Origin of the sequence: Alloscardovia venturai (assembly GCF_042676605.1) — a bacterium.
GTDB classification, from domain to species: Bacteria; Actinomycetota; Actinomycetes; order Actinomycetales; family Bifidobacteriaceae; genus Alloscardovia; species Alloscardovia venturai.
This window is the reverse complement of sequence record NZ_JBHTHQ010000012.1, coordinates 173,015-217,362: the sequence shown is the minus strand read 5'-3', so window position 1 is coordinate 217,362 and position 44,348 is coordinate 173,015. Positions and strand designations below refer to the sequence as shown.

Here is a 44,348-nt window from a genome sequence, read left to right as displayed (position 1 = left end):
CCTGCTTCACCTCAGCGAGCGTCTCCTGCGAAAAATCAGACAACGACACCATAACACACCAAACCTTTCTTATCTGCGCTTTTCAGCGCTCTGTCATTATTGCTTATTTGGTACTTTTGCACACCTTACCGTGCAGAAAATTATGCAGCAACCGGAGTAACTGGTTCCTGTTCAAGTCCAACCTTGTCAAATAAATCGTCAAAGAATTTCTTCGCCTTACGTACCTCATCAAGCGGGTTTTCCAGCTGTGCTGTCCACATCTCGATGGTCATAGCGCCTGTATACTCCAAACGCTTCAGAGTCTTGAGGCACCCCTCGAAGTCAACCGTCCCTTCGCCAAAGAGCAAGTCACGGAACTGACCTTTACTTGTAGGAGAGACTGGTCTCGTATCCTTCAAGTGAATAGACACGATATTATCTATACCCAGCTCAAGCTCCTCAGCTACATTGTTTTCAGGCCATGCTGTGAGGTTTCCCAGGTCTGGATATGCCTGCAACCATGGGCTATGAATCTGTGTTTTAAGATAGTTGACTTTTTGGATAGAGTTCAAGAACGGGTCATCCATCGTTTCAATATCCAGCATGACCTGTCGTGAAGCGGCATACTCTACACACTTCTTTAAGTTTTCGACGAAATACTCGCGAGACTGCAAAGTTTTTGACTCATAGTAGACGTCATAGCCAGCCATCTGGATATTACGAATGCCTAAATCGTACGCTAAGTCGACAGCCTTATACAGCATCTCTATGCTCTTTTCACGCACGGCCGGATCCGCTGAACCTAATGGGAAGCGGCGATGTCCGCTGAGCATAAGCGTATGGATACGCGTGCCAGTATCCCATGCTGCGTCGCGAAGCTCCTTGCGCTGTGCACGAGTCCAGTCTAGGCGCGCTAGCCGTTCATCACTTTCATCAACGGAAAATTCCAAGAAGTTAAAGCCTAAATCGTGTACAAGCTGGAGAGTGTCATGCCAGTTTTCCACTGGTGGAAGTGCTTTCTCATAGATACCTAATGAAATCATCATGTCTCCTTATATGTTTGTGTGAATTATTTTTCGCAGAGGAACTGCTTAGATGCCCGTTTGCCTTACTGCAACCGCTCCCACGCGCCATCCATAGCGCTGAGGAATGCTTGATACGCGCCATATTTACGCTCGTATACCGCCTGCTGCTCTTCCCGCGGCTCATATACAGCGCCGACCTGAGTCATCGCAGCGATAGCAGCATCGAGACTGTCATAGAACCCTGTAGCATAAGCAGCTAAAATAGCGCCGCCTAAGCCTGAAATCTCTTCGCTTTCGAGAATCTCTACACGCATTCCAGTGATATCTGCAAACATCTGCATCCATGCTGGCGAGTGCGATGCTCCTCCGCAGATACGCAGCGTTTGCGGAGCGGCGTCCTGTACGCCCTGTACGTTTCTCAGAGCTTCAAGCAAGTCATTGATATGCTGCTTATGAGCAAATGCAATGCCTTCGTAAACGGCACGCATCATCTCAAGTCGAGACGTTGACTCGGTCAGTCCCACGAATGCACCGCGCGCATATGGATCCGCATTGCTGCCGTAGAGGAATGGCGTGTAGATCACTCGCGTGGTATCAGCATTTGTAGAAGCCATGTAATTTTCTAATGTGCGGTACACCTCAGGAGCATCATTTTCCAACTCTTCCGGCATGATGATGCGCAGCATCTTATCCACATTTCCTGCAGACGTTGGACTCGATGCTTCTACGAGAGTCTTACCATTCAAGAAGAGCGAATTCATGATTCCACGCGAGCGATCCACAGGAGCATCAGCTACATATGTGTTGATATTCCATGTACCTGCGATAACGGACAACGATTTTCCATCGACCGTTCCCGAACCGATAGCACCTGCATCGATATCGAAAAGCCCCGCAACGACAGGCGTTCCCGCTATAAGGCCCGTCTTTTCAGCGGTCTTTACACTCACCACAGACGAAGCATCATAAGCTTCAATAAGTGCTGGCAGAGCGTCACGCATTTCGAAGATGCCGAAAAAGTCAAGGAGCTTACTGTCCCACTGCCTCGTGTGAAGATTGACGAGATTATTGCTCGATGCATCTCCTATTTCTTGACGAATATTGCCCGTCAGCGCATAACGCACAAAATCTTTGGCGCTCAGAATCGCACCAATGTGAGCGTAATCCTCTGGCTCATTATCTTTGAGCCAACGTAGCAGGAGAGGAGCTTGGCTTGGCATCACATGCTGTGCACTTAAGGCGTAGATTTCTTCCTCGCGCTGTGCAAACTGCGTCGCGAGCGCGGTAGCGCGATTATCTGTGGAGAGGATAGCATTGCGGAAAATTTTTCCGTCGCCATCGAGCATGTATAAGCCTTTGCCATGTCCCACACACGTTATCGCAGCGATGTCGCGCGCATCAATGTCAGGAGAAGCAAGAACGTCTTTAATCGCGGAAAAAAGCGCAGCTACGAGTCCTTCAAGGTTAATTTCGCGCTTGCCATCACCGCTTTGTTCCCACAGAGTGGGGAAAGAGGAAACAGCACGCTGGTGACCTTGAACGTCGAAAACAAGCGCTTTTGTGTTCGTTCCACCATTATCGAGAACGATAAAGAGCGGGGTGCTAGCGGCAGTTGGACTATTCATCGTCCTCACTCCTCTACCGTGTAGAGAGCGACTTCATTGATTTCGCGGTTTGCGCTAAGAAGGTAGTTGACACCGTTCTTCTCATACACCACGACGTTGCTTGGACCAGTTCTCCGCGCAATCGTTTCAAACTGCATAGCGCCATCACGCTCAGTAATCTTGAGTAAATCTTGCTGACCTGCACGGAACCCAAAGAGGAAGAATGGCTGACCAAACAGCTCATATGCCTCAATCGCGTGACCGAATGGTGACCCGCTCTCAGCCGCATCCATTGTGGAGAAATTCGAGTCATACAAGCGCAAGTGATCCCCATGGAACCCCTGAATAGCAAGGTATTCCGGAAGACCGTCCTTATTGATATCAATGACAGCAACATCGCTTGTCTCTTCATCAGCTACATGCTCAAGTTTCCAGTTACTTGGAACTGCATCAGCGCCAGGCTCTGGGTAGTGCAATCGGAAAATACCCTGCTCGCCGGTAATGAGAGAAGTGGTAGCGGTTTCACGACGATATCCATGGTTCTTCGTGATACGTACATCGAGCTCGCGTACATCCGTCAGTTCGTCACGTTCAGCGTCATAATTGCCGACAAACACTTTGCCAGGGTCAGACCAGTCATCAGTAAATTGTTTAGAGTTCGCGATGGAGCATCCGATATACCAGAAGCCACCATCGTGTTCAATGACGTCAAAACGATGTATATATGGCGTTGATGCTACTTCCGTAATATCCCAATCACGACCATTGAAATGTGCGTGAACGATACGGCACGTCGCAGAATTAAATCCTGGGTAGAAGCGTTGCGTTGCTAAAAAGTCAAGTGTGCCCGGCAACTGCACCATGGTCATCGTTCCGCCAACGTCTGGCCATACGGTGATACGTTCGTAATTATTGTCTAAGTCGTAGGCGTAGCACGGCTGATTTTCTTCTGATGCGATAACGGCAAAATCTCGTCCCTGAGTTTGCAGGCGCATTACAGCATATCCGTGATCAAGCTGATCAGAAAAGCATTGTGTAAACTTCATTGGTCTTTCTCCAACATATGTGAGGATGTATGTAGAGCGATATGAAACTGAGCATGCCCATCGCGAGCGCAAGAGGAGGTGCTTGCGTTGGCACAGAATGGCGATATCACAGGGACGAGCATGCTCAAGTATGGTTCTATGAGTTACTTATTGACGACGTTGATTGGTTCGCCATCAAAGAAGCTAACAATATTGTGAGCAGCCTCTGCTGCCAGCGCCGCACGTCCTTCAATTGTGCCTGTACCTGCGTGAGGAGACATGATGACATTGGACATAGCACGCAGCTTACTGGAGACAGTTGGCTCGAATTCGAAGACGTCAAGACCTGCACCAGCGATTTGCCCATTTTCGAGAGCATCCACCAATGCCTGCTCTTCAATGATGACACCGCGCGCAGCATTGACGATGATGGCATCATGCTTCATCTTGGCAAACGTTTCAGCATTAAACAAACCGCGTGTAGAGTCAAGAGCTGGAGCATGAATGGTAACGATATCGCTGCGCTTGACAAGCTCGTCAAAGCTCACAAATTCGTAGCCCTTATCCTTTTCTACGCTCTCATCTAAGCGGTATGCATCGTTATAGATAATCTTCATGCCGAAGGCTTTACCAAAGTCGGCGACTGTGCGACCGATACGTCCCATACCGAAGACACCAAGAGTCAAACCTTCGAGGGTGCGTCCCTGAAGACGACGCTCGGATACGTCCATCCAGTCTCCACGGCGGACCACACTGTCGTAGAAGTACAAACGCTTTGCTGCTGCCAGAATCAAGCTAAAAGTCAACTCTGCTGTCGGCACACGCACTGCCTGAGGGCTGTTGCACACGGCGATGCCCTTTTCCTTCGCGTAAGCAGTGTCTACATGATCGAAGCCAACGGCATTCAAAGAGATAATCTTCAAATTTGTAAAAGCGTCAATGAATTCACGGTCACCTTTTTGAGCCATTAAAATCATGCCATCATACTCAGGCGCATGCTCAAGCACCCATTCACGGCTAAACGGCTCACCGTCAGAGTACGTTACATCGAAACGGTCAAAGAGTTCATCGAGACCTTCACGAGGTACGATGCCGGTTACGAGAATTTTTTCAGTCATTGTTATCACTTTTCTTTCTTGTGTTTTGCTTGATGTTTAAGATTTGCGCTGCGTTCGATATCTTCGAGGACAAGTGCGGCAGCCTTTGGCTCATATACATGCATGAAAAGTACGTCATACACGTTTGGCGAATAGTCCAAACCAAGCCACTCCTTGGTGAAAGCCATCGCAGCTATCTCGCTCAAGGATGCTGGAGTCGCCTTCAGCTTGAGTGGACCTAATTTATGCGTCACCACAGTGAAATTACGAGTAACGATGCTGCCGCGGTCACGGTATTCAAGGAAATGGAAGAGCTCATGCCCCACAAGCACAGCGTGAGCTTTATGTACGCTGATGTCGTGAGTCTTGTCTTTCACGAATGCAGATTTTGCATATCGGTCAAGTACATCGGTGAAAACCGTCAGCTTGTTTGGCTCGACATACTGTGCAAAAAATACGCGCTCTGCCGTGTCTGGCTTGGTTTGTTCACGGTAATCGATGTCAAAGTACCTCATCGCTTGGCGCCATGTCAGATTGAGCTGCGATATCTCGCGCGCGTACTGACGCCCAACTTCTACACCTATACGAATTATCTCGTCGATATCCTTGTGTGAGTATCGCTCAAATACCGGGTCGTTATGCATCATGTGTATCTGAAATGCACGTTCACCCGTCGCAAATACTCGACGCATAAGCACATCAACCGGTATGTCTTGTGTACCTTCACGTTGTGGGATATCGGAAAGTCGAGGCTTACCCGAAAAACTCGCCTTGAGGTCAGAAGTAAGGTTCTGCCATGGGTTACTCATTGCCATCACTCGCCTTGAAAATTGCTAGATCGTGTTCTTTGCAGCTACGATGATGATCTTCTGGTCTGGGTCGGCGTCCATCAGCTCGATGTCCATGAGCATGAGGAGCTGATCGTAGTCCATGCTGCTACCGTCGAAATCGAGGACTCTCGCGCCAACGCACACGTAGTAGTTTGGACGCAAAATCGCATCAGCCGTGTACACAGCCAAGCCGTCGTAGAGGTCTTGAACGACATTCTTATAGTTTTCAGCAGTTGTCGTCTCTACCTGAGCGTTGTTGACTTGGACCTTGATGAAGCCCTTCTTGTCTACGATGCGTACAGCTTTGACGTCGTTCTTCATCGCTGTGAAGACCTTAATCATGTCCGTTGATGCTTCTAAATCAACCTGACTTGGGTCGAGACGCAAATCTTCAGAAGCAATCTGCTTGAGCTCTTCATCACTTGCTGCTGCGAGCAAATCTTGCGACTGTACCTCTGTGGAACCGGTTGCGATTGCAGTAATCTTGGATTCCTGAGTGTTGATATCGATGTGAACTTCGATAGTGTCTGCAGAAGCACCTGACTCGATAGCCTTTTGTGTCGCTTCTTGACGAATAGCGCGAATGTCTTCAGCCGATGGAGTCGGTACCACACGTTCTACAACGTCACGCACCATAGACAGTGCCACACCGATAGAGGAGATAACCTCAGCATTCTCCGGAATCATGTACTTGACATCCATCTTCTTTGCTGAGTAACGAAGCAGCGAAGCCGCACCGCCACCGCAGCCGACTAAGGAAATCTGCTCATGCGAGAGCTTGTACTTCTCAGCGAGAGTATTGATGCACTCTTCAATCTTTTCGTAGGACTTTGCAAGGATTTGCTCACACAGCTCTTCCACCGTAATGCCACAGTATGCTGCAACCGGTTCCATAGCCTTGCGTGCTGCTTCAGCATTACCACGGGAGTAGTCGCCTTCTTGCACGTAGCCAAGTACATTCGCAGCACACGAGTTCGTGATGGTCACTGCTTCGCCGTTCTCTAAGCGCACGCGCACATAGTCAGACGGATCGCCTTCCTTTGGCTGGCAAAGCTCAAGCTGTGGGTTCGCGATCTCATCTGGGTCAGTAAAGACCGCATATGGAAGACCTGCAATGTGAGCGGAGCGAGGACCGACATCTACGACTCCTTGCTTGTTGATACGCACCATAGATCCACCTGCTACAGCAAGTACTCGCACATCCAAAGAGCTGACATATGTCTCGTGACCGCCCACTACGGAGTAATCAATCGCAGGACGTCCGTTCTTGATAACACCAATATTTGTCGTCGTGCCGCCCACTTCGAAGTACATACCGTTGGAAGCGCGCAGATACATGAGCGAACCCATTACAGATGCAGCAGGACCGGAAAGCATCGTGAGTACTGGACGCTTGCGCATTTCGTCGATGTCCATCACGCCACCATCGCCACGCATGATCATCAGAGGCACATTGACACCGGCGGCACGAACGGATGACTCTGTCTTGCTCGCAGTATCCAGCATCTTTGGAAGGATACTTGCGTTAATCGCTGCAGTTCGGGTACGGCGAGACAGACCATAGAGCTTAGTAATCTCCGATGCTCGGGTTGCAGAAATACCCATGTCTTCAGCAACCTTTGCAATCTGTGCTTCAGGTCCATCTTCATCTACGCCGAAAGCGCTCGTGGAGACGACGACTTGTACACCCTTATTTGTCAATGATTCAATCGCTTCACGAATATGTTCATCCGTAAGTTTCTTCCCGTCGATGAACTCATCGTCGATAGCAATCTCGCGGCCGGTCCCTAAGTCAATATTGTCCAAGTGAAGCTGACGCTTAGACAAAAGGCTTGATAACCATCCCTTCGCAGTCCCTACAATGCCAACGTGTGCGACATCGCCTTCTAGGAGTGCATTCGTCGCCTGCGTTGTGGAGTGAGCCACGAATACTACTTCATCTGGCGAAATGTTGTTTTCTTCCATGCACTTTTGGAAGCATGCTACTACGCCAGCTGCCACGCCTAACTCGTGGTCGTGAGAAGTAAATACAGAAGCTTTACCAATAATTTCATGGGTATTGTTATCGATGGCGACGCACTTCGTGTTTGTACCACCGACATCGATGCCCATACGTACTAATCGCTTAGCCATTGTAAAAGTCTTTCTCAAAATAAACGTATACTGAACGAACTGTTGTGGGAGCGGTCCCACAAAGTGATATTTATATCCTCACAGTCCCTTATGGGATACCGCCCCACGTATTTTTATGTTTTATGAACTTTGCATGCAACTTTGCCTGCACGTGTTCATCTGTGTTCTTGCTCTGGCGATGCTCACTATCCGTAGATGAAGAAGGTCAGCATGCTCAAGATGGCGGTAATAATCCAACCTGTCACAGCAGAGCTCTTCAGGTAATCGTTGGTTTCCACCTTCGTGTAGTTGATACCCCATACAATCCAAGACTGCGTGATGCAGCTGGAGATGTTCATAGTGACAGTAGGAGCATACATGAGCGCGAAGAGGAAGTTGTTGGTAAAGCTCAAGGACTTCAAGATACCCAGAGTTGCCGCACCAGCACCCGCGAGGGTAAATGGACCGCGGAACAAACCAAGAGGCGCCAAGACAGCGAACGCAATAGCGATAATCAATGTAGAGTTTGGAATTACACCACCGAGAAGTGCCTGGAAGTAAGGTACCGCAAGGTTAGATGCTGCATTGAACATAGGAATAATCAACATGAAGCCCATCAAAGGTGCAGTATCGATGACGCCATCATAGAAAGTCTTGTTAAAGACTTCAGCAGTACCCTTCCACGTACGCATGTATCCGCATACCGCCAGAGCGAAGAACCCTGCGATCAAGAAGCCGAGGATGACTGGAACTTTGAGACCAATAGCCAAAACGACTGGGACAACCGGGGTAATCAGTGCGATACCTGGTACACGATTTGCCTCAGCGGTGGTGTTCTGTGGGATAGGAGAAGCCCACGCATGTACCTGACGCTTCTTACGAGAGAAGATGATGGTAAAGATGATAGCCACGACAAGCTGAATGGCCATTGCTGCAAAGCCCCACTTGAGATAGGTACCATCGTAAGATACCGTCTCGCGACCTTGAGAATCAAGGAAGAACATCTTGTACTGAGAGAAGATGACTGGGTTGATGTACAAGCCAGCACCCACGGAGAGCATGAAAGAGACCAGTGCTGTCTTCTTTGGAATGCCCAAGGAGAGCAAAATTGGGAAGACAATGACACCGATTGCTACGACAGCGCCTGCACCGAACATAGAAGTGAAGACCAGTACAGTCACGATGGACAGCAAAATCGAGGTAATCACAGGCTTATCACCGCCAAGCTCCACAGTAAGCTTGATGATCTTGGAAGCGATACCCGTCTTGAGCATAACGCGACCAAACCATGCACCAAAGATGAAGTTGACCAGGGTTGGACCCCATCCTTCTGGACCACTCTGGAATACTGCCTTGAGATGGTCTGGCAACGATGTCTCGACTTGAGCTTTATTTGCCGCCAAGAATGCAGGATCCTTGATAATCATGAAACCTACGATAGATAGAGTTGCCCAAATGATAGCCATAACGAGCATACCCATCATCAGGTTTCCGCCCTTAAAGGCGTAATATACGAGTCCCGCAAAAGCGATGAGTAGCAGGACACCGATAATCAGCTGAATCATTGTCTCTCCTCTTTGAAAGATAGTGTTTTCGTCTATGAATATGAAAATATGAATCAGTAATCGAGTTGTTATATAGCTTGAGTTTTAGAGCACAGAAATCTTGACGACAATCTTGCGATTGTGGCTTACCTTACCGTCTACATTTCCATGAGCCGCATGCATATCCTCTGGATACACAAGTACGTAATGGTGATCAGTAAGCAACGCACGATTGTGACGTGGAGGATGAGGATAGAAGATGATATCTTCTACTTCGTCGTACTCGGTATTTGGTTCTACTGTGCCCTTATCCCACCAACGAACATACTCTTGACCAGAAATCATATAGTGTAAGTCGATGTGGTCACGGTGAGTCTCGTAGCTCATCGTGTCATATTCACGAGTGTCATAGCTCTGCACACGTACTTCGATGCCCTCATCGAGCGGATACTTGCCAACTTCCTTCGTCAGCAGCTCCTCTTCATGCGTCGTCAAATATGCCAATGCCTTGTCGATACGTGCACGCACTTTTGGATCTGTGCGATAATTTGTGCCGAGACCGTTTTCCATTTTTTCTCCTTTGAATATATGAATGTGAATATAAATTTCGGTAAATGGTATCTTTCTCACCATTTTGGGACCGGTACCATTTTTTGACAAAATTTTTAGTGCTTCATTTTCAGCACAATTTTTTTCACGGGTACAGGACTTGCTACTACACCATTCGTCCTATGCGGCTCGTTCATGCCGATGATGAGCATGTCTTCTTTACTCATGTGGACCCGCGAAAATGACTTAGGCTTTTCTACCCACGCCAAGTCGCGCTCCTCAAGATACTGAGTTTCCCGCGGTTTATCAGTACTTACTTCGATAATCTCCTCTCCCTCCACCATATAGTGGATGTCTAAACGATGGTGATGTATTTCAAAATCTGACTGCTCAATATCTTGTGTTGTATATTCCAACACTTGCGCATTAAAATCGTCGTTAATTTCGTATCTGCCTACTTCCAGGACAGTCCAGTCCGTCGTAGTCAGGATAGAAATCGCTTCTTCGATTTTTTCATAGTCGCGTTTGTCATATCGAGCGAGTCTTGTCTGTAGCATCGTTGCTCCTTTCTTTTATCTCGAATTTCTAGTTTTGAGTCATCGCGCCACCACTGAATCGCGCTCGATGAGTGTCGATTTAATAATTTCGATGCCCTGGTTTTCTTCCCTCGATAAATCTTGCTCAAGCAACTCCTTCGCTGCTGTATACCCGATAGAGTAGGAGTCCTGCTTCACAGCGGTAATAGCCGGATTAAGTAACTCCATCCAGTCCCAATCTTCGAAGGAAATAACGCTTAAATCTGTACCAACTTTTAAGTCTCTTCTCTTCGCAAAGCGTAAGAAAGCCTTCAATGCTTCGCCATTTGATGTGAATATGCCATGCGGCGCATCCACGCTTGCGAAGAGTTTCGTCAGCTGAGAGATTGCTGCACGGTCTGTGTCAAATGACACCACGAGAGGCTCTTGGATTCCCTTAATCGCATCAAGGTATGCTTGCAGTCGAATTTCACGAGTCGTTATATATTCCGAATACCTCGTCAAAAATGCAATAGGCGTGCATCCTCTGCTTGCCAGATAAGTAATGGCATTAAAGGTGCTCTCATAATTATCTGACGTCACTGTGTGGAAACGCCTCTGCCTGAGTGGACGGTCGACGATAACGGTTTTCTCAGGATTGAGAGTGGAAAGGAATTCTTCATTATTTCCGCATGTTTGAATGACAAGTCGATCGATATTAAACGAGAGTAAATCTTTGATATTGCTGCGCTCTCTACTTGCAGAGCCTTCAGAGATAGCAGACGACATGCTATAGCCCAGTTCTGCGCACGCATCAAATACGCCTTTGATGACGACTGAGGAGAATGGGTTTGTAATGTCTGACACCACGACGCCGACCATAGGAAGCTGCTGACGAGATAGTCCGACAGCGACTCTATTAGGACGATAGTCAAGCTCTTCAACTACTCGCGCGATGGCTTGACGCGACTTTTCGGAGACTTTATGATCTTTATCCTTGAGATACCGAGACACTGTGGACTTCGATACTCCTGCTCTCTGAGCAATGTCACGGATAGTGTAGACCATAATAGTTCTCCTCCCTTCGCGCCTTCATTGAGCGAAATCGTTACCGCTTCGTGCATCAGCAAAACAGCAACATTGTCATTTTGCTTGATTCTTTGAAGTGGGACCGTTCCCACTTCTGTGTGCTGAAATAACAGTTCGAGTATACCCACAGCGTGGCGCGAATCACAAATTGAGACACGCCGCGGACTTCTTTAGATTTCTTTCCAGTGGGCGCTTCCCAACTCAAAAACCCCTGCGCTAAGCGAGTAGCCTTATGCTCCACTCACTTACCACCTTTCGTTTCAATCACAGTGGATACTTCTGCCCAGCTTCAGATACAAGCTAGACAGGTAACTGGACGTTATCCGTGATGGACAATGCGCTTAAGGCTGCGAAGAAGAATGCGGAGTAACCGTTTAAAACTGGAGCACGAGTGGACAGGCGCAGAGACTGCGATGACGTGCTTGCGAGCGCGGTTTTCATAGACCAACATCGAGAGAGAATTGCCAAGCTGAGCCGCTACGTCGAGGATTTTCTACTTATAGCCTGCGGCAACCTTATGCTTGCCGGAGAAGGTGTAGGAAACCGTGCTCACGGAGACTTCGGCGAGCTCGGCAATTTCGGGGTCTGGGCGTAGCGAGTTGGGGTGGAAGGAGGTACTTCTCTCGGACGAGGTGGCGTTTTCAGACATGCTCACACCAAAATTAGTAACGCTCCTCTGTATTTCCTGTACTATGCTCATTCACCCTCGAAGTAGTAAAAACAATCTCTCACACGACTACGTGTTATATGGGATAAGTGTAGCAGGGTAAGAAATTACATTCATCTAACCTAAGCATCACTTATTCAGTATGCGAATCTAAAGAAATGCTTAGCGTAGAAGCAATCCACACTAAACGCCATGAGCGGAATCCAGATTGATTACCATCCCTTCTTTTCTTTCAGCTTAAGCATCCATTTAATCGAGCACTCAACTTCCTCCATCGTTGGACGTCTACGCTCCATACCATCAACCAATTTTGGATCTGGCCCTGGATGGTCAAAATAGTTTCGAATATAGGATGGCCACGTCTTATCAGTGTACTTTCCATGTTTATTCGTATGTCGGCTATCTACTTCTTGCGCACCCTCTCGAGCAAACCACTCATCGACGCTTGAAATGGACTTACCTACATCCCCCCATGCTCTTTGATGAAGATAACCAAACAATTCAATATGGAATTCAATGCTTGGAATTCCAAAAGCAACATAGTTAATTTCACCCCAGGTTGGACTAAGCCCTGGGAACATATTAATTTGTGCGGTCTTCTTTATAATTGGTTCTCCAACTCGTCGACTAAAAATCGTTAACACATCATTATCCGCATTAAAATTCCGCAATAGATAAGGTGAATGCGTAGTAATAAAAATTTGTGATTGTTTTGAGAGCTTTCTTAACGCGCCAATTAATTTTGTTTGTGCTTTTGGATGGAGAAATGTCTCAGGTTCGTCGAGGAAGAACAATAACGGTTTATTATCTTTTTTCGTCGCATCACTTACCCTTTGCGCATATACCTGAATCAAACTAAGCGCTAGAGCGCGCTGCATACCAGTACCCTTATCAGAAGCTATCGTACTTATGCCGTTATCCTCAAGATAAATATTGCCAGCTTGGAAGAAGCTCTCAATTGTGGGGAGATCGAATCGGAAGTCAACCTTTGTATCTCCATATTCTTCTGCCATTATGCCAGATATTTGATCCTTCAGTTCTGAAAGAGTCTTTCTAAAGCCTTCTTCCCCGAACGCATTCTTATGTGCTTGTTTAAATTCTTCCCATTCTTTTGAATTCTGAAAGCTGGAAGCTATACCACTCAACAATTTTCCAAGAATCTTAGTCTTTTTCAAATCCTGATAATCATTATTATTAAGATCAGAATAAACAAATTGTGCGTCAAATAACGCAGAAATTGTTTTATCAATTCCTGTTGGATTTTCAAATACTTCAGTTTCAGGGTTTCAAAAAGCTACATTTTTTATTGTTATTTTCTTTTCTTTCCCTTTATCATCCTCCCAAGAAGTTTCTTCTGAGCTTCGACGAATCCTGAACGTCGAATCATTTATCAAATATTTCTTATACTTTTTCAAGTCATCGTTATCCACGACGTATTCTCCAAGATTGTCGCCAGTAAAGTCAATTTCAACCGTAACGTCCTCACCCTGATGATTTTGATTTATTACTTGATCTTTTGCACCACCTAACTGAATAAATTCAATCGCTCTGAGAACTGTTGTTTTGCCGCAATTATTATTACCAACCAGAAAATTAATTCCACGGTTAAATTGAAATTCTTGGTCTTCAAAGCACCGAAAATTAACTAAATGAATTCGAGAAATATGCATTTTATGTACTCCTCTGCACTTACTGTACATGCCTGTCAGTCACATTTATGTTCAGGCCAGTAGTATTACCAACCCAAATCTCAGTAGCCCCTCGCGCTATACTCAACTCTATGAGCATTTCTTCGAAGCAGTTGAATATCGTCGAAGTCCCTTATAAAGAATACTCCACCGACGATGACCTCCTCGATGCAATCAACGGCGATTTGCCAGACGACGAGAAGTTCTCACACCTTGAGGGGCAAACTGCTGAGCAACTCAAGGAGCAATTCACCCAGTTTCCTGTGGTCTATGTCATCCACGACGACCCTAAAGAAAAAGCAAAGAACTACGACCACCCTATTTACGAGCAATACACCGTTTATGTTGGCGAGACTAATGGTATTCAGAGCCGTACGAATCAGCACGTTGTATCAGATGTGAAGTCCGAGGAAAAGAAGAATCTTGCCGATGAGGATAGAAAATGGCTCAACTTCAAGAAGTCTAAGAATGTAAAACAGCTAATTATCAGTCACCCGCATTTCAATAAATCCTTGACTCTCGATGTAGAAAACCGACTTATTCAGCACCTTGTTAGTACCGATTCCGTAAAGACCGTTAACGGCCGAGGAAACCCACAGGGTAACTATTACACTGCTGACGAGTTCGATAAGATTTTCACTCAGATTTGGCGTGGACTTCATTCTCGCGATAGCAAGCTGTTCCCCGCTGAAGGCCTGATTCGTGATTCCGCTGTTTTTAAAGCATCCCCATTCCATACTCTCACTAGAGAGCAGCTTGTAGCAGAAAACGAAATCTTAAATCGAATCAGCGATGCACTGGCATCTGACTCAGATCAGCCTCATATCATCTTTGTGCAAGGTGCAGCAGGTACTGGTAAGACCGTGCTTCTCAGCCATATGTTCAATAAGATTCTGACTGATATTGATGACTCTAACAATGGACTTACCGCTCATTTCATCGTTAACCATGATCAGCAGGAAACTATATACAAGCAAATCCTCAACCGCCTTGGTCGCGACCCAGAATTGGCTTCAAAGTCTATTCGATTCCTTAACGAGCACAGCGGCAAGAAAGACGACAGCCCAAAGCGAGCTGATCCAAATAAACCAATCAATCCAACAGATATCGTTACCATTGATGAGGCGCATCTGCTCCTTACCAATGGTAACCAGGGTTGGAGTGGCAAGAATCAGCTCTTCGATATTGCACGTCGTGCACGGGTAGTTGTGGCAGTCTTCGACCCTGCTCAGATTCTCGAGTCTCGCCAGCAGTGGGACGAAGCAACCATGAACGCATTCTTCCCTGCAAAGATTGAAAACGGCGAGCGCGAAGCTGAACTTCAGGGTTCGAAGTACTTGCTTAGCAATGTTGTACTTACAAATCAAATGCGTATGGATGCTCCACCTGAAATCCTCGAGTGGATTAATGCGTTCGTCACGGGCAAGGAGCTTGGTCCGATTCCAACTGATACTCGCACATCTAAGAAAAATGATTTTGTGCCTTACACCATCGAGATTGCAGACTCTCCAATTGAGTTGTTTAACTCAATTCGTGAGCTCAACAACCGCGAAGACCACACTGATAAGGCACTAAGCCGCGGTTTATCTCGCACTATTGCAACGTACGATTGGGACTTCGCAGGTGCAAAAGATTGCCCGGACTTACCTGACGAAAATAATGGCAAGTGGAACGTCATCATGTACGAGCGTAATAGTGAATGGGAATATTGCAAGTCACTGCTCGACATTCCTTCAGATGCCGAGAATACTTTTATTCAGCCTTGGAACTATCAGCAGGCAAAGGGCAAGGAAACGAAACGCGGCCGTCGAAAACAAAAGTTCTGCTGGGCTGAAGATCCTAATAATGAAAATGAGATTGGATCAACTTACTCTATTCAGGGATTTGATTTGAACTATGTCGGAGTAATTCTGGGACCTTCTGTTACTTGGGACGAAGAAAACCAATGCGTAAGGCTCGACCCATCAAAGTCGAAGTACATGGACGCAACCGATAAACGTCATTTTGAAAACGGCAAACGCGTAGATTTCTCTATGAAAAATTTGCGCAATCAGCTCAATGTACTTATGACTCGTGGTGTGCATGGAATGAAGATTTTTGCAGTAGATAAGAGACTTCAAGAAAAGTTGAAGGAGCTATCTACATTCATCGCAAATAGCAAATAAATTTTGCTAAATAGCAAGATACCGTTTCGGTGTTAACTGTCGAAAGAAACAAGATTCCGAATCGTCATGGCAATCGTTATGCAGGAACCTTAGGCTAGCCATCCTTCACGCCCTACATTCATGCTCATTTTCAGTTTCTGTTTCAAAACACGAACGAACACTCTGTTGAAATTCTGAAATATCCCCGGCAGCACAAAGATACTTCAGAAGCGTACTCAGGAAGAATTTCCAGCCGAGATATCGCCTACTAATTTATGCATTTATTAATTCTGACCATTACTTGGCGTTATACGGGCATTCCAAACGATTCAAAGCCACGCACTACACAGAGCATGTTTAGCACCGACAGCACAAATATACGCTACTCCCCATACACCCCCGTCTTAGAGAGCTGATCCATCAGCCAGTTACTCTGAGCGAGCGGTCGAGCCACCAAGAGTCCGATGAGCAGCGCAGGCACGAGGAATAGCGCCAGCTGCCCCATGGCGCGCCAGTACTCCATACCGTATGAGCCAGCAATTGCAGCATGCATTGCGGTCAGCGCATACGGGAATGGAAGCATTGGGTATACGTGCTGGAAGAACGGTGGCAGAAGCTCCACAGGGAATGTGCCTCCAGAGCCCGCAATCTGCATCACCATGATAATGACGGCAATTGCCTTGCCCACAGCTCCAAACGCCAAAGTAAGCGCATACATGATGGTGGAAAAGACTATGCTTGCCAGCCACGCAATGAAGAAGAAATGCCATACACTCACATGCTGCACCCTGAGGTACCACATATCTCCCATGGCGAGCAGCCCTGACTGGAGCAATGACACGGTAAGGAATGTCAAGTATCGTCCCCAGTACTCCGAACCAAGACCAATGCCCAAAGACGCAGCATTTGCCGCGGTCTCAGGCTTAAATCCTTCCCCTACAGCCGTTGCAAGTCCGTCCGCTGATCCAAGTCCAAGTACGTGAGCTTTCTCTTCATCGGAAATGGAAATTTTCATCATCGCCACGAGGAAGATGCTCCCCACCCAAATCGCAAGGATAGTGTAGAACGCCGCCATTTGCGAACCATAATTTGCGATAGGGTATATAGCATTACGCTTGAGTTTGACCGGAGATGAGAGTTTTGCCGCAAGCGTGAGCGCATCCTTGTCTCTGCCTGTCAGCTTCGATACCGCCGACGTTCCAGCTCCCACACCCTGAGCAAGCTTTTGCGCGAGGTCACGCATGGATGATGCTGTATCAGAGAGCGAGGTTTGCGTATCCTTCATCGCAGCGGTCACGCTGCTTACCGTATTTTCTGCACTATTGCCAGAACTACGCAAAGTATTGAGCACAGTTCGCACAGAGTTGGAAGCTGCTTCAGCCTGCTGAGCCGTAGCATTCATCTGAGTGTTTAACTGTGAAATCTCTGGTTTGACAGAAGTTTCGTAATCCGACTTTACAGAAGTCAGACTTTTCTTTGCAGCATCAATCTGGTTCTTCAGCGACGCCTTCTCTTGAGAGATGTTCTGCTGGGCTGTTTGGGCATCGCTCACAGCTTGAGAAATGTGCTGCCCTATCTGACTTACATCAGATGAAAGAGCATTGAGTTCATTGATTTGTGCGTCTAATTTCCCTGATACGCGCGACTGTACGGTAGGACTCAACGCAGTAGAACTATCTACATCAGATTTCACAGACTGCAATGCACGAGCTACATTCGCGTATCCTTGCGCGGAAGAGCTGATATTGCCTCCTAGCGTAGATGCCCGCTGTTCGATATCAGCCATAGGGGAAGACACGTTTGACGTCATCGAGTCAAGCTGAGAAGACACAGAATCAAGCGACTTCCCCGCTGCACTCAACGCCGCTGTCACTGAGCCAGCAGAACTATGTGCGGCGCTCACGAGAGATTTCACATTCTTCATAGTGTCAGTCAATTCACCGCGAACATCACTCGTACCGGACGTCGCCGTTGACACGATATTTTGCGCAGAATTGGCGAGACCCGAAGCAGCAGAGAGAAGCTCAGCATAAGAATTAAGCTGGCGACCAGTAGCATCCAAATCATCCGCCACTGAATTAAGCCGTTTGACAGCAGTATTAACGTACTCCGTACCCTTATCCGATGTAGCAAAGTCACTAACGTGCCCTGCCAAATCTAACGCAACAGTCGCAATCGTTTCCGAGAAAGCACTCGACACTTGAGTGACAACTGTATCAGCTGCTTTTTCCGTAATCTTCGGCGCAATCGCATTCGACTTTTCGTTGATGTAATACTGTATCTTCGCTTGGCTTGTCGCCGACGAGAAGAGAGTCATCATCTTTGCAGAGAAATTCTTGGGAATGACGATAGCCGCGTAATATTTCCCTGAGTACACGCCGTCAACCGCTTTGTCACGCGAAGTAAACTGCCAGTCGAGCTTATCGGACTTGCGCAGCGTGGATTCCACAGTATTGCCTACATTGATAGGAATTGAGACGAGGTCTGACGTGTATCCGGCATCTTCATTTGCAACGGCAACTTTGAGCTGACTTGTAGAGCCATATGGATCCCAGCTTGCAGCGATGTTAAACCACGCATACATAGACGGAACGATAACGAGTCCCATAAGTACGACGATGCCGATGACGTTTTGAGTCAAGTGACGAATGTCGTAGAGGTAAATCTTCAGGACGTTCTTAAGAGGATACTGCTTATGCTTTTTAACTTTACTCACGCTACTCATGTGTATCCTCCTCTCCATCAGACTGCTCGCGATTCCATCGGCGCGCCAAGCGTTCCAATACCTGAGCGCGCAAAGCCGACTCTGACAGTTCACTCATGCCAAGTTCACGGGCATACACCTCACGCAGGTATTCAAGCGTGATGAGGTAGAAGTCGATGATAACTACCGAGATAAGCCAGAGCATGAGGAAGACAAGCTTTGCCTCCACAGTAAAGAGCAAGACGAGGAACACAAGCGGGACGACCACGATAGCAGCGATGCCCCATGCCACCATACGTGGGTACAATGCAGCAAACCGTGCAGCACGACGACGAATGTCACGCCCAAATTCGTCATGGCGCATAAAGCTTTGCATGACAGAACTTAAGCGGAATCTCGAGTGGTCTTCCTGCGCTCGCTCGCCTACAAGCAAATCAGTCTCAGCCAAACGCCTGTCAAACAGAGCGTTGAGATTCAAGAGATACGGGCGCACCACCAGCCCCAGCACCATAGCAAAGGCAAAAATTAACGCCATAAATCCGAGGTTTTTCGCATAGTAACCGTCATAGTACCCACCAATCGTTTCGCGCATCGCGTTGATACCATAGGTAAACGGCAGCCACGGCTCGAGAGCTCGGAAGAATGGAGGCATGATTTCAATAGGATACGTACCCGACGAACCAGGTACCTGCATAATGACGAGAATCACTGCCAACGCCTTACCAATGTGCTTGAATGTCGCCGCGAGCGCGTAAATCAAGCTCACATACACCATGTTGATGATGATACCTGCGACGACAAAGGCAAGCGGGTGCTTCATCTGGATACCGATGATGATGTCCCCCACCGTGACGATAAGACCTTGGAACGCGCCCATGATGACAAAAAGGAGCCAACGACCTAGATATGCTTCGCGGTCGCGTATACGTCCTTTCTCATGTGCACCGCCTGCTCGCTTGCGGTCCACCTCTATCTTCATCACCGCGATGAGGACAAAACCGCCTACCCACATCGCGATATTTGTAAAGAACGGCGCGACTGAGGAGCCATAGTTTGCGACTGGATATACACGTTTTTGCTCAAGCTCTACAGGAGACTGCATGAAGTCACCGAGTGCTGTGGCATTGATATTCGTGCCACGCAGTGCTTCTACGAGTTGAGAAGAATCAAGCACAGCCATATCTGTCCGCACAGAATTTAATTGACTTATCAAAGAGTCGAGAGTACTCTCTGTCGTTTTCATTGTGTCTACGCTGGAGTTAAGAAGAGACTTGAGCTGTCCGAGGACAGTCTGCGACTGCGCAAGTGATGTACCAAGTTGTGTAAGCGACGTACTTGCGGCTTGTGAGAGAGTGGCAGCTGAGTTAAGAGTAGAAGTCGTAGCGTTCCCTAGAGGTCCTGATAGTGCGCTCGAAGCCGAGCTCAGGGCATTCGATGATGAGCCTGATGCAGAACCAAGAGCTGAGGAGAGGGAAGCAGCATTACTCTGAGCAGTCGCGAGCTGACTTTGAGTGCGAGAGTTAAACGTGTCTGTAGCTGTGCGTTGCTTGTCATTTACCGCTTGAAGCGTTTGGATCTGTCTGTTTAAGTTATCGTACAGAGCGTCACCGGCATGCAAACCTGTGGAGTCTAGCGCACCCTGAAGCTGTGAGATAGTGCTATCGTGCCGAGCGTTAATACCCGATAGAAGTCCTGATACGTTTGCCACATCGTTGGATACATTCCCTAGATTGCGCGAGATATCTGTCCCTGCTTGTCCTACTTCGACACCGAGCAGCGACATCTGCGCGGACGAGTCGCTCAAGGTATGTGCAGCAGACGAATTAAACTTCTGCGCGGCTCCAGCAGCTGTGCGAGCTGTACGAGATGCTCGATTCGCCGTAGAGGCTGCCGAGTTTACTACGTTTTGCGTGGCAGAGAGTGCGCTTTGAGCATCATCGATGGTGCGTGCTGCAGATGAGAGCTGACTACGGGCAGATTCTAGCTTGCCCTTCATCTGCGTCACATTGTCGATAGCATTATCGACCTTTACGATAGCATCTGCATGAGCACCTTCGACGAGTTTCTTTGCTTGCTCGGTGGAGACATTCAGTTTTTCGGAAACCGTTTTTGTTACGACTCCAACGAACGTGGCATTAATCTGCTGATCTAAAGTCGCAGCACCCGTGTCTGTGATTTTCGGTGCGACGGCATTAAGTTTTTCATTCACATAATACTCAAGCTCAGGCTGATCTGAACCTTTGACTACCATGTCTATAAGCTTTTGCGAAAAGTCATTACTGACGACGATGGAAGCATAGTATTTCCCCGACTTGACGCCATCTATCGCCTTCTGCCTCGACGATACAAATTTCCAGCCTAACTGATGATTAGTTTCAAGCTTCTTTGTGAGCTGCTTGCCTACGTTGACCGGACCAGTGATGTCAGAAGATCCTCCGCGGTCTAGATTTGCTACGGCAATAGACAGCGACGATGTATTCGCATAAGGGTCCCAATTCGAAATGATATTGAGCCATGCATAAGCAGAGGGCAAAATCATGATAGCTATGGTGACGATCATAGCCACTGGGTTTACTGCGATACGCAACGCATCTGATTTAAATACTCGCCACATAATTCCTTTAACTTACCCGACAAAGCAAAGCCCGCGAAATAGCGCGGGCTAAACGTTCTCATTCTCTGCGCAATTTGCGTGACATACTACGCTAAAAAGTCAAGAATATCATCGACCATACCGTGCAAAATCTCCGGTTTTTCACTCTCAAGTTCATGACGAGCTCCCTTCATGACGATTTTTGTAACGGGAGCACCCTCGTCTTTCGCGAGCGCTACAAATTCATCCTGCTTATCCGTGCGCACCCACTTGTCATTTTCCGACTGAATAAGAAGCATAGGGTCACTGATGCGTTTCACATGACGAGGCTCGAGAATATCATCCGTCATCTTCATAGCTTGCTGTGCCCAACGGTTTGAAGCAACATACATTTGATTCGTTTTCGCCGCTAAACGTTGAGTATGAAGCCACAGTGCGCGACTGTGATTTAAGCCTCGAGCACCCTCTTCGTTGAACTGAGTATTGAATTCTTTTTGATTGATACTGACTGGAATCTTTGTCTTTCCTGCCACTGTACCAAGGAATCCTGTAGCCAGACGAGCCACCCAGTCGGGCATACCAGCAATCGGTGCAATCATTGGCGCGGAAAGAACGTACTTATTCACTAGACCTGGAGTATGCTCAGCCATAAGAGTCGCCACGCCACCACCCATAGAATGGGCATACACATAAACAGAAGCATCCTTACCAAAGGAAGTTGCAGCGTGTGGACGTACTACGTCGCGAATCAACTTCTCAGCATCGGCGACGTAACGGCGATAGTCATCAATCCAAATCATGCCCATATCGTTGACATCGCGCGGAGACCGCCCATGCCCACGATGCTCGAGTATCCACACATCAAAGCCAGCTTGCCAGAAGTAGTAACTCATCTCCTCCATGTGCTCAGCCATCTCTGTAAAACCGGTAATCATCACAATGGATTGAGTACCAGCATCAGGCAATTTTGCATTGATATGTACGTAGTGAAGTTTATCTCCATTTTCGGCAACTACTGGTGTAGGAGCAGCAGTGAACTTCTCAAAGTTGAGCTGAGCATCGCGCGGAGAAGCTGGTTCAAACCACCCATCTGAGGTAAATGCATCCAACAGCGCATGCACACCCTTCATACCAGTGAAATACACTTCATCTGAAGAATCGTCAAGGAACGTCACGCCGTAAGCGGCTGCACGCTCATCGAGTTGCACCATGATTCCACGTCCTTTACTCTTCTTTTCTTTGACGTTTTCACGTCTCTCGTCCTTATCCTACTCGCGCGTGCGCCAACTCCTTTACACATTCACAAACTCAAACGAAACTAAGGAAAGAATGACGAGAAATGTACACGTCGCAAGAGATAGCCATGAGACAGTTGTGTATGGCATGTGCAAATGCTTGTAAAAACAGTCAAAGATGAGATGGATTGCACTACAAATAAGAAAAGCATTGGTAGGCGTTTCTTCGCGCCACGCGCGCAATAAACGTAATGAAAGGTGAGGGAAAGCATGGGATTCCTCGATCGTCTTGAAAAGAGTGTAGAAGGCGCTGTAGAAGGCGCTTTCTCCCGCTTTGGTTCTAAAGATTTGCAGCCTGTAGATCTTTCCAGCGCATTGGAACGCGAGATTGACTCTCAGACCATGAGCGTAGGTCGCGATCGCACTGTGGCGCCTAATGAGTATCGCATCAAACTGTCTACCCCAGACTTTGACAATATTGAGAAGTGGGGTAGCGAGGCACTTGCAAACGAACTCGCAGATAATCTCACCAAGTATGCTGAAAGCCAGCACTATGCTTTTGTCGGTCCAGTTGTCGTGATTTTTGAGGAAGATTTAGACCTTGAGCGCGGGGACTTCCGCTTGAGTTCAGAATCTGTGCAAGGCAATGCCGCTCCTGTCACGTCATCGACGACGAAGGACTGCCCAGTCTTGGAAATCAATGGTCGCCAATATCTTTTAACTGCTGAAAAGACCATTATTGGTCGTGGTTCTACCTCCGATATCGTCATAGATGACCCTGGGATTTCCCGCAACCATCTCGAAATCGATATCACCGAAAACGGCGTCATTGCTCGCGATATGGGCTCTACTAACGGAACGTATGTCGAAGGTCACCAAACTCCAGCAGCCACACTTCTCGACGGGAACACTATTACTATCGGTCGTACACGTATTTTGTTCTGGGCAAGCGCACAAGCTCAGTAAATAACGCGTACAGACTCGCGCGAAGCTGTAAGGCGTAGAGCACAGACGCGCAATATGACGTCCACAATGCATATGTGTCTGCGGTAAATACGGCTTGAAAAGTATAGTCGTAAGTGAGTATTATGACAGATTTAACTTTCGCCATTTTGAAGTACGGGCTCTTAGCTGCCTTATGGATTTTTGTGTGGCTTGCGGTCCGCGCCATTAACCGCGACGTAGAGGCTTTAGCTCCACGCAAATCTCACCGCGCGCGTGCACGTCGCGAGCGTGAGAATCATATGGTTGTCATCGGCGACGCAGCCCCTGTGCATTCAGTAAATTCGACCGCCAGCTCAGCGACGCATCCAGCGGCATCGAGCCACATATCCCATGCACAGGCACAGACTGCAGGAAGCAATGCGAGCGTTAATGGACACGTGCCTGCCATACTTACTATCATCGACGGTCCGCTATCTGGCACTACCATGCAATTAGGCACCGGCGCTATCTCGCTAGGGCGCGCGGCAAATAACAATCTTGTCCTCGATGATGAATTTGTCTCCTCTCATCATGCTCGCGTATTTTTGGATGCAGCAAGCGGTCAGTGGGCAGTAGAAGATTTAGGTTCCACGAACGGCACAAAAGTCGCCGGTCAGCCTATTCATGGAGCATGCTTCCTTCCTGCGGGAGTTCCAGTCCGCATTGGCGCTACAACATTTGAGCTGAGGTGACACAAGTGCTGACGATGACTTCCACCACCGTGTCAGACATCGGTTTGGTACGTAAGAACAATCAAGACTCCGCATTTGCAGGTATTCGTCTCATAGCCGTATGCGATGGTATGGGCGGTCACGCCGGAGGCGATACTGCTTCGACCATTGCCATCCGCTCATTAGCCCACATTGAAACGCATCAATTGTCGACAAATAAATCGCGAGCTGTCGACGAAGTGGCTTCCATGCTGTCCACGTCTGTCATCGCAGCCCATGATGCAATCGTTGGCAAAGCAGACCGTGAAAAGCAGCTCGCGGGTATGGGTACCACTGTCACTGCTGTCGTGCTCGTCAACGGATACTGGATAGCCGCTCACATCGGGGACTCACGTGCGTATATGGTACGCGAAGGCGAAATTATCCGCGTAACTAAAGATCATTCGTATGTTCAGCATCTCATCGATACGGGGCGCATCACTGAGGAGGAAGCTCATTCACATCCTCAACGCAATGTAGTCATGCGCGTACTCGGTGATTTTGATATCGATCCACGCCCTGACATCACTGTTCGCAAAGCCCAAGCAGGCGACCGCTGGATGCTGTGTTCAGACGGTCTGTGCGGTGTGCTCTCTGATGACACAATACGTGAAACTCTCATGACTCATCCTCACATGCAGGAGTGCGCACAAACCTTAGTCGGTATGGCGCTCAAGGGTGGTTCCACGGATAACGTAACCGTAGCAATTGCTGACTGCTACGACTTAGATGCACAGGATGCCCCTATTTCTTTGGCAAATGCATCGGCGAAGATGAGCCTCGTAGCAGGTGCCGCGAGTGCCGACCCTCAGCCTCTTGCTAACGTTCTCAATACATTAGTAGCTGTGGCTCCCGCATTTGAATATGACGATACATTAAATTCTCCTGCTCTACGCGCCGCACAATTGACTAACCAAGCCACCGGTCATATGGTAGCAAACCAAATAGCAGACCAAACGGCAGATCAAACGCTAAATCAAGCTGCCGCTATTTCGACAGATGGCGGGCAAAGTTACGACCAAGAACCTGCTCAGATACACAATGCACAGCAGGATGGGTCGTCGGTTTCAAGTTCGCAAGATTTTGATACGAGCGCCGATACTCTCGAGGAACTTCTAGAAGGCAGCAAAAACAGTCGTAACGCCAGCGATGAGCACGATGACGAACGCTTTGAAATCCAGCGTGTCGTACGTCCTGCCAGCGCTGACGTGGATATCCATGACGATGTCATGGCAGTAGCACCGACAGGCGAAATTCCTATAGTTCGCAAAGCCACTGGTGAGGTTAGCGATGACCCTCATGACCCCGATGTAGCACAAGCTTTGCGTATCAAACGCGCAGAAGATGCGCGCAAAGCTCGTAAGCGCCGTAAACGCACTATCGCGATTAATTCTGCGATTAGTGCAGCAATTATTGCAATTTTGTGTGTCATCGGATGGCAAACATACTCGTGGAGCCAATCACAGTACTATGTCAGCGATTCAGACGGGTACGTGGCGATTTATCAAGGCGTCAATACAAATATCTTCCATTGGAATTTGAGTCATAAAATAGAAGATACCGACACGAAGATGAGTGATTTGCCACAAGGCTGGCAGAACCGTATCAAAAACGGAATCACTGTCAAGGACTACCCTCAAGCTCGTCGTTATGTGAAAACTATTGAAAGTCAAGCGCATAACGACTCTTCGACCAAGGACAGTGGTCAGAAGTGACACGTACAGGAGTAGTTGCAGGGGTAGTAAAGACGCGGCTGCGCCAGTTTGGTATGCTCGCTCTCGTCGCCGTTATCGCAAGCGTCGCGCTTTTCCAGATGTTCTTTAAGCTGACCAATAGTTTCCCTCAGCATTATGCTGGCGTATGTATAGCAATTGCAGCATTCATCGTCGGCGTATGGATTGTACTGTGCTTCGCGCAGCAATGGGCCTCACAAACCGTATTCTTCTCTGTCACGACGCTAAGCCTGATCGGGCTTGTAGAAATCATACGTATAGACTATGAAAACCAAGGTCTTGGACGCTCTTCAGGTGCTGGTTTTAACCAAGCAGTGTGGCTCACCTTAGCGTTAGTTCTCACAGGTATCGCTCTGATAGCGGTGCGTGACTATCGAGTCTTCCGCAAATTCAGCTATATCTTCATGATTATTGGCTTGATTTTGCTCTTTTCTCCTATGATTCCAGGGCTCGGCGTGACGATAAACGGTTCGCGCATTTGGATCAACATCGCGGGACGTAGTCTCCAACCTGCTGAATTTGCAAAGATTTTCATGGCAATTTTCTTTGCATCCTATCTTTTTGACCACCGCGATCAGTTGGCAGTTGGCGGAAAGAAAATCGGAAAAATGCATCTGCCTCGTCTGCGGGATCTCGGTCCTATCATCGTAGTGTGGGCTGCATGTATGGCGGTGCTCGTGCTACAGAAAGATTTAGGAACGGGTCTGCTCTTCTTCGCCATGTTCGTTTGCATGCTCTACGTCGCAACGGGACGTACAAGCTGGATACTCATCGGTCTGCTCTTCTTCATCGCAGCAGCAGTTCTTGCAGCTTCTACCTTCCCTCATGTCCAAAACCGTGTGCACGCATGGATGCACCCATTCGATAATCAGACGTACCAAGCCATCGGCGGTTCTCAGCAACTTGTCACAGGTATCTTCGGCTTGGCAGCGGGTGGCATACTCGGTACAGGACTTGGTCAAGGCTACCCAGCACTCACTCCCCTAGCAAACTCCGATTTCATCTTCTCTTCTCTGGGGGAAGAGCTCGGACTTGCTGGTATATTTGCCATTCTCACTATTTATGCCATCATCGTTGGCTCGGCGATTGTGACTGCTATCAAGGTCAAGGACGGATTTGGTAAACTTCTCGCTTCCGGTCTCGCCTTTACTATGGCATTCCAAGTGTTTACTGTCATCGGTGGCATTACGCTCGTCATCCCCCTAACAGGTCTCACGCTGCCATATATGGCTGCTGGCGGTTCCAGTCTCCTTGCAAATTGGGCTGTAGCCACTCTTCTGCTCATTATCTCTAACCAGGCAAATAAGCCTGAAGCCGACATTGACTCCGACACCTTTGCCATGGCGGCGATGGAAGTTATCAACGAGAAGAAAGCTCAGGAGGAACGTCATGAAAAGCACGCTCATCGTGAGCCACGCGCGATTACTTCAGATGCGATTCCAGTGGTTTCCAACGATGTTACTACGGTCATACCAGCGCTTACGTCTGAAAGTGAAATTCTTGAGGATGAAAACCCTGAAAGCGATAACCACGAAAGTTCTGAAAGTAGCTCCGAAAGTAGCCTTGGAAGTAGTTCTGGAGACGCATTACCAGGAAACATACACGACAACCAAGTAAAACCCGCACAAGAAAGTACTGTGGAAGATACGCAAGAGACGCCTCACGTGCGCTTAGAGGAAGGAGAAGACGATGAATAGATCTCTGCGTCACATCTTTTACGTAGTCATTTCACTCTTCGTAATTCTTGGCATTTCCTCGAGTCTTCTCATGGTTGTGACGAGTGAACAGCTTAATTCGGATACTCGTAATACTCGTTCTTTATACAAAGAGTATTCTCGTCCGCGCGGCTCAATTTTGGCAAGTGACGGTACTATTCTCGCAAGTTCTGCCCCAAGCAATGACTTCTTCCACTATCAACGCTCTTATACAGATGGAGCAGTGTATGCTCCTGTGACCGGCTACTTCTCTGTAACCGTCCGCGCTGACCGCGGTGTGGAAGCATCACGCAATTCGCAGCTTTCTGGTCAGGCTTCTGGCTTGTGGATTTCCCGCTTGAAGAACCTTTTGACGGGAAATACTGATTCCGGCGCTGTCATTACTACTTCTATCGATACGAAACTCCAAAAACTCGCTTACCAGTTGCTTACAACTCACGGTTATGATGGGGCAGTTGTCGCGATGGAGCCTTCTACTGGACGTATCTTAGCGATGGCATCCACACCAAGCTATGACCCAAATGCGCTTGCTTCGCATGATACTGAGGCAGTAGCGCAGACTTATTCAGACCTTGCTCACGACTCAAATTCTGTACTTATCAATCGTGCTACGAACCAGCTCTACTCCCCAGGCTCAACGTTCAAGGTAGTGGTAGCTGCCGCCGCACTTGAAACGGGAAATTACTCACCCGATACACAAATTCCAGCAGGCGCTACATACCGTTTACCTGGCACAGCTACTGACTTGCCAAATTCAACGTCAATCGCAAATGGCACAAATGGTCAGATTTCACTGGAAAATGCGCTAGCATACTCCTCAAACACCGCTTTCGCACAGCTAGGAGTTACGTTAGGCGAAAGCAAAATAAGCGATATGGCGAAGAAGCTTGGTTTTGGCAGCACTATTACTATTGATGGATCAAATAATATCGGCGTTCCTATGACCGCGGTTGCTTCAAATTTCCCTACAAACCAGACTGCAGATAAACTCGCGTTGAGCTCCATTGGGCAAGGCGACGTCACGGAGACTCCGCTTCTCAATGCGATGATTGCATCGACCGTAGCAAACGGTGGTGTCATGGTAAAACCTACGCTGGTCGACACTGTACGCGCAAATGACTTGTCCTTGATATCGCAGCGCTCCACGCAAACTCTCTCCACCGCGTTTAGCTCTTCGACAGCGAGCGCGCTCAACCAAATGATGCAAGCCGTTGTGTCGAAAGATGCTCCTGGAGCAGCACCATCAGGGGTAAAAGTCGCAGCGAAGACAGGCACAGCACAGCTTGGCAATAGTACAAACAATGGGTGGCTTATGGGATTTGCTCCAGCAGATAATCCTAAGATTGCTATCAGCATCGTTCTCCACGGCATTAGTGGTTACGGTATACAGGAGGCAGGTCCTATCATGCGTTCCCTCATTCAGGAGTATCTGCAATGAGATTAGTTGAAGGTCAGTTAATTCACCGCCGATACCGCCTCGATAAGCGTCTTGCTCAAGGTGGTATGGGCGAAGTATGGCGCGGTCAGGATATGGAAATTAACCGCACAGTGGCGATTAAAGCGCTGCGCGGAGATTTAGCAGCAGATGATTCAAAACTTCGTCGTCTACGTGCTGAGGCGCGCAATTCCGCCAACCTAGCACACCCTAATATCGCTGCGCTCTTCGAATACTACGAAAAAGATGGCATCGGATTCCTCATCATGGAGTATGTCCCGTCTCCGTCTCTCTCTGAAATTTATAAACGTCGCGGAGCTCTTCCTGCCACCGAGCTTTTGCCTATCCTTATTCAGACTGCGCGTGGTCTTTTCGTAGCACATAGTCATGGCATCATTCACCGCGACGTCAAACCTGCAAATATCATGGTCTCTCAAACTGGTGAAGTTAAAATCACTGACTTCGGCGTATCATACTCCACTGATCAGGGTCAGATTACACAAGATGGAATGGTCGTAGGAACGGCTCAGTACATTTCCCCTGAGCAAGCCCAAGGTGAGCAAGCTACTCCTCAGTCAGATTTGTATTCACTGGGCGTCGTGGCGTATGAAGGCTTGTGCGGACACCGACCATTTACAGGGAAAACGCCAGTAGACATCGCTGCAGCGCATGTAAATGAGGCAGCGCCTCCATTGCCTGACTTTATCGACTGGCAGCTATCAGAATTCGTCATGAGTATGCTCGCGAAAAACCCTGCCGATCGTCCGGAAAATGCTCTGGTCATCTCGCGCACATTAGCCAAAATTGAGCGAAGACTTCTTGACAAAGAAGCACTGGAAGCGTCAAGATATCACAACCACGCGCAAGATCCTACTCAGCTACTTACTCCTGCGCAGATACGCCATGAGAGACGACTGCAACGGGCCACGGATCCGACGGGGAAACCGATACCGAGAGTTATCCGTAGCGCAAATCATTACCCACGTTATATTTACACAGCAAACGCAAAGGAAGGTGCACGATGAGCATATTCACACCATCGACTCTCTCCCACGGTCGCTATACCGTCGGAGAGCTCATCGGTCACGGCGGCATGGCGGAAGTACGCAAGGGCATTGATACTCGCTTAGGACGTACCGTTGCTATAAAAATTATGCGTTCTGACCTGGCGACAGATGAGACGTTCCTCAAGCGTTTCCGCCTTGAGGCGCGCTCCATTGCTCTGCTCAACAATCCAAACATCGTATCCATCTTCGACACCGATGAGGAAGAGATTACCGACACAGACACAGGAAACACCGTCCGCGTGCCGTTCATCGTCATGGAGTATGTCAAGGGGCAGACTCTGCGTGACATACTCAAAGTCAATGGCGCGCTCTCTCAGCGGGATGCTGGTCAAATCATGCTCGGTATGCTTAATGCTTTGGAATACTCACACCGCATGGGCATCATTCACCGCGATATCAAGCCAGGAAATATCATGATTTCCGAGCAGGGTGCAGTGAAGGTCATGGACTTCGGCATCGCGCGTATGCTTGATGACTCTGCTGCCACATTGACCCAGAATCAAGGTGTCGTAGGGACAGCCCAGTATTTAAGTCCTGAGCAGGCGCGTGGTGAAATCGTAGACACTCGCTCTGACTTATACTCCGCTGGTTGCGTCCTCTATGAAATGCTCACGGGACGCCCGCCATTTACCGGAGACTCCGCAGTAGCTATCGCCTATCAGCATGTCTCTGAGCACGCAGTCAAGCCAACGGACATCGTGCCTACGCTCGACCCAATCTGGGATGCAGTGTGCGCGAAAGCTATGGCGAAGGATCGCACTCAACGTTACGGTACTGCAGCTCAGTTCCGCAAAGATATCGCGACCATCGCAGCAGGCGGCACTCCTATCATCAATCAAGAGACGGTTGTTCCGATAGCATCTACCACGGATACTTCGGTTGGAGACACACGTGCGGTGCAGACTCAGACGCTCCCTGTGGAGGCTACGCAGTCGATGGACTCCATCGATTACGGGGACCAGGGTGTAGCAAATCTTGCAGCAGCGACCTCACAGGCAACTCCTGCAAACTCACGTGCTCAGCAGCGTGCGCAAGCGCTTGAGGAGAAGAAGAAAAAGCGTAAACGTCTCGCTTTGTGGTCTTCTGTAGTAGTGCTCCTTGTGCTTGTAGCAGCCTTTGCTGGATGGTGGTTCTTCGGACGCAGCGCAAACCAAACAGCCACCGTCCCGACGATTACTACAGCGATGACACAGGCTCAAGCTCAGGAAGCAGTGGAGCAAGCAGGATTTGTCTTCAAGGCTCAGACTGATTCAAGCTCAACTGCTGATGAGGGTACATTTACCAAGCAAGATCCTGCTGGTGGTGCTACTGCGCAAAAGGGCTCAACGGTAACGGTATGGTTCTCCGCAGGCCCGCAGCAGGTAGCCGTGCCTGACGTCTCAGGACGCAGCCAAGACGAAGCGCGCTCAATTCTCGAAAAAGCTGGCTTCAAGGTAGGATCTGTCTCGACCGAGAATTCCGATTCTGTAGAGAAAGACCAAGTCACCCGCACTGACCCTACAGCGGGCTCCAATGCAGCAAAAGGTTCTACTATCAAACTCTATATAGCTTCCGGTAATGCAACTATCCCTACGGGTCTCGTCGGGCAGACTCAGGATGCAGCGACGAAGATTTTGACTGAGCATGGGTTCTCTGCTGTGGTTAAAGATGGAGACTACTCCTCGACAATTCCAGCAGGATCGGTTATGAGCGTCGAGCCTTCCGAGGGGTCCACTGTCTCGCGTGGATCATCCGTAACGCTTACTATTTCCAAGGGCGAGAAGCCTACTGAGAAAGTCAATATCGACCCGTCGACGTATATCGGGCAGAATTATTCCAGCGTCAAATTCGCTTTGACACAGCTGGGTCTCCAAGCGTCTGCTCAGAGCGGCGAAAGTCCAGCAGACGATGCCACCGTTACTCATATTTATGTCGATGGGCAGGAGATTACCTCTGCTACCGATGTCGACAAGACAGCAACGGTGACGCTAAGCGTGCAATAGCTTTATTGCATTAACACGTTATAGCGCCAAGAGCTCGTCAGCTCGGGAAAACTCAGGGAAAGCTCAAAGCCCATTTAAGAAGACCGTAACACTCTTTCTCAGGAGTGCTACGGTCTTTCTCGTTTATGTGACCAGATACGCAGTCAAATATGTGATTAAATAGTCAGAGTCTGCTCGAGTTACTCCCCTACATAACACTTACATAGATGTACTTTCACGTAGTCTTATCGCTGGCGGGGTTAATTCACCGCAACGTAGTTAGACGATACCTGCAAGTAAGGGATATGCAGACTTGCCCATGGATACCCCCACTTAAACATGAAGACTGCCACAATGAGGAAGAGTAGCACTACAAGCACGATTCGTACCGGCTTAATTCCTGACTGCATGCGCATGAGCCACCCATAGAAGCTAAATATGCGACGTTCAGCTGGTCGTTGTGCATATTCACGCATCGCAGGCCAACGCCATGCTATCGCGCCTGCTACATAGATAACGAGATAGATGACGATGAGCCACAGTACCACTGTAGATAACTCTGGTATGCGCGAGCTTAAGGAGTGCGTGGTATCGCTGGTAAACGTGACACGGCCACTGGTAGTCTTCTGCGCAAGCATACTTGGTACACCGTCAGAGACTGATGACCAACTGACGAGTTTACCGTGGACAATGAGTCGGTGCGTTGCCTCGGCATACTTAGGTTCGCACGTCGTTAACGTGATATACCGCTCGGTTGCTTTTTCTCCTGTATGCCCCGGAACTGGAGCTACGACATCGTACCTATCAGGGGTCACAATCTCAGTGCTGCTGTACTGATAGACATACCAGTAATTCTGCGTACGAACGATGATGTAGTCGCCTTTGGCGATTTTGTCAGCGTTGCCCAATGGCTCACCATATCCAGCGCGATGCCCAGCTACCGCAAAGTTACCAACTTCGCCTGGCTTTTGTGTATCGTGATAGTGCCCCAGCCCGTGACGATTCAGCTGAGCGCTATCCGTTCCTTCGACGATGGTGCGCATCCAATTCTGACCAAAGCGAGGAATGTAAATCTTGCCTATAGTGTCACCATAATTCCACGTACCACTTTCTATCGGAGCGGTATCTGCTGATTTTGCTTGAGCTACTTTCGTCTGGCCGTCATTGGATGCAGGAGCGCTCCACGATGAGGTGGTCTTATCCGATATCTGAGTTTTTTCTGCTTCAACTCCAGTCCACCACAATTGCCATACGATATATAAAGCACACAAAACCGCTAATGTAATCAGCACTTCGCCGATGACATTTAACGCGGTATTAAGCACACGATGATTTGCCTGCGTAGCGTGCGCCGGTTTTTTCGATTTTTTACGTTCCCTATCACTCATTTATTGTCCTTATCCTCTACAACCGTTGCATATTTCATCGGTTGAGGTGAGATAGATACTTCTTTAAAGTGTAGCAACTGGCTTGTGTCTAACTGCCAACCTAAGCCGTCAGCATCAACATATTGTTTGTAGATTTTTACAGCTTCAGAATCATCAAGTGAATTTTTCATTAACTTTGTATCGCCGATTGCTGCGATGACATACGGAGGAGCATACTGTTTCCCATTGAGGAGCAAGACGTTTCCTACACATTTGATAGCCGATGTCGGAAGCAATCTCTCTCCCTGAATTGTGACGGCTTCAGCACCGCCTGCCCATAGTGCTGCTACCACTGCTTCGATATCTTGCTGGTGAACCACGTAATCATTCGGATTGACGTCTGCATCTTTTGCGACTTGATTCCACTTCTGCGAATCAGATAGTGTAACGGTGACACCCGGTCCTTCAACTGCCTTTATCGTGGTTGATGACGAGTCAGCATTAGACGAATCTTGATTATCTTTTGTGTTACCTACAACCGTTTGCAAAGTTTCAATCTGCTTTGCTTGAGAATTAATACTTTTCTGCAGTTCAAAGATACGCTCACGGCGGCTTCGAATGATATCGACTGTATTGGAATGGTAGCTGAGAAAACGGGTATTTTGTATATTTGCGACTGCTATCCAACCGACGAGGGCAAAGGAGACAAAAGTAGCCACAGCCCCTACAAAACTCTTCTTCTTACGATGGCGACCTTGATTACCTTTGACTTTGCGAGTGAAAGGCTCACGTACAAAACCTACCATATACGTCACTTCCTCGATAGCCTCGGCAGCCAGAGCGCCTTTGTTTTTGGATTACACTACTATATCTATTAGTGTAATCCAACAAGGAGAGGCTTTCATGGCTGAAATCGAAGAAACACAGGAGACTCTCGAGCGCGATCTCGACCAGATCTCTATTGAAGAATCTCAGACAGCGCACGATGACAGTGCATCGCAGGAAGATACAACCACTCACGAGGATGAATCGGGCGAAGAGCTCAGTGCCGAAGAGGCCGCTGGAGTTCGTGCTGCACAAGCTTTGAAGAAAGTTCTCGATAATCCTGATGGTTTGAGTGCTAACGCTCAGCGTGCAGTGAAGCGCACTGAGGAAGAAACCAAACGTGTGGAAAAAGCCATCGAAGGCACGAAGTCTAATCCTGTATGGTTTGTAGCTCTCTTCAGCTTCTTCCTTGTTCTTGGTCTCGTATGGGTTATTGCATACTATATCAAGCAAAATTCCCCAATTCCAGGCATTGGCTTCTGGAATCTCGTCATCGGTTTTGCCATCATGATGGTCGGTTTCATCATGATGATGTGGTGGCGTTAAACCTAAGACACGCTCATTTCTTCGGAGCAAATACTGTAATAGTAAAAATGGTGTCACTGTTTGTGCGCAGTGGTGCCATTTTTTACTTTATGATGCTTACCCAGCGAGCAATCCATAAAAGTATAAGCACAACGCTCATCCCTGAGCCATATATCCACATACGTACACCAATGTTCTTGCTACGCAGTGCCACCACCCCATGAGTCATCAATGATGCAAGAATACATCCGAATATAAAACCGCCAATGTGCGCTTGCCACGCCACATTCCCAAAGAATGAAGGTACAAACATGAGCAAGAAGAACAGGATGATTTGTGTGCGTGACTGACTTTGAATACTGTTATACGCTACAAATAACGCCCCAAAAAGCCCGTAAATTGCGCCAGAGGCACCCATTGCTATGGGATTGACGGCAGAACCATACCACAGGACGTACGTGACGGAGCTTCCTAGCGCAGATACCATGTAAAGCCCTAAGAACGGCCAGTGTCCAAGCAAACGTTCGAGCTCACGCCCTACAGCGTACAAAGCGAGCATATTGAGAAGGATATGAATAAATCCTACATGCATAAAAGCATTCGTCAGCAATGTCCACGGATGTATAAACGACAGTCCAGCACTTAACGCACCATAGGCAGACAATGCGGAATCGAACTGTGGGATAAAGCGCGCAACCATTTGCACGATAAAAACTACTATATTTACCGCTATTAGCGACGACGTTACCACGGGTCCGTCATTTCGCCAGTCGTACTGCCACCGTCTCTTCATACGACGTATGCGCTCTGACAGAGAAACAGAACTGTCAGAGCCAGTTCCACGCGTGAAAGGATTACCAGAATTTGCCATACGTTTATCCTAATAGACAAGCTTGAGGAGTTTGCACTATATAGCCGATCATTTGCCTAGAGATAAAAACTCGCCAGAATTCAAAACCACACACAAAACGCACAATTGCACGCTAGAATAGAAAGCATAAAGCCACCATGAAGGTGGTCAGTGAACGAAAGGAGCACCATATGGAGAACAATCGTTCTGGTAGTGGCTGGAAGTTCTTCGCACTCCTCTTTGGCGCATTGCTCGCAGGCGTTGTAGGTCTGTACATCTATAGGCAGCAGAACCCAGAGTACGATCCATGGGAAGAGCCATGGGAGAACTCGTCTTCTCCTGTTGATTTAGGCAACGGCAGTGCAGCTAAGAAAGTTAAGGCTGCAGATGATGAAGAAGTTGCAGAAGCAAAGGATACAGACGAAGAGTAGTCAGCGAGTCTAGCTACTACTGTAGTTCGGTAAAATAGAGGAACCGCGCAACGTACGCGCTTGTTGAGTCGTTAGTAATCAACCGCGAAAGTTGCCCACATAAGTCAAACGGCGACTGAAGTTTTACCCCAGTCTAGTTTTTAGACATAACGGCCGTGAGGTCATATTGGGCAGTGTGCGAGCACTGCCCTTTTTGTATTTGTACAACAAAATTACTTCTTAAATAAAAAGGTTTGCCTGCAAATTTTGCAGGCAAACCGCATAAGCATAATACGATGCTTGGATTGAATGTCTTACGAGGTAGGAATCTCTAGAATCTTACCTCGTAAGGATCATCTACTTCTTATAAATCTTCTTTTGGAAGATAAGGAAGAAGACAAGACCTACCACGACGATGACACCGCAGATAAGCAGCAAGTTAGCAAATCCTGCGGCAGCCCCGGTAGCGCCTGCTACAAGGCTGGAGCCTTGCAAAGATGGAGCACCGATAAGACCACCGATGATAGAGATACCGATGGAAGCAGTGACGTTCATCATCAAATCGTTCATGCCCACACCGCGACCAGACTCATCAGCTGGAAGTGTGTCAAGCACAGTGGAAACCACTGGAGAGTACATCAAACCGCAACCAGCGTAGTACAATGCAGCAAAAATAGTAAGCACAACGAAGCCTGCGTTGATGGCAAAGGCAGCACCAACAAAGCCGACAATCATCAAGATTGCTGCGGTAACGATGGCAGGAGTACGGCCAATCTTGTCGACAATGGCACCAGAAGTAGTACCGACGACAGCAGCCACGACGAATGCCCATACGATGTACATGGACACTTCAGACGTACTCATCTTGTAAATAGAGCCACCAATTGCGTTGAAGATAGGGGAAATGCAGTAATTCACGAAATAGAACAAGATGATGAGCATGATACCCATAATCCAGCGAGTATTCTTGAAGAACGTTGGCGTAACAAATGGATTCTGTGCGCGATTGATATAGACAGCAAATGCCACATACAGCACCACCGCAGCCACAATCATAATCCATGCCCAGCTCTCCGAGGTATAAGTGAAGAACAGAGTCAAGAACGCAGTAGCCAAGCCGAAGATAGCAAAGCCCCAACCGTCGACCTTGTCACCGCTACCATTCTTGTCCGGAAGATTCTTGAGAAGCAATGGGAGGAAGAGGATGGTGACAGAAGGAATGAGGAAGAGATACTGCCAGCTAATAGCGCTGAGCATACCTGCCGCGAAGACACCGATGGATGCAGAAAGCTGATATCCTGCAGTAAACAGTCCGAAGAAGACAACCTTCAACGACGGCTTCAAGTACTTTGTAGCAATAACAAGGTATGCCGAACCCGCTACCTGCTCACCCGCTGTCTGAAGTATACGAGCAGCGATGACGGTCCACAGGTTTGGCGTGAACATGAAGTTTGCCACAAAGCCAAAGACAGAGCCGATGAGCAAGGTTACTAAGCCAATAGTGACAAGTTTCTTCAGGGAAACGAAATCTCCCAAAGATCCGTAGATAAAGCACACGATACCAAGCACGATACTCGGCAAAGCAGTAATCAACGGAGCCTGAGCTTCAGCGCCGACATCTTTACCTACTTGTGTGAATACAAGGTTAAATCCCTGCAAGCACAGCGTACCTAAAATAAACGTGATAAGCAGCGGAATAAGCGCACGAACTGCCATAGCATTCGTTTTTTCATCTACGCCACCGTCTGCGGTTTGTACATCCGCAGCCTGCACTTCTACAGTCTGTGTATTCTCAGCCATGGTTGTTATACCTCCTTAGCCAGGCGAGTGATGCGGCCCATAAATTCATCAAGGAAACGGTCTACGTCCACGCCAACTGCCACCTTCATGGTCTTTACAGGGTCATTCAAACGGGTATTGTCTCCAATAGTACGACCGCGCGTAGCCCCCTCGGTGTCCACTTGCATGTTGATATCAAGTGTCGTGACGAGGGTTGGGTCTACTGCCACGCCTACTGCGAGCGGATCATGCAGACCACAGCCACCCAAATGTGGAGAAGTCGTTTCATACGCCTTGATGTAGTAGTCTGTCATATCAGCAAGGAACGTACCCGCTGGAGTGTTCAGATCACGCCATGTTTGTGTGTGTTTGTACGTCAGCAAGGTTTGCAGTGTGACATCAAGACCAATCATGGTCGCTGGAATGCCAGAGCGGAAGACGTAATCTGCAGCATCAGGGTCCTGAGAGATATTCGCTTCACTCCATGCGCTGACATTTCCCTGTACAGTCAAAGCACCACCCATGAGAACTACTTGACCGATTTCATCCTTGATTTCTGGAGCCTTCTTCAAAGCAGCAGCAAGATTCGTCAAAGGACCGGTTGGCACGTAAACCAAGTCTTTGCCATAAGTCTTTACTGCATCAATGATGAAGTCTACGGCAGACTGTGTCTCGACAGATCGAGAGGAGTCTGGAATTTCTGCATCGCCAATGCCGTTCTTTCCATGGATAAACTCAGAAATCTCTAATACTTTAAATGAGTCAGTCGTGCTTGAGTGGCTTAAGCCCTTGTATACTGGCACCGGCGTACCGAGCAAGTCTGTGATAGCGAGCGCGTTGCGCACGCCCTGCTCTACAAGCACATTTCCATATGTACCTGTGATACCGATAAGCTCTACCTCAGGACTACCTAATGCGTAGGAGATAGCAAGAGCATCATCTACACCAGTGTCAAGGTCAAGAATCATCTTTTTCATAATTATTCTTCTTCCTCGAAGATTTCGAAAATAATTTTCGACTCTGCCGTTGTTATCAGCCGCCTGGAGACTCTCTCCCAACTGCCTCAAACATTAATTCTTAACTATGGTAAAACGCTTTACCAAAATATGTCAAATGAGTCAGGTGTTGAGCTTTATATGCAACGTGCTCTTGTACAATGAAACCATGCCTGTTATCAAACCACACGATATTCTTGCCGGAGAAACAGCTCTACGACAGTGGGCGCAGTTAGCACGAGTTCAAGCAAATGATGTCGCTAGCGCGGACGACCTGCTAGCTATCTCCCCTCGGCTTTCTCGGCGAGATATGGCTATGGCAGTGCGATACTCACTTTATATGCTTCAACTTCGAGCGCCCGGTCCTGGCGTAGAAGTTCGCATAGCTCCATTTGCCGCAGTCAAGATTTTAGAAGGTCCCAAGTCTGACCCGCACAATCTCACTCCACCTGATGTCATCGAACTCGACCCTGATGTATGGCTGCGCATGGCATGTGGCATCACAAGTTGGCATCAAGAAAAAGAGGCTGGGCACATCAGTGCCGTCGGCGAGCGCGATGACCTAAGCCATTTACTTCCATTGCCTATTGACTAAGCTCTTCGGTGGGTATCACAGGAGGCGTCATGTGTCCGTCAGGAAATGTCGTGTGTCTGCCGCGGCCACAGAAAGAGCGAGAAACGTGCCGTGACGAACATGAATACTACAAAAATTAAGCAGCTGTGCGAAAGCCGTGGCTGGACGCAGCAGCACCCTTTCCGACCTCGCTGGCTTAACGGTAAGGACTATTCAGCGTCTTGAAGCTGGAGAGTCTATGAGTCTTGAAACGCTCCGTCTCACGGCAGACAGTTTCGGAGTATCCGTAAGTTCACTCTTCGACGATGTTTCTGAAGATCCAAAAGCAAATAAAATTGAACAGCTTGACCAGGAACGTAGCCTTCAAATTCAGCATCGCAAAGATGAAAACATTTTATTCCGCAAAATTACCTGGGCAATTTTTATAACTATTGCTGTCATCATAGCTACGATCTTTGGCTATCTTGAGCAAACAGGTGCACTCTCTCACAACGATATCTGGGAGTACATCTTCGTATCTGCTTGGGTGATCATCTGAGCGGTAGGCTGGCCGCTTATGAGCGCACTTCGCAAGATTTGGTTCAGCAAAAAGCTTGAAAGAAATATCCACTCACCGTCGGCGTGAATATCGGTAAGTAGCTGGAATCAACATCAGAACTTTGTTCACTATAACTGACACAAGTGTATAAATTCAGAAAAGCAGCTTAAAGAAGACTCTTCGGGCATGATTGTGGGTCAGAAATGCCTGTAAATGCTGGGAACAAGCTACTCTGCGGATGGTAGGTTTCTGTTGGGAAGTGGTATCCGCACGTTGGAACATACCAGATAGACCATATCCATCATGTTCTGTATGTTCCGGAAGCCATAAGCCTTACGGATGATCAGCTTGATCTTATTGTTGGTTGCTTCAATCCTGGCATTGCTGAGTCCAAAACGGATCGTGTTAAGGATATGTTCCTTATGCCGCTTGATCTTCTTGTATAACTCTTTGAACGCTGGTATCCTGCTGTGACTGGTCCAGAAGAGCCAGTGCTTCAGCTCCTTCTCAGCCTGATTAACGTCCTGAATCTTTAACAGAAGACGCAGGGATTCCTTCAGACTATAGGCACGCAACAGCTGCAGATCCTTCGCCTGAATCAGATCCAGGCGAACCTGCTGTCGATTGGTTAGATGCTCAGGCGCCTTGCCCAGGGAATACGTAGAGTCCTTGATCTCTGATGCTTTGTCACAGGCAGCCTTAATAGCAGCAGCGACTCTGTCAGCAGACTTCGGACGGCCACGCTTCTGCGGATTCTCCTTAGCGAGTTTGCTGGCTTCCTCGTAGGCTTTATGCCAGCGCTCTTTGCGGACTTCATCGAGTGCATCCATTGCCCACTCGACGACGTGGAAGGGATCTACGCAGCGTTCACAGTCAGGAGTGAATTCATTGACACAGTCAGTGATCCACCTAGCTCCATCACCGGTGACTACCTTGATACTGCTGAGCTGTTCCGGTGTTAGCCCCTTGTAGAACTGTTCCAGAACGCTCTTACCATGACCATGTGCGACCCATACGACCTCGTTGGTGTCGTGATTCACGATGAGCGTGATGTACTTATGACCCTTGCGGTAGCTGGTCTCATCAATGCCGATGTTGACAAGCCCGTTAAGCCTGCGGGAACGTTCCGGTTCAAGATCGTGCAGGCTGCGTGAAATACAGTTACCGACAGTCTCCCAGTCGATGCGCATGTAGTTGGATACCGCGCTCCTGGGGAGATACTTCGCCAGCCAAGCAACGGCCAGATCGAAGTCCTTGGTGAAACTGCTGCCGGGATACGCCCAGGGTACATCAGCAGTTACGATACCGTGTTCCGGGCATCTCACCCGATGGGTGCTGTACTCGATCTCCACCAGGATGCCGCCGAAGTCCACTGCTCGCCAGACCTTGGGGTGCTTGGCTGCAGTATCGTAACCGGGCAGTCTGCGGTGGCAGAAGGGGCAGTCATTCAGGTGCCACGCGTTGGGGCGGGCAGCACCCGGAGGTGTTTTACACCATTGGCGTCATCGTAGAATCGGTGGGATTCAGCAACCATGCCATTGACATTAAACATCTTCTTCAATAAAGTATCAGCAGAAGCCACTCCGGTTTTCTCCTTTATCGTTGATGTTTGGTCGCTGATACTTTACAGGAGCCGGAATGACTTTTACAATATTCAGTTTTAGTAGTTTGGCAGAGGACTGTTACCCACAATCATGCCCGAAGCCTCATAAAATTCTTCATTTTTCTCCTTCACCTTTGAAGATGTACGTTGACAACACATTATAATCTCGAAATAGCCTTATCGAGAGTAGCAACTTGCTCCTTGACCTTTTTCTTCACAGATTTTTCAGCTTCACCTTTCCACGTTTCATCAAAAAGATTTGAAACTGCTTGAAGTCTTTCTCTCTCAGCACGCAAGGCTGAAACAACAGCAGCCCTGTAATCGGCGATAAGAAGATCCCGCTGTTGGATAAGAATCTGTGCGTAGTGATTATTCACAAAGCCCAGAGCAGCTTGACGTTCGCTCTGCTTTGCCAAACTGTAATCATCAAAATGATTTTGAGACGTATAATCTCCTGTATACGCATTTTCTCTCTTATTCGTCATACTCACCTTCCACGCGAGCTAATCATCTAGCTCATCAATTTCGTCCTGCAAACGATACTGTGCTTGTTTGAAGTAAGAAGTCATTTCATCTCGTACAGATTCAATTTCCGCAAACAAAGAAAAGTATGGTATTTCAATCCTAGGATCCAAATTGCGAAGATAAGAACGAGCTTCTTCACTGAAATCATCTAAGCCACGGTTCGCACGATGAAAATCATCACAAAGAAGATCCAACTGATTTTCAATCTGTCTGCGTCGTACAGTAATTTCACTCATATTTCATTCCTTTTAACCGCCAATTTTGTCATTTTGTATCATTACTAGTAAGTGCCATTGCGGGTGTAAGCAACCGAGCAAGTTCGACATCTTTTTGCAATAATTTTTCCGCAGCCACTTTCACATCATGATGCAATTTCTCCATTGCACTATTAACGTCTCGAACAGTACGCAAATTTTCCGCAGCCTCTGTCCCTACTATGTCCACCATAGAATGGTGTGTCACGCCGACAGCGGCTAACAAATCATAGATTTCGTCACTCGAAAGACTCTTCAAAAACCGAGGCGGATACCGATATGCATTTCTATACAGCTCTTCAAGATCGCGAGAAAGCTTCTGAGTTAGCGTATTAATTTCTTCACTGGAAGACTCGCTAATATGACACAGATTCGTCGCTACAGCTTCTGATTGAACGCTATCAAAAACCAACCCGTCCGTGTCAGAAAGTTTCCCTACACGTGAACCACGCTTTTGGCTATCAGCATCAGACAGATACGAACGCAATACACTCAAGTTAGCAAATGCTTTATCATAAAGACTTCCAAGCTCTCTAACATACCCCTCATTATCAAAATCATATTGGTCAAGACCATGATTTTTAAGAAACGAAGGTGATTTTCGAGCGTTACCGCTCCAGTGAGTAATACCTAAATCATACGAAGAATTAAAGGCATCAAAATTACCAATTATGTCGTTATTCGTTCGATAATTTTGATAATCCTTTGAATGCGATTTAATCCACCGTTTAATACTCTCACTCATAACACGACCCGGAGCGGGAGCATTCCAACCAACAGAAGGCTTATGATTCTCCGCACCAACGTTAATAGCTAAAAACCCACCTAAGGAATGCCCCGTGAACTGATAACTAGCATGCGGGTACTTCTTAAGAATTTTCTGAGCAAAAGTACGTGCTTGGTCTAGCTGATTCGGATACTCCTCTATACCTATCTCTGGAGCCGGATTCCCCGTAGTAGCTACACCCGTTTTAGGGTTTGCTGAGTCATAGCAAAAACGCTTTAACTCACTTGAATCACCTGAAATAATAAGCTGCATATCTGTATGAATATCTGCCATGTCAAGCGGATACGTTCCTGCATAGACAACAGCAACATGCTTAGGAGGATTTTCTCCTAAAGGAGCCACAGCCATAGCCTGAAAACCATTAGATGAGTTACTGCAATAGTCAAGTGTATGAAAATATCCCAAACGCTGATTCTTGTCATTAAGAGGATAGCTTTTCGTTAAACTTGCGTATCTGCCATCCTTAAGACTATAAACATCACCAGCTAATGCATTCAGTTGTTGTGGAGTAAAACTCATTGTTCCATACTCCATAAGTATTTTACCTTTACGTGACTCATATCTATTTTTCCAGTTAATGGGACTACTCGTTTAAGAGATGCAAAATCCTCAATAGGTCCAAGTGCAGCTGATTCTTTGGGGTTAAGAGTCATTGCTTTAGAATAGCTCAAAACGCCCCTATACTTATCATTATCATTTAACTTGAAGTTAATTGTATACATTTCAGGTCCAACGCAACTACTTTCAGTAAATTCGATTGAATTTACCTTGTAGCCTCTAACTATATTCATTGCCATAATGCGTTGAGCCGACTCTGGAACTGGGGAGCCGAAACTCACGATACCGCATGAGTGTAGAGTAAACACGACAAGAGAAATAACTGCTACACAGACTAAAACTACACGAATATACCTTCTACGGATTCGCTTTTCCCCTTGCACACTTTCCATAAACTCCGCTTCCCCTTACTCCATCACCACAACGCACTACACAAGTACAGCAAAACACACTCGCCTAATACACCATACCCATAGCCTCACGCACTTCATCAAGGGTTTGGTTTGCAATCTCATTTGCACGCTTATTCCCGTCATGGAGTACATCACGCACATAGTCCATATCTTTTGCGAGTTCTGCACGGCGTTCACGATGCTCTGCCAAGAAGCTATTTACAGATTCAATAACGTATGCTTTCAGGGCTCCTGCCCCCGCCGCACCGATTTCTGCCGCAATGTCTTGTGGCTCACGACCAGAGGTGAGACCTGCCGTAGTAAGCAATGCAGATACTTGTGGACGATTTACAGGATCAAA

The 44,348-nt window shown here is 47.8% G+C and carries 39 protein-coding genes (1 of these 39 cut by a window edge); 12 read left to right on the top strand and 27 right to left on the bottom strand.

Annotated features, from left to right (window positions below; translation table 11 throughout):
* Positions 1-140: 140 nt before the first annotated feature.
* The 13 genes from ACFQY8_RS02580 to ACFQY8_RS02520 all read right to left on the bottom strand — a co-directional run bounded on the left by ACFQY8_RS02580 (position 141) and on the right by ACFQY8_RS02520 (position 13,706).
* Positions 141-1,025 (bottom strand): L-ribulose-5-phosphate 3-epimerase, encoded by an 885-nt coding sequence (locus ACFQY8_RS02580; protein WP_377938290.1) that lies wholly within the window; start codon positions 1,023-1,025, stop codon positions 141-143.
* A gap of 62 nt (positions 1,026-1,087) precedes the next feature.
* Positions 1,088-2,629: an FGGY-family carbohydrate kinase gene (locus ACFQY8_RS02575; protein ID WP_377938288.1), complete on the bottom strand. Its 1,542-nt coding sequence runs from the start codon at positions 2,627-2,629 to the stop codon at positions 1,088-1,090.
* 5 nt (positions 2,630-2,634) lie between these two features.
* Positions 2,635-3,654, bottom strand: a complete 1,020-nt coding sequence (locus ACFQY8_RS02570; protein ID WP_377938286.1) for a hypothetical protein — start codon at positions 3,652-3,654, stop codon at positions 2,635-2,637.
* A 143-nt stretch (positions 3,655-3,797) separates the two neighbouring features.
* Positions 3,798-4,751 (bottom strand): NAD(P)-dependent oxidoreductase, encoded by a 954-nt coding sequence (locus ACFQY8_RS02565; protein ID WP_377938284.1) that lies wholly within the window; start codon positions 4,749-4,751, stop codon positions 3,798-3,800.
* Positions 4,752-4,756: 5 nt separating this feature from the next.
* Complete coding sequence (locus ACFQY8_RS02560; RefSeq protein WP_377938282.1) at positions 4,757-5,545, bottom strand: hypothetical protein; 789 nt, start codon at positions 5,543-5,545, stop codon at positions 4,757-4,759.
* A gap of 18 nt (positions 5,546-5,563) precedes the next feature.
* A complete protein-coding gene (locus ACFQY8_RS02555; protein WP_377938280.1) occupies positions 5,564-7,693 on the bottom strand; it encodes a hydantoinase/oxoprolinase family protein in 2,130 nt (709 codons plus the stop codon).
* Positions 7,694-7,878: 185 nt separating this feature from the next.
* The gene (locus ACFQY8_RS02550; RefSeq protein ID WP_377938278.1) at positions 7,879-9,237 is read right to left on the bottom strand and encodes a hypothetical protein; all 1,359 of its coding nucleotides are present in this window, start codon (positions 9,235-9,237) and stop codon (positions 7,879-7,881) included.
* Positions 9,238-9,321: 84 nt separating this feature from the next.
* A complete protein-coding gene (locus ACFQY8_RS02545) occupies positions 9,322-9,786 on the bottom strand; it encodes a YhcH/YjgK/YiaL family protein (RefSeq protein WP_377938276.1) in 465 nt (154 codons plus the stop codon).
* 95 nt (positions 9,787-9,881) lie between these two features.
* Positions 9,882-10,322 carry a YhcH/YjgK/YiaL family protein gene (locus tag ACFQY8_RS02540; RefSeq protein ID WP_377938274.1) on the bottom strand — a complete coding sequence of 147 codons (441 nt, stop codon included), beginning with the start codon at positions 10,320-10,322 and terminating at the stop codon, positions 9,882-9,884.
* A 39-nt stretch (positions 10,323-10,361) separates the two neighbouring features.
* Positions 10,362-11,348: a LacI family DNA-binding transcriptional regulator gene (locus tag ACFQY8_RS02535; RefSeq protein WP_377938272.1), complete on the bottom strand. Its 987-nt coding sequence runs from the start codon at positions 11,346-11,348 to the stop codon at positions 10,362-10,364.
* A 321-nt stretch (positions 11,349-11,669) separates the two neighbouring features.
* Entirely contained in the window at positions 11,670-11,810 is a 141-nt protein-coding gene (locus tag ACFQY8_RS02530; protein WP_377938270.1) for a hypothetical protein, read from the bottom strand.
* 438 nt (positions 11,811-12,248) lie between these two features.
* Complete coding sequence (locus ACFQY8_RS02525) at positions 12,249-13,274, bottom strand: ATP-dependent nuclease (protein ID WP_377938318.1); 1,026 nt, start codon at positions 13,272-13,274, stop codon at positions 12,249-12,251.
* Positions 13,275-13,322: 48 nt separating this feature from the next.
* The gene (locus ACFQY8_RS02520; protein ID WP_377938268.1) at positions 13,323-13,706 is read right to left on the bottom strand and encodes an AAA family ATPase; all 384 of its coding nucleotides are present in this window, start codon (positions 13,704-13,706) and stop codon (positions 13,323-13,325) included.
* Between the two features lie 110 nt (positions 13,707-13,816).
* Here ACFQY8_RS02520 and ACFQY8_RS02515 point away from each other — a divergent pair, with 110 nt between their 5' ends.
* The gene (locus tag ACFQY8_RS02515) at positions 13,817-15,889 is read left to right on the top strand and encodes a DNA/RNA helicase domain-containing protein (RefSeq protein WP_377938266.1); all 2,073 of its coding nucleotides are present in this window, start codon (positions 13,817-13,819) and stop codon (positions 15,887-15,889) included.
* Between the two features lie 361 nt (positions 15,890-16,250).
* On the opposite strand, the gene ACFQY8_RS02510 is transcribed toward ACFQY8_RS02515, so the two are convergent.
* The 3 genes from ACFQY8_RS02510 to ACFQY8_RS02500 form a co-directional block, all read right to left on the bottom strand.
* Positions 16,251-18,593 (bottom strand): YhgE/Pip family protein, encoded by a 2,343-nt coding sequence (locus ACFQY8_RS02510; protein WP_377938264.1) that lies wholly within the window; start codon positions 18,591-18,593, stop codon positions 16,251-16,253.
* Positions 18,586-21,186 (bottom strand): YhgE/Pip domain-containing protein, encoded by a 2,601-nt coding sequence (locus tag ACFQY8_RS02505; protein WP_377938262.1) that lies wholly within the window; start codon positions 21,184-21,186, stop codon positions 18,586-18,588. Before ACFQY8_RS02505 ends, ACFQY8_RS02510 begins: the two co-directional genes overlap by 8 nt.
* Positions 21,187-21,272: 86 nt before the next feature.
* Positions 21,273-22,376 (bottom strand): alpha/beta fold hydrolase, encoded by a 1,104-nt coding sequence (locus ACFQY8_RS02500; RefSeq protein ID WP_377938260.1) that lies wholly within the window; start codon positions 22,374-22,376, stop codon positions 21,273-21,275.
* Positions 22,377-22,670: 294 nt separating this feature from the next.
* Here ACFQY8_RS02500 and ACFQY8_RS02495 point away from each other — a divergent pair, with 294 nt between their 5' ends.
* The 7 genes from ACFQY8_RS02495 (at position 22,671) to pknB (ending at position 32,026) form a co-directional block, all read left to right on the top strand.
* Positions 22,671-23,366, top strand: coding sequence for an FhaA domain-containing protein (locus ACFQY8_RS02495; protein ID WP_377938258.1), 696 nt, complete (start codon positions 22,671-22,673; stop codon positions 23,364-23,366).
* 122 nt (positions 23,367-23,488) lie between these two features.
* Positions 23,489-24,076, top strand: a complete 588-nt coding sequence (locus tag ACFQY8_RS02490) for an FHA domain-containing protein FhaB/FipA (RefSeq protein WP_377938256.1) — start codon at positions 23,489-23,491, stop codon at positions 24,074-24,076.
* A gap of 14 nt (positions 24,077-24,090) precedes the next feature.
* Positions 24,091-25,809: a PP2C family protein-serine/threonine phosphatase gene (locus ACFQY8_RS02485; RefSeq protein ID WP_377938317.1), complete on the top strand. Its 1,719-nt coding sequence runs from the start codon at positions 24,091-24,093 to the stop codon at positions 25,807-25,809.
* 53 nt (positions 25,810-25,862) lie between these two features.
* The gene (locus ACFQY8_RS02480) at positions 25,863-27,524 is read left to right on the top strand and encodes an FtsW/RodA/SpoVE family cell cycle protein (RefSeq protein WP_449224238.1); all 1,662 of its coding nucleotides are present in this window, start codon (positions 25,863-25,865) and stop codon (positions 27,522-27,524) included.
* Complete coding sequence (locus tag ACFQY8_RS02475) at positions 27,517-28,980, top strand: peptidoglycan D,D-transpeptidase FtsI family protein (RefSeq protein WP_377938252.1); 1,464 nt, start codon at positions 27,517-27,519, stop codon at positions 28,978-28,980. Before ACFQY8_RS02480 ends, ACFQY8_RS02475 begins: the two co-directional genes overlap by 8 nt.
* A complete protein-coding gene (locus tag ACFQY8_RS02470; protein WP_377938250.1) occupies positions 28,977-30,002 on the top strand; it encodes a serine/threonine-protein kinase in 1,026 nt (341 codons plus the stop codon). The genes ACFQY8_RS02475 and ACFQY8_RS02470 overlap by 4 nt, the downstream gene beginning before the upstream one ends.
* The gene (gene pknB / locus ACFQY8_RS02465; RefSeq protein WP_377938248.1) at positions 29,999-32,026 is read left to right on the top strand and encodes a Stk1 family PASTA domain-containing Ser/Thr kinase; all 2,028 of its coding nucleotides are present in this window, start codon (positions 29,999-30,001) and stop codon (positions 32,024-32,026) included. The genes ACFQY8_RS02470 and pknB overlap by 4 nt, the downstream gene beginning before the upstream one ends.
* Before the next feature lie 239 nt (positions 32,027-32,265).
* Here the strand turns inward: pknB and ACFQY8_RS02460 are convergent, their stop codons facing one another.
* On the bottom strand, positions 32,266-33,393 hold the full coding sequence (locus tag ACFQY8_RS02460) for a class E sortase (protein WP_377938246.1): 1,128 nt from the start codon (positions 33,391-33,393) through the stop codon (positions 32,266-32,268).
* Entirely contained in the window at positions 33,390-34,178 is a 789-nt protein-coding gene (locus ACFQY8_RS02455; protein WP_377938244.1) for a DUF881 domain-containing protein, read from the bottom strand. The genes ACFQY8_RS02460 and ACFQY8_RS02455 overlap by 4 nt, the downstream gene beginning before the upstream one ends.
* 97 nt (positions 34,179-34,275) lie before the next feature.
* Between ACFQY8_RS02455 and ACFQY8_RS02450 the strand changes: the two genes are divergently transcribed.
* Positions 34,276-34,743, top strand: coding sequence for a cell division protein CrgA (locus ACFQY8_RS02450; RefSeq protein WP_377938242.1), 468 nt, complete (start codon positions 34,276-34,278; stop codon positions 34,741-34,743).
* An 82-nt stretch (positions 34,744-34,825) separates the two neighbouring features.
* Here ACFQY8_RS02450 and ACFQY8_RS02445 read toward each other — a convergent pair whose 3' ends face one another.
* Positions 34,826-35,593: a rhomboid family intramembrane serine protease gene (locus ACFQY8_RS02445; protein ID WP_377938240.1), complete on the bottom strand. Its 768-nt coding sequence runs from the start codon at positions 35,591-35,593 to the stop codon at positions 34,826-34,828.
* Positions 35,594-35,763: 170 nt separating this feature from the next.
* On the opposite strand from ACFQY8_RS02445, the gene ACFQY8_RS02440 reads away from it, so the two are divergent.
* A complete protein-coding gene (locus ACFQY8_RS02440) occupies positions 35,764-36,003 on the top strand; it encodes a hypothetical protein (RefSeq protein ID WP_377938238.1) in 240 nt (79 codons plus the stop codon).
* 336 nt (positions 36,004-36,339) lie between these two features.
* Here the strand turns inward: ACFQY8_RS02440 and ACFQY8_RS02435 are convergent, their stop codons facing one another.
* Both ACFQY8_RS02435 and ACFQY8_RS02430 read right to left on the bottom strand, forming a co-directional pair.
* A complete protein-coding gene (locus tag ACFQY8_RS02435) occupies positions 36,340-37,782 on the bottom strand; it encodes an MFS transporter (RefSeq protein WP_377938236.1) in 1,443 nt (480 codons plus the stop codon).
* Positions 37,783-37,787: 5 nt separating this feature from the next.
* On the bottom strand, positions 37,788-38,738 hold the full coding sequence (locus tag ACFQY8_RS02430; protein ID WP_377938234.1) for a nucleoside hydrolase: 951 nt from the start codon (positions 38,736-38,738) through the stop codon (positions 37,788-37,790).
* A 187-nt stretch (positions 38,739-38,925) separates the two neighbouring features.
* On the opposite strand from ACFQY8_RS02430, the gene ACFQY8_RS02425 reads away from it, so the two are divergent.
* Both ACFQY8_RS02425 and ACFQY8_RS02420 read left to right on the top strand, forming a co-directional pair.
* Positions 38,926-39,351 (top strand): sterol carrier family protein, encoded by a 426-nt coding sequence (locus tag ACFQY8_RS02425; protein WP_377938232.1) that lies wholly within the window; start codon positions 38,926-38,928, stop codon positions 39,349-39,351.
* Between the two features lie 136 nt (positions 39,352-39,487).
* On the top strand, positions 39,488-39,868 hold the full coding sequence (locus tag ACFQY8_RS02420; RefSeq protein ID WP_377938230.1) for a helix-turn-helix domain-containing protein: 381 nt from the start codon (positions 39,488-39,490) through the stop codon (positions 39,866-39,868).
* Between the two features lie 227 nt (positions 39,869-40,095).
* Here ACFQY8_RS02420 and ACFQY8_RS02415 read toward each other — a convergent pair whose 3' ends face one another.
* From ACFQY8_RS02415 to trpS, 6 genes are all read right to left on the bottom strand, one after another.
* Entirely contained in the window at positions 40,096-41,319 is a 1,224-nt protein-coding gene (locus ACFQY8_RS02415; RefSeq protein ID WP_377938315.1) for an ISL3 family transposase, read from the bottom strand.
* Between the two features lie 310 nt (positions 41,320-41,629).
* Positions 41,630-41,956, bottom strand: coding sequence for a hypothetical protein (locus ACFQY8_RS02410; RefSeq protein ID WP_377938228.1), 327 nt, complete (start codon positions 41,954-41,956; stop codon positions 41,630-41,632).
* Between the two features lie 18 nt (positions 41,957-41,974).
* Entirely contained in the window at positions 41,975-42,232 is a 258-nt protein-coding gene (locus ACFQY8_RS02405; protein WP_377938226.1) for a hypothetical protein, read from the bottom strand.
* A gap of 28 nt (positions 42,233-42,260) precedes the next feature.
* Positions 42,261-43,571 carry a lipase family protein gene (locus ACFQY8_RS02400; protein ID WP_377938224.1) on the bottom strand — a complete coding sequence of 437 codons (1,311 nt, stop codon included), beginning with the start codon at positions 43,569-43,571 and terminating at the stop codon, positions 42,261-42,263.
* Positions 43,553-43,834 (bottom strand): hypothetical protein, encoded by a 282-nt coding sequence (locus ACFQY8_RS02395; protein WP_377938222.1) that lies wholly within the window; start codon positions 43,832-43,834, stop codon positions 43,553-43,555. Before ACFQY8_RS02395 ends, ACFQY8_RS02400 begins: the two co-directional genes overlap by 19 nt.
* Positions 43,835-44,051: 217 nt before the next feature.
* Positions 44,052-44,348: the 3' end of a tryptophan--tRNA ligase gene (gene trpS / locus ACFQY8_RS02390; protein ID WP_377938313.1), read on the bottom strand. Its footprint extends 810 nt past the window's final position; 297 of the gene's 1,107 nt are visible here — the last part of the coding sequence; its start codon lies beyond the right edge, outside the window — the gene reads right to left on this strand; its stop codon occupies positions 44,052-44,054.

Coding starts and splice junctions, on each gene's coding strand:
- ACFQY8_RS02580 (WP_377938290.1), bottom strand. CDS start 1,025: ATGATGATTTCATTAGGTATCTATGAGAAAGCACTTCCACCAGTGGAA.
- ACFQY8_RS02575 (WP_377938288.1), bottom strand. CDS start 2,629: ATGAATAGTCCAACTGCCGCTAGCACCCCGCTCTTTATCGTTCTCGAT.
- ACFQY8_RS02570 (WP_377938286.1), bottom strand. CDS start 3,654: ATGAAGTTTACACAATGCTTTTCTGATCAGCTTGATCACGGATATGCT.
- ACFQY8_RS02565 (WP_377938284.1), bottom strand. CDS start 4,751: ATGACTGAAAAAATTCTCGTAACCGGCATCGTACCTCGTGAAGGTCTC.
- ACFQY8_RS02560 (WP_377938282.1), bottom strand. CDS start 5,545: ATGGCAATGAGTAACCCATGGCAGAACCTTACTTCTGACCTCAAGGCG.
- ACFQY8_RS02555 (WP_377938280.1), bottom strand. CDS start 7,693: ATGGCTAAGCGATTAGTACGTATGGGCATCGATGTCGGTGGTACAAAC.
- ACFQY8_RS02550 (WP_377938278.1), bottom strand. CDS start 9,237: ATGATTCAGCTGATTATCGGTGTCCTGCTACTCATCGCTTTTGCGGGA.
- ACFQY8_RS02545 (WP_377938276.1), bottom strand. CDS start 9,786: ATGGAAAACGGTCTCGGCACAAATTATCGCACAGATCCAAAAGTGCGT.
- ACFQY8_RS02540 (WP_377938274.1), bottom strand. CDS start 10,322: ATGCTACAGACAAGACTCGCTCGATATGACAAACGCGACTATGAAAAA.
- ACFQY8_RS02535 (WP_377938272.1), bottom strand. CDS start 11,348: ATGGTCTACACTATCCGTGACATTGCTCAGAGAGCAGGAGTATCGAAG.
- ACFQY8_RS02530 (WP_377938270.1), bottom strand. CDS start 11,810: ATGAAAACCGCGCTCGCAAGCACGTCATCGCAGTCTCTGCGCCTGTCC.
- ACFQY8_RS02520 (WP_377938268.1), bottom strand. CDS start 13,706: ATGCATATTTCTCGAATTCATTTAGTTAATTTTCGGTGCTTTGAAGAC.
- ACFQY8_RS02515 (WP_377938266.1), top strand. CDS start 13,817: ATGAGCATTTCTTCGAAGCAGTTGAATATCGTCGAAGTCCCTTATAAA.
- ACFQY8_RS02510 (WP_377938264.1), bottom strand. CDS start 18,593: ATGAGTAGCGTGAGTAAAGTTAAAAAGCATAAGCAGTATCCTCTTAAG.
- ACFQY8_RS02505 (WP_377938262.1), bottom strand. CDS start 21,186: ATGTGGCGAGTATTTAAATCAGATGCGTTGCGTATCGCAGTAAACCCA.
- ACFQY8_RS02500 (WP_377938260.1), bottom strand. CDS start 22,376: ATGGTGCAACTCGATGAGCGTGCAGCCGCTTACGGCGTGACGTTCCTT.
- ACFQY8_RS02495 (WP_377938258.1), top strand. CDS start 22,671: ATGGGATTCCTCGATCGTCTTGAAAAGAGTGTAGAAGGCGCTGTAGAA.
- ACFQY8_RS02490 (WP_377938256.1), top strand. CDS start 23,489: ATGACAGATTTAACTTTCGCCATTTTGAAGTACGGGCTCTTAGCTGCC.
- ACFQY8_RS02485 (WP_377938317.1), top strand. CDS start 24,091: ATGACTTCCACCACCGTGTCAGACATCGGTTTGGTACGTAAGAACAAT.
- ACFQY8_RS02480 (WP_449224238.1), top strand. CDS start 25,863: ATGCTCGCTCTCGTCGCCGTTATCGCAAGCGTCGCGCTTTTCCAGATG.
- ACFQY8_RS02475 (WP_377938252.1), top strand. CDS start 27,517: ATGAATAGATCTCTGCGTCACATCTTTTACGTAGTCATTTCACTCTTC.
- ACFQY8_RS02470 (WP_377938250.1), top strand. CDS start 28,977: ATGAGATTAGTTGAAGGTCAGTTAATTCACCGCCGATACCGCCTCGAT.
- pknB (WP_377938248.1), top strand. CDS start 29,999: ATGAGCATATTCACACCATCGACTCTCTCCCACGGTCGCTATACCGTC.
- ACFQY8_RS02460 (WP_377938246.1), bottom strand. CDS start 33,393: ATGAGTGATAGGGAACGTAAAAAATCGAAAAAACCGGCGCACGCTACG.
- ACFQY8_RS02455 (WP_377938244.1), bottom strand. CDS start 34,178: ATGGTAGGTTTTGTACGTGAGCCTTTCACTCGCAAAGTCAAAGGTAAT.
- ACFQY8_RS02450 (WP_377938242.1), top strand. CDS start 34,276: ATGGCTGAAATCGAAGAAACACAGGAGACTCTCGAGCGCGATCTCGAC.
- ACFQY8_RS02445 (WP_377938240.1), bottom strand. CDS start 35,593: ATGGCAAATTCTGGTAATCCTTTCACGCGTGGAACTGGCTCTGACAGT.
- ACFQY8_RS02440 (WP_377938238.1), top strand. CDS start 35,764: ATGGAGAACAATCGTTCTGGTAGTGGCTGGAAGTTCTTCGCACTCCTC.
- ACFQY8_RS02435 (WP_377938236.1), bottom strand. CDS start 37,782: ATGGCTGAGAATACACAGACTGTAGAAGTGCAGGCTGCGGATGTACAA.
- ACFQY8_RS02430 (WP_377938234.1), bottom strand. CDS start 38,738: ATGAAAAAGATGATTCTTGACCTTGACACTGGTGTAGATGATGCTCTT.
- ACFQY8_RS02425 (WP_377938232.1), top strand. CDS start 38,926: ATGCCTGTTATCAAACCACACGATATTCTTGCCGGAGAAACAGCTCTA.
- ACFQY8_RS02410 (WP_377938228.1), bottom strand. CDS start 41,956: ATGACGAATAAGAGAGAAAATGCGTATACAGGAGATTATACGTCTCAA.
- ACFQY8_RS02405 (WP_377938226.1), bottom strand. CDS start 42,232: ATGAGTGAAATTACTGTACGACGCAGACAGATTGAAAATCAGTTGGAT.
- ACFQY8_RS02400 (WP_377938224.1), bottom strand. CDS start 43,571: ATGGAGTATGGAACAATGAGTTTTACTCCACAACAACTGAATGCATTA.
- ACFQY8_RS02395 (WP_377938222.1), bottom strand. CDS start 43,834: ATGGCAATGAATATAGTTAGAGGCTACAAGGTAAATTCAATCGAATTT.